Raw genomic sequence first — 50,431 nt, 5'->3', positions numbered from 1 at the left:
GGTGATATTAGATTATTGAGGGTAAATACAAATGACTAAACCTCGAGAGATATCCATTTCAAACACGTTTTGGGGCATAAATGCGTTACAGCCACCAACTTTATACTTCGTTTATATTGGCTCTTTTTCAGTAGTCCATTACTTCAGTTTAATCTATTGCCTGCCGCAGGTGCTATATAGAATATACGAATGTCGCGATCACATAGTCAATGATGTTCCCTACATCATAATGACATCTAACCCATATCCCTATGAGTTAGATGTGAAACAGCGACCTTATGTGCAGATACAACTGCGAGACGCTGCACTCTTTATATAAGTCAAAAGGCCCATAAACTTTGCCACAACAAATGCCTGTTTTGGTCATATTTGTTCCCGACAAATAATGACTGTTCCCGCCATCCTTGGCAGTCAGAAGCTCGCTGCTGCATCTACACAGGGGTTATTATCTCTTCGATTTGACTGCATTCGTGGCAATAAAAGAGCTAACGTTAGAAATCTATAACATTAAAAGTCTAAAAGACTCAATTTGAATTGAGGTCATCGAGACTCTTTATTCCGATAACTCGTGAGCTTGGCATGGAAGCCAATTCAAATTGTAATACTTCATCTAAACAGCAACATTGCCCTGCTTATAACACCTTAAAGCATCATCACTAAGAGTCAGCCTCAAAACGAGCCACTCTGGCTTCAACCTCTGTGCAGCCGGTGCTTTGTATCAACTCAGCTAAGGTGGTACTCGGGCGTTCAGTGAGCAGGCGCACCAGTTTTACGGCTAATGGTTCTAACTTGTCACTATGTTCAAGCAGTGCGATGTTTAGCTTTTTTATCAGGTAGGCAAACTCATTATTAGTTTGCCCTGATAACTGTGCGGCAAAAGACTGAATATTAATGGCATCTCCCACGAGTTGCCAATTGCGAGAACGACGCACTCGCTTAAGCTCACAACCATATTGCGTAGCCATATCTTTAGCCTGCTTGGCGGCGCTGCCACCGATGCGATGAATAAGCGAAGGCAGTGCAATGGTGATATCTTCATTCATAGGAGGATTGGTTAATACTCATTCAGGGCCTTTGATTAATAATGAATCATACCCCAATAACACCAATCTAAACATGAGAAAGCAGCTTGGCGAGTTAAAGTGCACTACTTTTTCAAAGACTTAAGCTGACCTGTTTAAGTTCAGATAAAAAAACGCCGCATTGCTGCGGCGTAAAGGAGGTTGGAACGAAAAAAGCTTAACGCTATATTCAGACCTCTTGGCCCAATAGCGTAATTAAAACTAGCTAGCCATGGCTAAAGAAGGCTTGTTTTCTGGTAACTTCACCATGAAAGAGATGACGGTTGATAATACGATAAGTCCTAGCATTAAGTAGAAAGTCGGAACAAAGCCACCAAATAACGAAGCGACAATAGAGCCAATGATGCTGCCGATACCAAAGCCAAGATAAATAAAGCCATAAATTTTGGTTAAGTTGTTAAGGCCAAAGAAGTCACTCACTAGCGATGGGAACACAGTAATGGTGCCACCAAAACTAAAGGCGATACAGGCAACGGCTAAGTAAAAGCTCCACGCATTTAAGTGAACAAATAACAGTGAACCGACACCCGCTAAACATACAATAAGCGCAATGCTGATGACTTTCATGCGATCCATTTTGTCAGATAACACACCAAGAACTAAACGACCTGAAAGGTTAGCCACCGCAATCACTGCCACTGCAGATGCTGCTGTTGCCATACTTAAATGTACATAACCTTCGCCAATGTCTTTTGCCACACCAATCACGTATAAGCCACTCATACAGATGGTTAAAAAGATTAATGCTAGTACCCAAAACTGTGATGATTTCATTGCTTGCGCCAGTGTAAAGTCTCTGTTTGCAACGCTGTTTTCTGCGGTTGAGACTTCTTGAAGGGGGGCATCTTTCATCATTAATCCACCCGCAATCACTAGCACCATGGCAATCACAGCCCATGTATCAAATGTCATCGCCAAACCTGAATGGGTCAGCATATACATGTTGATGTATTTAAAGCCTAAACTGCCAAGGCCATAAGCACCAATAGCACAAGCAGACACTAAACCTTTACGTTCAGGGAATAATTTAACGCAGTTAGATAGGCTCATTAGGTAACCGGTACCATCAGCAAAACCCACTAACAGGCCGCCACATACATATAGCATTAATAGGCTATCTGCATGCGCAGTAAGAAATAAGCTCGCGCCGATTAATAGCCCAGCACCAATGGTGACATTACGAACCCCAAAGCGCTCTTGTAACTTGCCTGACACTGACGAAGCCACGGCTAGTGATAAACTTAAAATACCGAAAGTAAACGCCACATTACTCACTGGAAGCGACAGTTTCTCAGCTAACGGGGCATTGAATAAGCTCCATGTGTATACCGAACCCAAGGCGAACTGCGCCAAAATGGTACCAATAAGCGTCATAATACGCGCTCGGTTTGATATTTGTGCTGACATAGTGTCACTCTCCACAGCAATAATTAATGATTAATTTAACAATATGGTGGTCAAAATACGGCTTTTTGAGAGGAAGACAAGAGTCTGAATTAACTAAAACATGAGCTGTAAAATAGCGGCATCAAATGCAATATATCGGCATGAAATGCATTTATGGGGGTTAAATGCTGAGTGAGCTTATCTGCAGTAGCAAGGGTGGTTGTATCGTTTTTTGAGTCGTCTTTATGGGTAGGCGGTGTTGAATAGTTCGTTAGCTAGCCAATGACAGCAGCGGTTATAAGTTCATCAGTGCTCGAAAGGTTTTTATGTTACTGCGACTCACCAGCACTTCACCGTCAATATCGCGCAGTTTTAACAGATAGGTGCTATTGGTCCAAGGGATGATCTCACGAATTTTATCGATATTAATGCAATAGGATCGATGGCAGCGAAAAAACGATTCGCTCGGTAAACGTTCCATCAAATCAGTAATGGTATAAGGCACATGAAACACCCCTTCGCGAGTATATACCTCAGTGATTTTTTCGTTGGCAACCGCATAATAAATATCACTAATATAGCTGACCACAATGCGGTTGTTTTGGGTTAAATTAATGGTCTGATTAAGGCTGCTGGCCTTAGGCTTGGGCTTGTCGGTATTCACTGGCAAAGACTCGACATTGATATCTGCCGCTGATAGGTGTTTTTGAGCTTGCTCAAGTTTTTGCAACACCCCAATAGCCCGCTGCTCATTAAAAGGCTTGAGCAAATAATCAAATGCTTCTAACTCAAAGGCATCTGCGGCGTGCTCTTTATAGGCAGTCACAAACACGATATGCGGCTTTTCAGAAAATTGATGAATGTTTCTCGCCAATAACATACCGTCAATGGATGGAATATTAATATCAAGAAATATCACATCCACTTTATTGCTTTGCAGGTATTTAAAAGCTTCAAGACCATCATCGAAGGTCGCTACCACTTCAATCTGACTATGGGTTGCGATCAAATAAATCAGCTCTTCTCGTGCTAGGTATTCATCTTCTACAATCAAGGCTTTTAACATAGCTCCCCCTATAGTCTTCTAATGAATGAAAAAAGACATCTCAGTGCCTTTTGTCAATGCAGTAATCTCTAAGCCAGCACCATAGAGTAGCTTTAACCTTTGGTGTACATTCATCAAGCCGATGCTCGTGCTGTCTATGGTTCCTTGGTGCAACTTATCAATCAAAGCCGGATCGATGCCAACCCCAGTATCACGAATGGTAATTTTCACCCGATCATCTTGCTGCTTTTTAACCGTAATCAGCACCTCACCAGGATAAGACGCAGGCTGAATGCCATGTAAAATGGCATTTTCCACCAGCGGCTGTATCAGTAAGCTTGGCACACAAGTGTGTACATCATCAATATCAAAGCTGACGGTTAATTTAGGCCCAAATCTCGCCTGCTCAATCGCGGCATAATCCCGCACCTGTTGCAGCTCTTCTTGGATATCTATCAGCTCATCAGTGTGATCTAAATTAAAGCGTAAAAAATCCGCTAGTTTGGCGATCAATTCTCGAGCTTGCTGAGGCCGAATACGTATTAACGTAGAGATAGCATTGAGGGCGTTAAATAAAAAATGCGGATTAATTTTACTTTGCAGCGCCGAAAACTCTGCTTTTGAGGCCATGGTTTTTAACTGTTCGATGCGCGACACTTCCATTTGGGTAGAAATCAGCTGCGATAATCCCACCGCCATTTCCCGCAGTGAAGACTTAATTTGATAAGGCTCACGGTAAAATATTTTTAAGGTACCAGTAACGACATTGTTCTCCATTAATGGAATGATTAACAATGAATGAAAGTCATGGGCATCAAGGTTATTGCTAATAATTTGTTTGCCTGTGGCAACGGCTTGCTCGGTCATCTCGTTAATTTTATTGTGGGGCTCTAGGTAGTTTTCTTGACCTATACCCACATAAGCCAGTACTGAGGTGGTATCAGTTATCGCCACCACATCCGCTTGTGTATCAAGGCGGATGATCTGGCAAACCGCAATTAACGACTGACGATCATTTTGACGAAAATAAGGTAAGGTTTTATTGGCAATATCTAAGGCCAATTTTGCCTGCTGCGCAGCAATCCAATCTTTTTCATCGTCAATATCTTGCACTAACTTGATAATCAGCCCAATGGACACAGTGCCCAATATCATCGGCAAACCAATGTGACGCACAATCACCATTGCCTGCTCATAATCATCTGAAAGCACCACAATCAGCACCATGGTCAGCACCTCGCAGATAACCCCCGCTAAAATGCCATACCAGGTATAGTGTTTTTTATCGACACCGACATGTATCCAACTTGCCAGAAAGCCTGCAAAAATACTCGATATTAAACAGGCGGTTGAAGTCGCGCCATCAAGATCAATTAAGTAACGATGCAGCCCTGAGATGATACCTGCTGGGATCCCCACCCAAGGGCCAAAAAGGATACCGCCAGATAACACTGCAATAATACGCACATTAACCAAGGAGCCATCGACCTCAATGCCGGTGTAGGTGCTCATAACCGCAAATAAAGTAAATAACAGCGACATCATCGCCATCTCAATCGGTTTTCGATTTGGTTTGGTGATGATTTTTTGAAAGCTGCGGGTGCGAGTAAGCAAAAACAGCAGCATCAGCATTAAGGCTGCCCGTTCAAATACGGCGATTAACATCATTAATTGCTCGGTATACATAGCAGCGCCTCTAATAAACCCAATTGATAGCAATAGGTATAAGAATTATATGATGAAATTTTTACAATGCCAGTATTTGACCTTAAAGGTAAATTGTAGAAAGGTTTATATCGATTAAAGAAGTTTAAAATTTTCCAAGCTTAAAAAGCTTGCCAAAAAATGCCAAATGAACAGAAAATTGCCACAAACCAAGCCAGTGAGCGCATAGTTGATAAGCCCTTTAAGTACAGCAAGTGATAGCTCACTCTAGCAACCACATGCACCATAGCTAACGTCGAAACAGTAGCATTAACATTATCAGTTGCGATCGCGGTTAAACTGCATAAACCAAAAACGATCAAAGATTCAAAGGCGTTTTGATGCCCTGCTAGTGCTCTTGCGCCAAAACCGGTTAACTTTGCTTGCTGTGCCCGCGGATGTGCATTGTCATAACCGCCGAGTTTTGCCATTGCCACAGCAACTGGCCCCTTGGCTAAATAGGGTAATAAGATTGTGATAAACAGACAAATCAGTAACGTTTGCATAAAAGCTGCCCGAGTAAGTTAAGGTCATTAATTACTAGTAAATCATTAATTACTTTTTAAGCCCAATGTTTTATTCAGCTAATGTTTTATAAATAATTGATTACCCATGGACCATTCCACCCTGTAAAACCGTTACTACTAACTTATGCACAGTCATCAGAATTTATTTTAAACAAAGTGATTCATTATTAAGCCTTTAAAATCAGAAACACACCTTGGTTAAATTAGCTGTCAGTCATAACAGCCTAGTAACAGCTTCACCAATGCAACTGATACAGCGCCCTGATTGAGGTTACTAAAGGTAATCCTCCAGCAATGAACCCCAGCCTACTGACAGCATAAATCTAACCATTTTATGCACAATATCGATAAGTTATACTTTAGCTAAATTCTTTAGCTCAAAGCTTTAGATCAAAGCTTTAGCTGAGTGCTCTGTTCACTGCAATTTGTGCCACTGTCACGATCGCAACCCTTCACGCGTTCAGGGTTTGTCAGTCATTGCTAATAAATAGATAAACCATTGGCAGATTATGACTCTAATACTCGCCACCCTAGCTGTATCATTATCAAACAACAACAGTTGTTTTTATGCACATTTTTTAACTACTTATTCCTAAAAATCTTTTGACACCTTTGTTAATGAATTGTTAAGTTAGAGCTTGTGCTCCAGCTGATAATGAATTGGAGTGACAAAAATAACCTCATGAAAAAGAAGGCTAATTGATTAGTTACTTTTAACCATCGTGTATGTAATGACGTTTATTTCGTGATGGATAATAATAAAAACACCCACAAGGAAGCGCTAAATTATGAACAGATTACTGGTTCTCATTTTACTCTTTGTCAGTTTACAAGTTTCAGCTAAATCGTTACCACCGATACTCGATCATCTGCCTGTGTGCACGCCAACAGTGATCGATGGCATCTATGTGGAAAATACCCTTAAAAATAGCTCAAATGATAAATTAATAGAAACCAGCTTTCGCCTGATCCAGAAAAAAGCCAAACAAAAGCGGGTCGATGCCGTCATTATTACTAATTTAATTGAAGCCAATAAAATTATTATCACTGCTGACTTAATTGATTTTTGCGACGAAGATGACCGGTTATCTTCGGTGAAAACTGCTTATAATCAACTTAGTCGTAAACCCATTAGCTTTAAAAAACCGGCGCCAGCCACTAAGGTTTCAACAGCAGCAACGACCAATCGCATTACAGCTAAACCCAAAACGACCACTGCGCCACAAGTCACTTTAGCGCAGTCACAAATTAGCCCTGCGATTACAATACTGTCAGAAAAAGAATTATCTAGCCTTGCAAGAGAAGCAAGCTTTCCTTCAACTAATGTGACTCTATCTAGCGCCTACGGGGTTAGCATTGATGACTCAACCCAACGTCTGATTGAATTACTAGGTCCTGCCAGCGCTTTATTTACCCTAAAAGATCAATCCCAAGCATGGCTATATGGCCGCGAGCTGTGGTTTATTATCGACAACAATAAAATTCAGCAAATATCCTATAAAGATCGCTCTTTACTTAACTACAATGGCAAAAATTTAATTAGCTACAACGAAAGGTTTGATAATAACTGGCTGATTGATGATAAAGCCGGATACCGTGATGAAGTACTGCAAGTGCGCAATAAGCTTGATTATTTAAAGCAAACCAGTACTGAAGAATATATCGTCTCCAATCATAAAAACTTACTGACGTTAGAGTTTGATGAGTTTTCTTCTATCACCAGCGATGAGCCTGAATTACTGCTCACAGGTTTCACCTTTAAATCAAGAAAATACAGCCGTGATAATGATGAGATATTATTTTCGGAGCTCAATACCCAAAAGTTAACTGAAGTACTTTTACCTACTGAGAACAATCAACCCAGCACGCTCGATGCGCTAGTTAACCGTTTTGTGCCTAATGTTATTCAATTTTCAAACAACGGCGTTTGGAGTTTACTGTCAAAAAATGTGCAGGTTAAGCATTACAATAATGTCATTCAAAAAGTAAAACTCTCTGAGAGTATTAACTACCCTATTGAGTCTGATGAGCAGTTTATGGCTTATTTAAAATCCATTAATATCCCAGCCACCCGTGAAGCTATGTTGGCACACTTTAGCGATCAAGCCAGTGTATGGTATGAGATCATTAATGTCGAAAGTGATGACTTTGTATTAAAAGCCGAGTTCACCTCTGAAGATGATGATGCGATGTTGATTTCATTGGAAGTTGAGTATTTATAAACAGCTCTTATACGTAGCACTTATCAATAACAATCATCACTCGCTTAAACAGTGATATTGTTATTAATACTATGATTAACACTTCAAAAAAGCCCAATAGAGACTATCTATTGGGCTTTCTTTATTCTTACCGTTATTAACTAAGTACGACTACTCATTTGGCAGCCACAATTTAACGCTTAAGCCTTTCTCTTTACGATTTTGCATGGTGATATGGCCACCATGAGCTTCAACTATTTCGCGGCATAAGGGTAAGCCAATGCCAGTGCCCGATTGTTTAGTTGAATAAAACGGTAATAAGGCTTGAGATAACACCTCGCTAGACATGCCTAAACCGTTATCTTCAATGGTGATCATCACCCCAGTAAGCGGATGACTGACCTCTAGAAACGCCATAGTGACTCCGTCTTTATCAGTCCCAGATTCATGGGCATTTTTAAGCAGATTGATTAACACTTGCTCTAATTGCACACAGTCTAAGGCAATGGCTTGTTGCGGCAATGCTGAGGTTAAACTGAACCGATACTGCTGGGCTAACTGCTCGATTAAATTGTCCCAATTAACTGGCGATCTTTTAGGTAAAGGCAGCTTAGCGAATTGGGCATAATGGGAAATAAATTGGCTTAAATGGGCGGTGCGATTTTCAATGGTATCGAATATCAGCGCTAATCTTTCATTATCAAAATCTTTAGTGAGTACTCTGCCAGAATTGACCATTGAAGCAATAGGCGCCACAGAGTTATTCAACTCATGACTGATAATGCGGATGACTTTTTTCCACACCGCTACTTCTTGGCGATTAAGCTCTTTGGTTAATTGTTTAAGTAAAATTAAATGGTGACGTTGATTATTTTGATTAAATTGCCCACGGGAGATATGCCATGTTTCGATTTCACCCGCGCTATCATCGCTTAACCCTTCGCCATTGGCATCAATGGAAAACAAGCCTTCATGCTCACTCTCTAATGCCTGCTTTAACGCGCTTGGTAACACTGCAATCAAATCTAAAAGCAGCATGCCTTCAATTCTAATCCCCTGATTAAATAAGTGCCTGGCGGCATCATTTGCATAAATAATGCGTTGATTATCATCCACCAGCAACATGATGTTAGGCGAGTTTTGTATCACTTTATCGAGCATTAATTCACGCTGATAAATAAACTGCCGCTCTTTTCGCAGCTTGGCCGAGGCTTGATTGTATAAATCGGCCAGTTCATTAAGTTGCGGCTCATTATATTCAGGTAATGACACACTAAATTCATTGTCTTTAAAGTTCAGTAAGCCTACTTCTAATGCTTGTAAGCTTTCGCCCAGTTGACGAGTCAGGTACATACTGATGAGAAAACACGGGCCCAAGCTCACAACCACCGCGGCCCATACTGACTCATCCCCAAGCCATTGCCACAGACCGTAAGCCAGCAACAACGACACTAGGGTGCAGACTAAATTTGACAGTACCAGTTTGTTCCGTAGGCTCATTTAAGGTTTGTTCTCTAAGTTGATTTTCATACTGGTTTTCCATAACCACGTTGCTGAGCAAAATTACTTATTCACTGACAAGCCATACTTTTCCATCCGCCGATACAGTGCTTGGCGGCTTAACCCCAGTGCTTTAGCGACTCTGGAAATAACCCCACTGTGCGCCACTAACGCTTGTTCAATTTGTTGCTTATCAGGCTCTACAGTGGTGTTTGTCGACGTAACTGTGTGGTCTTGAGTAGGAAACTCTTTAGTAAGAGGTACGTTGTGCGATGAAGTCTTTGTTAGTGCATTCTGCTCTGTCAGCGTTTGCAACATTGACAACCCTAAATCAGCACTGCTTAATTGTGATGTCTTAGCCAGTAATACTGCCCTTTTACAGACATTTTCAAGCTCACGTACATTGCCCGACCAAGGATGATTTAACAGCGCTTGCTGCGCCTGTTTATCAAAACTAAATGTCTCCCCGACAAAGAAACTGGCTAATGGCAATATGTCATCAATGCGCTGATTAAGCGGCGCTAACGCTAGTTCAATAACATTTAAGCGATAAAATAAATCTTCTCTGAATTGCCCATTGGCAATGTCTTCGGCTAAATCAGCATTGGTGGCGCTGATGACACGGACATTCACTTTTCGAGTTTGATGGCTACCTAAACGCTCAAACTCACCGGTTTGTAATACCCGCAATAATTTGACTTGCCCTGATAAAGGCAAGTTACCAATTTCATCTAAAAATAAGGTACCACCATCAGCGGCCTCAAAACGGCCAATACGTGCTTTATTTGCGCCAGTAAAAGCCCCCGCTTCAGCGCCAAACAGCTCAGCCTCCAACAAGTCCATTGGCAGTGCGCCAATGTTCACTTTTATAAACGGTTTACTTTTTAACAATGAATTTGCTTGGACGATATCAGCAATTTTATCTTTACCTGCGCCATTGGGGCCAGTGATCATCACCGACACATCAGAGCGCGCCACTTGCAGTGCTAAGTCAATGCAACGCTGCATGGCGCCGCTGCCAAATACCATACCGCATAAATTAGCGTCTTTAATGGCGCTCATGCGTTCTGAATCCAGCCGTGACAATTGGTTATTTTGCTTAGATAAGTGATATATCGATAACAAATTACTGATGCTATTTAGCAGCTTGGCATCATCCCAAGGTTTACCCATGTAATCGGCAGCCCCAGCTTTAACCAGCTCAACCGCGGTTTCTAGCTGAGTCCAGGCGGTCATTAAGATGATAGGTAAATTGGGTTGTTGTTCACGTAAGGTATAGAACAGCTGGCGGCCTTCTTCACCAGAGGTGGTGTCCTGGGTGAAGTTCATATCCTGAATAACCAGGCTGATATCTTGCTCTGCCACAATCTGTAAAGCTTGCTCTGGGGTTTCGCAGCTTAATGATTTATAGCCATGAATATCCAACATTAATGTCAGAGCGCTACAAATGGCATGATTATCATCAACGACTAAAATACTATCCATGTGTGTTCATTGTTCTCTTTTTTAGGGATACCCTTATGGGGTTCAAACTACCGTAAAATAGCCTCGTTTACGAGGGTATCTTACGGTACATTTGCTCTACACGCTGCGGGTGGCCATTGCAGGTGAAATACTTGAGGCGCGAACGGCAGGAATAATAACCGCGAGAGTCGTCACCACCAATAAACCCAAGGCTGCAGAAATTGGATAAACACTGGGCAGCATAGGCAGGCTATATAGCGTCATTAATTGTTGGCCTAACTGCATCGCCAGTAAGCCCCCGATAATGCCGCCAGCAATACAAATTAAATAATTTTCAACCATAAAATAACTGACTATATCGCGCTTTTTAGCCCCTAATGCACGGCGAGTACCAATCTGTTTAGTGCGGCGCTGAATGTTAAACATCACCATTCCCGTCAAGCCTAATGCAGTAATCAATAGCAATAGCACCACCATCATACTCAGCACTGTCGCCATTAAACGGTGATTACTATAGGTCTGTTTTTTAAGGTCTGACAGCGATGAAAAGTTATCAATAACCCGATTAGGGTTTTCTGCATGGAACGCCTTTTTAATGATCGCTTCCAAATCAGCTATGTGCTCAGGTAGTGCTCTTACCATATAGGTCTTATTAGTACTCTGACCACCAAAATCAATATTTTGCATCACACTGTATTCAAAATTTGGGTTATCTACCCAAGCCCCTTGCAGCTTTTCAATCACCCCGATTATTTCAATGGGCGTCTCACCTTGATACATGACTTTACCCACGGGTGATTCATCGCCCCAAAACTCTTTAGCTAAAGGCTGAGACACCATGGCTAACATACCGCTGTCATCTAAGCTGGTATTCATTTCTTCAGGCCTAAAATTACGCCCTTCTATGAGTTTAGCTCCCATGGTGTTTAACAGATGATCGCTACCTAAATAAAAGGCAAAACCAGGCGTTGTTTTAGCAGTATCACTATCTGGTCCATCGTTATATATGTCCATCCAACCACTATCACTTAACGGCATCATATTCGTTGATGACGCATCAATCACATTAGGCAAACTGCGCAATATTTGCTGGTCAATTTTGTTCTGCTCAATATTATTAATTGCGGGGTCAAAGTTATAAACATTAAAGCTAAAGATTTGCTCTTCAGCGTAACCTGAGTCGCGCTGCATCATGGTTAAGCGTTCATGAATAATAAAACTGGCATTAGCCACAATCGCTACTGAAAGCATGATTTGCAGTAACAACAGAACTGGCGCGCTCTTACTGCGCAATAAACTCGAAATAATCGGTTTGATATGTAACATGTCGAATTCCTTTTTCTGGTTAGCTATTGTGCTTTCAAATACACACTTGGTTTAGTGCGGCACACCACCCAAGCAGGATAAACACCCGCTAACACAGCGGTTGAAATGGCAATTAATGGGGTAATAATCCACATACTGCTATCAAGCCCTGCCACGCTGGCATCGACATTAAATTGTGATTCAAGCAGGATTAGTGCCCCCCAAGCCCATAACAACCCGACCACGCCACCAATAAAACCGATAATGCCAACTTCAACCATATATTGACTGAATATTTGCCCACGGCTAGCACCAATAGCACGGCGAACACCGACTTCTGGCGCACGCTTTAAAAACTTTGTCAGCAATAATCCAAGAATATTGACTAAGCACACCGTCAGAAACAATACACTCAATCCCACTAAGATTTTGTTATCCCTCGGTACGACATTATTGTCCTCAAGCCACTTCTCCACATGACTTATCTGTACAGCTTCTTTGGCTGTTTTAGCCGTATCAGTAAAGCGGCCAAAGCTGCGTTGCTGTTCAACATATTGCGTTAACCACGTTTGTAACTGTTGCTTATCAGCTTCTGTATCTAATAGTGTCCAGAATTGAATCCAAACTTTCTCAGAATTCAATCTATCTTGGTGGGTCAACATCGGTTCAAACTGCCATCCTTGGGTATTACCCCAAACATCAAATTCTTCTTGTTCGGTTAATGAGAAGGGAATAAATATATTCTCTGCATCATTAAAACCACCATTGGTAGGATCATAGTATTTAGGTTGTGGATTCCAATCCTTTATCACCCCAACAATTTGATATGGTTTACGGTTTAAATAAATTGTTTTACCAATACTATTCTCACCATCAAAAAAAGTAGTATTAAGTTTTTCACTAATCACCACTTGATACGCTGGCAGAGAATCAACACTTTTATCCCATCGCTCACCGTATAGGAATGGCACTTCAAAAATGGTAAAAAAATCGCCATCAATCACTCGAACACTTTCTAAAGTCGGCTCTTTTTTAGGATCATCAGACTGCATGGCCAGTCCCGTTCGATAAGAAGCGGCTTTAAGCTTTAGATCATTATGATTTCTAAGGTTAATTACATCCGTGTAGGTGATGTTTGACATGAACTCATCCCATGAATCTAATCCTTGGCTCCACAACTGCACCGAATTGATTTGATCACTACGATCACCCGCCGGGTTATAAGACATGGTTTTATAAACATTTAAGGTGGTGATAGTAATGCCAATACCTATGGATATTGCTAATATCATTAGCAATGACAACATGGGTGTTTTCTTGATGCTGCGCCAAGCAAGATCGCAATAGTATAAAAACATAGTGACTCTCCTACTCGGTCATTAAGCGCCGTTAGCGACTTTTTGTAAGTCGGCTACCACACTGTGGTCAGCTTGTTGATACATCGAAAAATCACAAACCTGACCATCGACAATTTGGATATTGCGCTGAGCGCGGCGAGCAAGTTCGGCATCATGGGTTACCATAATAATGGTGGTCCCTGACTGATTAATATTTTCTAATAATTCCATCACTTGGCGCGCCATTAAGCTGTCTAAATTACCCGTTGGCTCATCGGCAAGTAAAAAACGAGGTTCACCAGCCAGCGCTCGAGCAATAGCAACTCGTTGCTGTTGCCCGCCGGATAGTTGCGTCGGTAAATGCTTCATTCTGGCAGCAAGACCGACTTGTTCTAATGCTGATTCCACACGGCGCTTGCGCTCAGCCTTATTAAAGCCACGATAGCGCAGTGGCACTTCAACATTTTCAGCTAAATTCAAATCTGGAATAAGGTTAAAACCTTGGAAAATGAAACCAATTTTTTCATTGCGAACTTGGGCACTTTTATTGTCATTAAGGTTTGATACATTGACGCCATCAAGGTGATATTCGCCGTCAGTAAAACCTTCAAGCAAACCGGCAATATTCAAAAAGGTGGTTTTACCTGAACCTGATGGCCCTGTTACAGCAACAAACTCCCCTTCTGCCACTTCAAGGTTAAACTCCCGTAATGCATGGGTTTCGACTAAGTCCGTTTTAAATACTTTGCTAATATTTTTCATTGATAACATTGTTGTATTTCCTTGTTTAACTCGGCGGTATTTCATACCACTTCAAGTTCAATTAATTTGTTTAACCTTCCATATATGATCGATATGGCATGATTGAATAGGCGTTAAAAAATCACCACTATCTGTAATACTGAGGAGATGTCGAGCTTGATGAAGGCGTTAACTAAGTCATTCTGAACCGCTTCAGTCGCGCTATCTGACACTTGAGCGGTTAAATCAATGAGCTGAAAAGTGAATGACAACCAGTCTAGGCTGGCATCTATACGATAACTCACCGCTAAACTTAAAAGCATCAAAGCCATCACGCTAATAAAGGGTCTAGTTTGTAATTTTTTCATGGTCGTATCCTTACCGAGCTTGGATTAAATTTGTTGGATAAAATTTAAGTTTTTATAAATTCTGATTATCTAATTTGAGCTTATCTAAGCTGAATAGTGTCATCGTTACTAAAAGCTTCGGTGCCTGAAATAACCCACACATCACCTTCTTTACCGCCTTCAATCACTTCCACCTGACTCATACTTCTCACACCTAAAGTCACGGCCGTCTTTTGGGCTATATCATCAGTCAATAAATAAGCTGTTGAGCCACCGCGATTTAAAAAGTCGCCGCGCTTAACCATTAATACATTGGGGCGGTTTTCCAGTAATACTCGAGCCGATAAGCGCTGATTTTGACGTAATGACAATTGCTCATCAGCATCAAAGCGAACTCTGGCAGTGACTTCACGGTTACGCACTTCTGGTGAGATTGAGGACAATTGCCCCATGACATTGATATTGCCAAAGCTCAGCTCTACATCCATGCCGATACCTAAGTCATCAGCATAAGATTCAGGTACGGCGAGCTCTGCTTCAAAGGCACTTAAATCCACCACGGTTAAAATAGGTTGGCTGGCACCAATACGGGCTTTTTGCTCCACCAGCCAGTTACCAATAATGCCTTTCACTGGGGCTTTAATGTTAAGCGCACCAAGTTGACGGGCTAACTCCTTGACCACTAACGCTTGTCTAGACACTTCTTCGGCACGATTTTTAAGCTCAAATGCTAAGGTATCGCCCATTAAGTCAACTTCGGCAATGGCATGTTGATGCAGCAATTTTGCTTTGTGCAGATCATCCTTACCCTTTTCAAAATCGATTCGACTTATCAAACGGCTTTCAATCAGTTGATCGCCGCGGCGACTTTCACGATCTGCCGCCTCTAAGTCCACTTTGGCCATGTCTAACACTTGGCTAACTCTGAGTTGTTCTCGGCGAGCATCTAACTTGGCCCGTTCTAAATTACTTTCCATTGCCCCATACAATGATTGCTGCTGCTCATAAGAATTTTGTAACTTAGGGCTTTCTATTTGAGCAACCACTTGACCAAGTTCAACGATATCGCCAGGTTGGCTCAGCATAGTCACCACACCTTGTTCAGTGCTATATAAAACAGGTGCATTAGCAGCAACGATTTTACCGGTGGTGGCAATATCACGAACCAAAGTGCCGCGAGTCAGTGTCGCTAGCCTTAAATCCGTTGAATCAATTGAGCGAATATTATTGTCATGTCCTAAGCTTACCCACACCAACGCACTCATCAACAAGCCAAGGGTACCAATCACTAATGGCATTTTTAGCTTATTGGTTAGCTTTGGCTGAATAACCTTATCTTGTCCGCTGGTATCTTTAATCATCATTAATCCTAGAATGCGCTCAATGCTGCTGCATTTATCAATCATATTGCATTGGGTATAGCACAGGCTGTGCCATAAATTAAATAATGATATTAATTAGATACTTAAGATATTTTAATTATACGACCAACAATCGAAAGTGTCCGCGGACACCCTGTAAAGTGTCCGCATTAAAATGAGAAGTGTCCGAAAACAAAAAAAGTGTCCGCGCGGACACTTTTGGGCAATCTATATTGAACTGCTTAATTCAAGCCGCTTTAGGGCTGACGCACCTTATCCAATGCACTACACAAGGCTTCAACACCTAAAATAGCCCGTGGGGAGGCGCGATGCAGTACATCTGCATTGAGTTGATAGATATGCTGATTTTTAACTGCGGGTAATTCTGGCCACTGTGACCAATCAACACCAATAACGTTGCCCTCATCTTGGCTTTGTAAAATCACTTCTGCCATGGTGAGCAATACATTCTCAACGCTTACTTGCGGGTATTCACTGGCTGCATCGATAAAAACATTTTCACCATGACAAGCTTCGATAATATGCTCTATCCAACTGCCTTTAGATACTGTCATTAACGGCGTTGACCACAACTGGTAAAACACTTTTACTGGCGACTTTAATTGATTTTCAGCGCGGATATCCGTTAGCTGCTGACGATAGTTTGCTGCGACTTTAGCCGCTTTATCTTGATTACCCGTAAGCTCACCCAATTGTTCTAATTCATTGGCTACATCATCAAGGCTTTTAGGATCGCTATTAAACACCTTAAAGCCTAGCTGAGTTAGCTGGGTGATATCGTCCATTTTATTGCCGCTATTCCACACCACGATTAAGTCAGGGTTTAGCTCTAACACTCGCTCAATTTGAATACCGTAGTAACCACCGATACTGGGAATAGACTTTGCTGCCTCTGGAAAATCAGTATGATCAGTAGTGGCAACAATAGACTCGCCAGCACCGATGGCATAGAGCATTTCAACCGCGTGGGGCGAAAGCGCTATGATACGTTTAGCGGGTTCGGCTTCTTTTGTCTTAGCGTCTAAAAAAGGACTTACCACAGTGGTGATGATAAAAAAGATACTGATGGAAATTCGTGACAACATGCTTTTCCTTTGAAAAATTACACTGGGGTTATTGGGTCAATGCTATCCCAGACTCTATCTGCAACCGACTATTACTTCAAACAACTCAGTCAATGAGCTACTCAATGAGTGTATCAGGCCAACCGTGAGTATCGATGTAAGCTTGTAAGTTTTTAGGTCTATATTTCATGTCAGCATCCCATCTTTGTTTCACTGATTGATGTATCCAAATAGGTTTCTCGCAGTCAGTTAGCGGGCGATGATATTCACCACGAATACGATACACATGCTTTTTAGACTTATGCTTGGTCGCCATAGGATTAGGGCGCAAACTGTCATGCAAATGGGTCTCAAATGCTAAGTCAAATTCACTGGCTTGTTGCATCATCCATTTAAGCGCGATATCCGATAAACAGCTCTGATCATCATCAGGCTTATAACTGCCGCCTATATTACTGTGCACCCCTGCAAACCACACTTGTTGAATATTCATGTTGCTGCGAGGCTGCCAAATGGTGGGTCTAAAGTCGTCACGCACTTCATCAATGGCCAAAGCATGGCGCGCTACGCTAACATTACGCCCAAGCTTAGTGTCGTAAAACTCATCTTTATCTTCAAATAAGCCTAAAAATGAGAATGGAATTCCCATGGCGCCGACGGTATCCCACACCCCAACAAATTTGACCTGCCTTGATGGGTAACTGTATTGCTCACGAAAAGCGATGGATTTTGCGCCATCAGGCTTATAGGGTTTTGATTTGGATTTATAGTGCTCAAACGCCGCTTGAATTTGATTGGCATCGGGGCGCTTTAGAATGCCGCAGTTATTAATTAAGCCGCATAAACTGCGCACGGTATAAGCGCCGCGGCTAAAACCAAACAGATATATTTCATCGCCTTCGTGGTAGTTTTGTACGATATAGCGATAACAATCCATAATGTTCTTTTGAACACCACTGCCCGTTATGCCGCCAGATACTGAGTCATAATATGAGCCGACGCCCCAATCGTAAAACACCTGTTGCGCCACTCCATCATCGGCAATGGGCTTAATGCCTCTGGCAATACGTAGCACATTGGTGGGAAAGTCTTTTTTAAGGTCTTTCTCTGGGCGGTTCCAGGTGCCATCGGCACAAATAACAATACGTTTTTTCATTATATCTTCCTTGAATTACAGCAATAAGTGCTAAGTAATAAAATAGTATCAATCCTTGCTAGCAGATAAAGCTTCGACCTTTAGACTATAGTCAGCCCGCCCTAACAGGGTTTACTCTAACTCAGTTATTGAGCCATAAACAAAGGAGTTTTTATGTTAACTGCGGATCAATCTGTACTGGTGATTGTGGATGTGCAAGGTAAACTTGCACAGGTAATGCAGCAATCTTCGGCGCTGCATCATCAGCTCGCTATCTTGATCCAAGGGGCGCAATTATTTGATATTCCAATTTTATGGCTAGAACAACTGCCCGATAAATTAGGTCCGACCTCAGCGCAATTGAGCGAGCATTTATCTAAAACTACCCAAGTGATTGCTAAATCTCACTTTAGCGCATGGCAGTGCCAGGAGTTTCAGCAGCAGTTAACGCGCTTAAATCGCAATCAGATTATTCTCTCGGGCATTGAAACCCATGTATGTGTTTATCAAACCTGTCAGGATTTGTTGGCTAATCGTTACCATGTGCATTTAGTTGCCGATGCGATGTCATCGCGCATTGAGGCCAATAGAGCCTTAGGCATTGAAATGATGCAAGCCCTAGGCGCTAAACTCACTAACACTGAATCTTGTTTATTTGAATTGCAACATCAAGCGACAGGCGAGCGCTTTAAATCATTACTTAAGTTGATCAAATAGCAATTCTAAATTAAAGCCTTATGGATGATTGTTAGCGCTTTGATACCAAGCAAATGGCTTTTTAGATGTCATATTTAATCCCATGTAACCTTTATCATTGGGCATGATTTGGGCTTAAATAATCGCATTTCTTGCGCTAAACACTGCTGCATGCAAACTTAGTTTCTCGATTTATCCTCCCAAGATTGTCAATAAATTGCTGTAAATCTAACCTGTGTATTTTGTATTAAGCTAAACTTACTGATAGTTTTATGGGAAACACAGTATTTCTGTTATTATTTGCAACCAAATAATCATAATTTAATGGATTAGCACTCGCTATCCAAGTTCATTCGCCACAGGTAAAAATATGATTAACCACTTCACCGTCCTCGGTGTTAAAGCCAGTGCCAAAGAAGACGAAATAAAAAAAGCCTATAAACGTTTATCAAATAAGCTGCACCCCGATAAACTGCTTAACGCATCTGAAGAAGAAAAGCATCAAGCTGCAGAGCAGCTACAAAGGGTTAAAAATGCCTATGATGTTTTATCTGATAAAAAATTAAGAACTGCATTTATTAAAGATTTTAATAATGTCATCGTGACCAATCCTACAGCGGCAATGACCGAGCTGTGGGACCAATTTTATTCTTGAGAAACCCATGAGCCAAACACTTAATATCTCACGCATCAATGAGTTAAAAAATAATGCCTATGACAATATCGAATCGTACAACGACCCCGATACCCCTGATGCATTAGCAAAATTCACCAACTCAATGAAAGAGATTTTATTAGCCGATCCGTCGATGCTAGCTGCGGTACCCGAGTATTTACCGGTTGCCTTATTTAATCGCATTCGTTTTTCTGACGAAGCCAAAATGAAATGGGCAGGCTGGATTGATAATGCGGTATTGCCAACATGGGACGAGTTTAAAGTCACGGTGCAGTTCAACAATGCCGATGTGCCATTAGTCCTTGCAGTACGTAAATATTCTGAAGAACTGTTAATTGAAAGCTGCGCCGTGGTTTATCTGCTTAATACTCAAGATAACGTGGTTGCACCAAGTAAGTCTTTTGCTTCATCTGAAGGTGGCAATAGCGACGATGGTTATGACCCATATAATAATGATGACGACAGCCAAAGCGAAGATGAAGAAGGCTATTACGACCAATATGATGAAGAGGAGCGTTAATGAACAATCTTATTGAAATCACTGCTGCTGAGATTAAAGATCTCGCTGATGTTGAGCCACAACAAGCCAGTAAGCGCTTCGAAATCATTGCTAACACAATGAATGATGAGCAGCTTGTTGATGTCATTGAGCATATGGATATCGTTACCTTAACTCAAATCAACAGTCATCATGATATTTCTTGTCCGTCGATCATGTCTGAGCTGATGACCCCAGAGCAAATCCGCGACATAGTGTGTCAGCAACCTTTGTATTGGGAAGAGCAAATTAAAACCAATGTTGATGAATTAATGCATCATACCTTTGAGTTTTTAACCTACCTTATTCGTATTCAGGGCACTGAAGAAAAACAAGCCGCCATTTTAGAGTGTATTGCAGAAGATCCTGCTGGGCTGTTTTATTTATCAATTCCGTTTATTGAGTTGATTTTGGCGCCATCAGCCGAGCAAGACCACAACACTATTTTTGACTCATATGATGACGAAGATGATGGTGAAACAGTGGGTTATAGCAACTGGCAAGCAGATGAAGAAGCCCATAGCCTAGCGATGGATGATCCCCGCAGCCTATTGGCATTAATTCAACAAATTGCGCCTGAAGTGGCCAAGTCGATTAAAAATCTGCTGCGTAATGAAAGTTCTGGTTGGGAACAAATCATCGGTAAATTCGTTAATGAGCTGGTGTTACAAGCAAAAGATAAAAACCAAGTGGCTGATGAGTACGCTGAAGTCGATGATATGTTTACTTTTCTTGATTAAGGAAACCAGTTAATGCAGTTAGCATTACGTGATAACAATCAAAGCCCATACTTTAGTCGGGTACTTGAGTATGGCCGCCGTGAAGCACTATTAACCGATGAGCATGTCACCCAAATAAAATCGAAAGCGATTTTAATGAGTCTTAAACTTGCTGATAAGTTTTATAACAAGCACAAAATGCATTTGCTGGAGCAAGCAGCCCATGATGTCATTGGCGTGGTTAGCCTAGGGCTTATTGCACTAACCGGTCACGAACCCGTTGGCTCAATCAACTTGCTGAAAACCCCTGATGGCATAATGAAATGCTTTCAAAAAGGCTGGAGCATGTTGACCACTGTGAGTAAGCATATGCATGGCAGTGAAAAATCACTCTATGGTGATATCAATCCAATACTCATGGAAAAAATCTCGACCCCGCCAGATACAGATGAGTGGCTAGGTTGGCAAGATTATCAAAAAGCGCTTACTGACCACAGAAGTCAAGAAGCCACGAAAGTATTGCTTGAAACCTTTTACGCTAAAACTGAACTCGATCCATTATTTAGTCTTGGGCTTGAAAGCGTGCTGGCTGAAGCCGTGCTTTATCGCATGATGTTTGATGATGCTCGTGTACGTGAAGACATGAAAAAGCGCCTGCGTAAAATTGCGTTAGACGATAAGTGGTTTAGTGTTGAAGTGATTCAAATTCATACCGACCGCGCGTTGAAACTGTTACCAGATTCATTAGCAGAGGCCATTCGCCAAGACTTAGGTAAACATTTTTACCAAGAGTTATTGCGAACGCTTAAGTTTGCCAAGAAATACCGAGAACTTGCCCTTGGTGATGCCAGTCCTGAAAAGCTTGAGCGTTACGAGCAAAAACATGGCCTACAAAGTGTGTTACTCGGTTGGCAAGACACCTTTGAGTTTTAGTGACACCAAAGACACTAAATAGCGCAATATTAAAGGGTAATAACATTACCCTTTTTTTATGCTTTAAACTTCTGATCTGAATATAAATTTCCAACGTATTATCTAACTCAGTATAACGCGAGCAAGTACCGGAGTTGCCCATGAATAGAGATGTTACTGACAGAAATAGCGCGAGCAGTGTAGCCAAGATCCCCAGTAGTCGTTTATCTCGTTTAGGTAAAATGGGCTCATTAGCATCAAGGGTTGCTGGCAACGTACTGTTTGAAGGCGCCAAACAGCTCAGTAAAGGTCAATCACCTCAGTTGCAACAGTTGGTACTTACTCCCAAGAATATGACTCAAGTGGCTGAAAAGCTCGCTCAACTTCGTGGCGCGGCCATGAAAGTGGGTCAGATGATCTCTATGGATAGTGGTGATTTACTGCCTCCAGAAATCAGTGACATCTTAGCGAAACTCCGCGATGATGCTAAAGCCATGCCCCATAAACAACTGGTTGCGATCCTCAAACAACAATGGGGACAAGATTGGTTAGCTCCTTTTGCCCAATTTGAATTACGCCCTTTTGCAGCCGCCTCTATTGGTCAGGTACATTTAGCCTATCTAGACAGTGGTGAAAAACTAGCAGTTAAAATTCAATATCCCGGTATTAAAGACAGTATCGACAGCGATATTGATAATGTCGCGAGCCTGCTAAAAATGGCGCAGTTAGTGCCCGACCATGTGCAATTTGATAAGTTACTCACTGAAGCTAAAGCACAATTACACCACGAAGCTGATTATCACTACGAAGCTAATTTACTGCAGCAATACTACACTTGGGTCGCTGATACGCCACACTTTGTGGTACCAAGAGTTTATTCGCAGCTTAGCACCGACAGTATTTTAGTGATGCAGTTTATCGAAGGCGTGCCAATAGAATCTGTGCTCAATATGGCGCAAAGCATTCGCGATAAGGTCGCCACCCGGTTACTCAGTCTTTTTTTAGATGAGCTGTTTACCTTTAAGTTGGTACAAACAGATCCCAACTTTGCCAACTTTATGTACCAAGCAGATCCTGACAAAATTGTGCTGTTAGATTTTGGTGCTACCCGCAGCATTTCTGATGATTTATCCAGCGGCTATAACATGTTAATGCAAGGCGCTATGACCAGTGATAGCGCACTCATGACCCAGGCTGCAGCGCAAATTGGTTTTTTTCAAAAACACATTACCCCAGAGCAGCAACAAGTCATTGTCGATATTTTCCATCAAGCCTGTGAGCCATTACGATGTGAAGGGGAATATGATTTTGCCAATAGTAATCTCGCTAAACGCATTACCGACTCAGCCAAGGCCATGAGCACCAAACAAGATGAATGGCACACACCGCCAACCGATGCGATTTTTATCCATCGCAAGTTAGCCGGTATCTACTTACTTGCCTCTCGCATAAAAGCAAAAATTGATGTCAGGCAGCTGTTTTTAAGCCATCAAAACAACATCTAGCATTCGCACTTAACGCTGACGTTTATTGCCAAAAGGCTTGTTTAATAATAAAACAGTCCCATATAAGAAAGTGACGTTTATTAAAAAATTTATAAACGCCTTATAATTCAACAAGGAGAGTGACATGTTCAGCCACATCATGATCGGCAGTAACGATATACAAAAATCAAAAGCATTTTACGATGCCACCTTCGCCGTTTTAGGTTACGAACCTGGGGTCATCGATGATAAAGGTCGTTGTTTTTACTTCACTGAAAGCGGTATTTTTGCCATCACTAAACCCATCGATGGCGAACCTGCAACCCACGGCAACGGCACCACTATCGGTTTTAGTGTTAAAGATGCTGCTCAGGGCGATAAATGGCATGAAGTCGGCGCCGCTCATGGCGGCACACCTTGTGAAGAACCGCCTGGAGTACGTTCAAACCCTGCGATGAATTTGTACCTTGCCTATTTACGCGACCCTGATGGCAATAAAATTTGTGTACTGCATCGACTTCCAAAATAATCGCAGTCGTAAATACAAAATAGTAACGACTGAAGTTATTTCTACCGCACGATAAACACTGAAAAATGACTTAAAGTCCAACAATCACATAGCCTTGATACTCGCTATGTGATTGTTAAATTGTCAAAGGCTGACATCAGCAACTCAAATAGTTTCTCACTCAAAATAGCTCATAATGCCGCTCAACAAAGGCCCTCATACTGAAGCCTATCAACCTCAAGCGCTACCTGTGTAAAATTAGCCACAATAGTAAGCGGCTACACTATCTTAATAGACTGCACTATCTTAATAGACTGCACCATCTTAATAGCAATAGGGTAAACTCTAGCCTGTAACCACTTGGACAGAGACTGCATGATGAAATTGGCCATAGCATTATTCCTCGCTTATATTTTACTGTTAGTGCCCAGCACCCACGCTAGCCAAGAACAGTTTAAAAGCGCCACTAATCAGCTTGAACCAACAAAAGGCCAATTATCAGTCAAGCCGTTAATCGACAATGTATTTCAGTTTACCTCTTACTTCCAAACTCAAGATTACGGCTTTGTATCAGCTAATGGCTTAGTGGTTATCGATGGCTCAGAGGCCTACTTGATTGATACCCCATGGACAGAAAAAGATACCATTCAACTGGTGCGATGGATTAAGCAACAAGGCTTTACGCTGCGGGCGAGTATTTCAACTCATTCCCATGATGATCGCGCAGCCGGAATTGGCTACTTAAATACCATAGGGGTTGATACTAACGCCTCTGAATTAACCAATTCATACTTAAAAGCCAATAATAAGCCTTTAGCAAAACAGGCTTTTACAGGCGACAAGTTGCAATTAGCCCACAAGCAGATTGAAGTAAAATATCTCGGTGCAGGCCATACAGAAGATAACCTCGTGGTGTGGCTGCCTGAGTCGAAATTACTATTCGGCGGATGCCTAATAAAAAGTCAAGCTAGCAAAACTATGGGCTATATTGCACAAGCGTCACTTTCTGAGTGGCCAAATACCCTAGATAAAGCCAAAAGCCGTTATAATGATGCAATCATTGTGGTACCAGGTCATGGCAACAATGGCGGATTAGAACTACTCAAGCACACCCAAGAGCTGATTAGTAACCATTTAAAGTAATTTATTGAAAAAGAAGCTGTAGAAGATGCCAACTGATAATAACGCAACCCATTCCACTACAAACCAGCACTGCTTTGTGCCATTTAACACCAATGTAGATGGATATACATTGCCGGAAAAATTTACTTTCCCCTTTTATTATCAGCCACACCCATTAGCGATTATCGCCGCCGAGCAGCTACAAGAGCATTTACAACAACAAACAGATTGGCTGCATAATTTTGGCATTACCGATAAAGAACATGATCAGTCAGCACCAACTGAAGCATTGCTTAGAAGAGAAGCATCAAAACACCTTCCTGCCATAGGTAAAATGTTTGGGGTATTAGTGGTCAAAAATACTCAGGGACAACTGGGTTTTTTAGCTGCTTTTTCAGGTAAATTAGCTGATAAAAACCTATGGCCACAATTCGTGCCGCCAGTATTTGATATGCTCAGTAAAAATAGTTTTTTCAAACAAGAAAATATCGAAATCAATCAACTCAATGCCCAGCTGGTTGAGTTAGAAAACGATCCATTATTACAGCAGTTGACCACTAAACTAGCGTTAACGCAGCAGCAAGCTGAAAATGCCATCGCGGCGCAGCGATCGCAAATGATCGAAAACAGAAAGTATCGCAAAGCTCAGCGGGCTCAAGCGCAAAGTCTCAATGAAACTGACTTTAAAACCTTATCAATTGAAATGAGCAGACAAAGCGTTAATGATAAATATTGCTTAGCAGAGCTTAAAGAGCATTGGGAGCGGCAAACTAAACTGGTTGCTGAGCCATTAGCTGAATTAGAACAAGCTATTAGTGCTATTAAACAACAAAGAAAGCAGCTATCTAATGGGCTACAGCATAAGTTATTTAGCCACTATCAGTTTTTAAATGCCCTAGGTGAGAGTAGTGATCTTAATAAGATTTTTAATGATGCGCCCAATCATTTACCACCTGCTGGAGCTGGTGAGTGCGCCGCGCCTAAACTGCTACAATATGCCTTTAAACATAATTTCACTCCTATCACTATGGCTGAGTTTTGGTGGGGCATGTCGCCCAAATCTGAAATTAAACAGCATAAAAACTATTACCCTGCATGCCATGGAAAATGCCGCCCAATTTTAGGGCATATGCTTAAAGGCCTACAGGTTGATGAAAATCCACTACTTAGCAACCCTGCTGAAGGGGTCGAGCTTCCCATCGTTTACCAAGACGATCATATTGTGATCGTGAATAAACCAGCGGAGTTTTTATCTGTGCCTGGTAAAAATATCACCGACTCAGTATATAGCAGAATGAAGCAAGCTTTTCCCCACGCCACTGGGCCACTCATAGTACATCGCCTAGATATGTCGACCTCAGGATTAATGGTTATTGCGCTGTCTAAAGAAGCCAATAAGCATTTAGTGCAGCAATTTATCAGTCGTACTGTCACCAAGCGTTATATCGCTAAGATCGATGGGGTCCCACAGCTTGATCGCGGCGATATTACACTGCCATTAAGAGTAGATTTAGACGATAGACCAAAGCAACTTGTCTGTTATTTACACGGAAAAAATGCACAAACCCATTGGCAAAAAGTACAGGAATTAAACAACTCTTGCTTAATTCACTTATTCCCCAAGACAGGCAGAACTCATCAATTAAGAGTCCATTGCGCCCACGCCAAAGGCTTGAACATGCCAATTTTAGGCGATGATTTATATGGAAAAAATGCACAAAGACTGCATTTACATGCTCAATTGCTGTCGATTATTCACCCTAATACAAATCACAGAATAACCTTTGAAGTTAATGCTGACTTCGAATAATCACAATATAAAACAATAGTTTTAAACAACTGAATGAATTAGTGTCAATTTTCTGTCTATTTGGCACTGATAAAAACTCTTAAAAATCCCCATTTTCAAGTGGAAATGTTAATCAATATCAGTTAATGTAATAAGTTCGTACGATATGCGATTTAATTGATAACAACCCAATAAGCTAACGTTTTCTACGTTATAAATTTTAGCCTTCCTACAAGCTGTTGATTAAATTAATAAAACTTTGGCTTACTGCACTATTTAAGGAAAAAAGTGGACTATGAAAGAGTGGTATTTCTCAAATAATGGTGAGATCAGCGGACCATTAAGGCTGGCAGAATCAAATAAGTTTATTGCGTCAAATCCAAATGTTTATGCTTGGCATCCTTCTTATGCGCAGTGGGTTCCTGTAAGTGATATAGAAGAGTTCGATGTTATTGGCTCTCCACCACCTGCACCGGCGGAAATCCCGCAACAACTGATAGAGCATTTCACAGCTAAAGAGCGTGAGCTAAATGCTGCGCTAGGCCGAATAGATAATACGATTCAAACTATCAGTAGTTCAATGGCAGATATTGATCGCGACACCAATCGCTTTAAACAAACCACCAAAGATTTAAACGATAAAGTAGAAGCAACGTTAAAAAGCGTTAATGAGCAATATGCTGCATTACAGAAGACTCTTGCTGGTGTTAACTGATTGAGTAAAGAAACCTTATTACTCTGATTTGCATATAACATTTGTTTATAACTAAAACATTAAGAATACGATTATGAAAAAATGGTTTTTTTCCAAAAATGGCAAAATAACTGGGCCATTTACAGAAGTTGAAGCAAAAGAATTTTTACTCAGTGATGGTAACTGTTATGGATGGCACCCATCATTCACTCAATGGAAACCTGCAAGCAGCATTCCCGAATTTGCCGCCTTTGTTCCAGCAGTGACACCACCAGCTGAAATACCTCAAGCATTAATCGCCGAATTTGCAGCTAAAGATAAAGCATTACAAGCAAAAATACTTAGCATGGAAGAAAGCGTTATTTCTACCAAGGCCTACCTGCTTGAGTTTGAGCAAGAAATTACTAATTATAAAAAATTAACGAATAATCTAAATGATGAAGTTAAAAATAATATTAGTCCTTTTGAAAACAAATATAATTCGCTACAAAACTCATTTGACGAATTAGTTAGTGCGTTATCAATTGCTAAAACTGAAGTTAATGAAGCTGTTACTGAATTTAATCAACGAGTCAACAAACGGCTTGCTGAAAGCGGCACCGATACTAAAGCCGTTACCGCAGCTCCTGTAGCTAAAGATGCTGCAGTAAGTTCGGCAGCTTTATCTGTTGATAATGTCTCTGCAATCAGTGATCAAATTCAAAAAGCACTTGCTGAAAGCATGATGTCAGCAGTAGAAGACGTCAACAACTCAGAACTGACAGCGAAGAAATCGTTAGATCCTGTTGCCGTAGCACCTAAAAAAGCTAAAGCAAAAATTGATAAAATAGAATTCTCTGAAGACATCGCTGAAGATACTCAATCTGAAGCTGAAGAAAAAGCGGCTGGTCTATCTGGCGTGAGTAATATCTTCAAATCTGTCTTCAAGGGGGATCCTAAGACACCGCCAAAAAAGTCAGAAACGCCGGATGATGCAGATCAGCTGGTGAAATCAACGAATGCTAACAGCAATGATAAGAAAGCTACTGATAAAAAAGAAGAAGTTGTAGAAACTGAAGATGAAAAAGAAGCCAGAATGAGACGTCGTAGAAGACGTACACATTACATTGCTTCTTAACATTTACAGCTACTGAGGTAATGATACTTAACTGCTGATAGTTGCACCGAATTGAATATCAAAACGGCCTATTTATTAAATAGGCCGTTTTTTATTGAATCGAGTTCGTTGGAATAGTCTTAACAGAGGTGACTCAATGCAGTATTCAGCGACTCAACTTTCCGAGTTGAACATTTGCTATGATTATCACTGTAATCGAATACAAAAATGTCCGCTCACTGCTGCAATCACCTTGTAAATGTCGCTTGGATATTACTCACTGCATATGTTGGCAAAGGTTGCTTGAGTTAGCGTTTGCAAATCTGCTGGCGCCAATGAGATTTCTAAGCCCCTGCGACCCGCGCTCACGTACATGGTATTAAGCTCCTTGGCAGAGCTATTTATCACGGTCTTTAAACGCCGTTTTTGTCCTAATGGGCTCACTCCACCAAATACATAACCGGTGGTTTTTTCCGCTAGCCCTTTATCCGCCATCGCCGCTTTTTTACCACCAAGAGCTTTAGCAAGTAATTTAAGGCTCAACATTGATGTCATGGGCACAACCGCAACGGCCAATTCCTTGCTGTCTATTGTAACCACTAAAGTCTTAAACACTTGGCTCGCTGACACGCCAAGTTTTTCTACCGCTTCATCACCATAGGACTGGGCATTACTATCATGCTCATATTCATAGATAGTGTGAGGAGTTTTATGTTTTTTGAGGGTGTTAATCGCTGGGGTCATAGTGTCTGTAATAAATCCGTAAATAAGACCACCTAATGCTGTGATCTTTTAGCTGTTAGTATCTGTGATTTGTTGATATTCAAAACTGGTAATTTCAAAAGGATTGCCATCGGGATCTGCAAAGTAAATTGACCAGGTAATTTCATGATCGCTTTCAGTATATTTTATCTTATTCTCAGCAAGTTTTTGTTTCCACATCTGGTAATTATTAGCATCCACCCCAAAAGCGACTGTGGTAAATTTAGGCTTAATACTTTCAAAAAGCGCTAAATGAATATCACCATGCTCGATAGTTAGCGGGCCGTCGCCTTGACTCCAAAAGGCTAACGCTTCGACCAGCCTAAAACCCAGCACTTGTTGATACCAAGCGAATGCCTTTGCCCTATCCCTGACATAAATATGAATATGGTCAACCCGAGTCAGTTTAGGGCCAGTTTGACTGAGTTTTGGCTCATTAGAAACAGACATATTAACTCCGATTAATCCACGTTGGTGCACCAAACTCAGTCAATTGCTTATCGACTAGCACAATTGCATCATCATCTGAACAACACAGCAATTCTTGCTGTTTAGCTAATGGCAGCGACTTAAACAGTGATTGCGTTTGTGCGTCATTAATCTCTGTGGCCGATAGGTGCGGCACAAATAAAAATGGCACTAAGGCTAAAGCGCTGGTATCAATTAATCCCACTTGATTACTATCACCACATAAATGCGCTGTATCAATTGATGGCGTCATTATCATCGCCCCAGCACTGATCCCAATAATCGCAGTACTAGTTCCTGCACTGTGTTTTACAGGACGATCAATTCTAAGGCGATCAATTTCCGGGCTATCTTGACTTATATCACCCAGTGCCAGTTGATAGAGTAACTTATCTAGCCCACGCTGCTTTAACCAGTATAGGAAACGATAAGTATCGCCACCGGATAAATATATTAGCCCTGCTTGGCGTAAAATACGTTCCGACTCGGTGGTATAGCCATCTTCAAGATCAATATAGTTAACCTTGTCAAAGCCAAGGCCCTTAAACATGGCAGCTACTGGCGCAAAATAGCTTCGCTGAGCATCTGGCTCAGATGCTATATAAACTACGCCAGCTTGCTTTTCAGCAATCGACAATGTCGCCACCATAGCTGCTATCGCTTGCTGGGATGCTATTGATGTTGCATCACTTAATAATGCTAATTTCATTGATCTTGTAACTCCGTTTACTGTTTTGCATTTATGTCACATTTTGCCGAATAGCTAGACTGCTTAGTCGTCTGCTAAAGCATCAAACTGCTGTCTTTTCTCGTCCATAAACTGCTGCATCGCTGCAGGATCTTGCATCAAATGCGCCATTTGCGACATCACTAACATGTGTGGGGCATCTTGCTGCTGAAACATCGCCATAGCGTGCATTTTACTTTGCGCGACCATTTGCTCGAATGTCTCTGCGCGAAATACTTCATCACAAGCGCCACCAAGCTGTTTACAGGTCATTGTTTTCATCATTATCTCTCTTTTTAAATTATTAAAATTCTGTTGTATTAAGCACTTTGGCTTGCATAATGTTACCAAGGGTAAAGCAACAAATAAATTTGATTAATAATCAAACCCTAGCTGCGCTTTAATGCCATCATTAAAAGCGTGTTTTATCGGTTGAACTTCGGACACTGTATCGGCAAGTTCAATGATTTCACGATGGCAGGCACGGCCGGTAATGATAACATGTTGCATGGCTGGGCGATTTTTTAACGCATTCAGTACCCGCTCAACCTCTATGTAGTGATAGCTCACCATATAAGTTAACTCATCTAATAGCACTAAATTAACTGACTCATCTTGTAAGAGTTTTTCAGCTTCAAGCCAGGCTTCCATCGCCGCTTGAGTGTCTTTTTCTTTATCTTGGGTTTCCCAAGTAAAGCCTGTGCCCATGACATGAAACTCAACCCCTGCGCCTTCTAACAGATTGCGCTCGCCACAGGCCCAAGTGCCTTTGATAAATTGCACTACTGCGGCTTTGTGTCCATGGCCGACGGCGCGAGCAACAGAGCCAAAACCTGAAGTCGATTTACCTTTACCGTTACCAGTAAGCACTAGCAAAATGCCTTTTTCATCTTGGGCGGCAGCAATTTTTGCATCAACCCCTTGTTTTACTTTTTGCTGACGCGCCTTATGACGCTGGGCTTTAGTGGCATCGATATTACTGGTTTGGCTCTGGTTTTCGTTTTGGTTTTCATTATCACTCATGAGAGACTTCCTGTTAATTTATCCATATCTAAATGCGCTTCAAGCACATCAGCTAATCGTTCTAATTGTTGTTCACGTATTTGGTTTATATCAATGCTTTTGGCTTGAGCAAGCCCTGCCCACTGCAATATAAGCTCACAGGCATCTGGGCTATCAAATAAACCATGAACATAGGTTGCCAAAATTTGGTTATCATCACTGAGTAGGCCTTCTGCGTACTGCGTATCACTCTGCTGTGATGTGAGACTGATAGGCGCTAGCAAATCTGCAGAAGTTAGCTTTTGAGTCACGCCGCAGTGAATTTCATAACCTTCAATGCTTGCTTTAGCTTCATTAAGCGCTAAGTGACCACTTACTTTACATAGGGTTTTATCTGCCGTCAGTGTGGTTTCAATGGGCAGTAAGCTTAAGCCTTTACTGCTACCTGCCAAATCTTCAATGGCATCGGGGTCATGAATATATTGACCTAACATTTGATAACCACCACAAATGCCTATGACTTTACCGCCATAACGTAAGTGCTTATTAACCTCAAGATCCCAGCCTTGTTGACGCATAAATTCTAAATCTGCTCTGACATTTTTACTGCCTGGTAATATGATTAAATCCACTTTGGGGAAATCTGGATTACTGGATTGGGATTGCAGGCTAAGATAATGAAACTCAATGTAAGGATTCAACCGTAAAGGGTCAAAGTCGGTATGATTACTGATCCTTGGAAAAACTAACACCAGCACTTTGAGCTTATGATTGATAATGGCTAAGTCCTTTTCCGAACCTGTGACTTTCCCATGGGAGTCAATCAGCGCATCTTCAGCATCTAAATGTAAATCATGTAAGTAAGGCAAAACCCCAAATACCGGTTTTTGGGTGTAGTTTTCCAGCCAGTCGATGCCAGATTGTAATAGGCTAATATCGCCACGAAAGCGATTAATCACAAAGCCTTTAACTCTTTGTTGCTCAGATCCACTGAGCAGTGCCAAGGTGCCCACAAGGTGGGCAAATACGCCGCCTTTATCAATATCAGCAATAATAATGACAGGGCAATCGACCGCTTCAGCAAAGCCCATATTGGCGATATCCCCTTCGCGCAAATTGATTTCTGCAGGGCTACCTGCCCCTTCAACTACCACCAGCTGATATTGCTGGGTCAAGCGCTCAAAAGACTGTAATACCGCATCCATAGCGAGGGTTTTATAGTTACGGCTTTCCGGGCCAAAAAAAGCTTTTGCCTCTAATGTGGTCAAGGCTTTACCGTGAATAATCACTTGGGAGCCAGTATCACTACTTGGCTTTAATAATACTGGATTAAAATCCGTATGCAGCGCAAGCTTACACGCCACGGCTTGCAATGCTTGGGCGCGGCCAATTTCGCCGCCATCTGCGGTAACTGCGCTATTTAATGCCATATTTTGTGGTTTAAATGGCGCCACCTTAGTACCTTGGCGAGCAAATACCCGACAAAGACCCGCAACTAGGGTGCTTTTACCCGCATCTGATGTGGTGCCTTGCACCATTAAGGTTTTAGCCGCTCCAGCTTGATAGCTATGGCCAGAACTGCCCGTATTGCTTGTGCTAGTTTTAGTTTGGTTTTTAATTTGCATCATGGTTGATTTTTATCTGTCATTTAAGCTGCTATGGCGTGACATTAGAGAAAGTGAATGAGGTATTGGCAGTGTTAACCATGCTTATACAATCGCTGTTGTAAGAATATAGCTTAGCCATAGGTTTAGCGTTTAAGCTCAACGGGTAAGCCTGCAACCACTAAGGTGACCTTGTCAGCGATTTTAGCAATAGCTTGGTTTACCCAACCGGCTTCATCAGCAAAACGACGGCTTAATTCTCCAAGTGGCACAATGCCTGAGCCCACTTCATTGCTGATTAATATCACCTGCGCTTCAAGAGTGGGTAAACATGCCAATAACGCCTGCTTTTGCTGTTGCCATAATTCATCAACACCATCACGGTGGGTCTCTTCACTGGCCACAAGATGATTAGTTAAATACAGCGTGAGGCAATCGACAAACAATACCGTATTCGGGGAGTCATATTTAACTAAGGTATGGGCAATGGCTAGCGGCGTTTCAACCAGCTGCCAATCAATATTTGAGTTATCTCTGTCTTGTTGGTGACGTAAAATTCGCTGCTTCATCTCATCATCAAGTGCGGTGGCGGTGGCGATATAGACGCAACGATGCCCTTGCAAAGCGAAAGGCTCAGCAAGGGATTCACCATAACGGCTTTTACCTGAACGGGCACCACCAAGCACCAGATGGATCATGCAGTTTTTCCTTTATTAACATTGATCTAAGCTAAAATTTTTACTTCAAAAATTTAATTTAGCCCTATGACTAAAATTGCGCCATAACACAGTAGTTCAGCAATCTGTTGTGCAGCGCCTAACGTGTCACCGGTATAGCCGCCAATTTGACGATTACCGCCCCATATCAAGGCTTGTCGTAATAACACTAATAGCAATAACAACCCAAAGGCGACTACGCCGTTTAAACAGGCTAGTACCACAAAGCCACTTAAGCATAAAATCAATAAATCATTGATGTGCTGATGCTGCGCCAGAGGTTTTGATTTGCTGCCATCATCTTCAGTAACATATTGGCCTGAAAAGATAATGCTCCCTGCTAACACGCGGCTTAAACCATGGGCAACAACAATGGCGACGACCGCATTAATCGGGCTATAAAGGGCAATTTCGACTAACAATTGCCACTTTAATAATAGGCAAAGCACTAAGGCTAAGGTGCCATAAGTGCCTATTCTTGAATCTTTCATGATGCGCAGCTTGTCAGCAACTTTCCAGCCACCACCAAAACCATCAGCGGTATCAGCAAGGCCATCTTCATGAAAGCCTCCTGTGACTAATACGCCGGTTATCATCGCCAAGATCACCGCAACCCCATTAGGCAACACAAACTGACTCACCCAAAACACCGCTGCGCTTATGCTGCCAACAAATAACCCTATTACGCCAAAATAACGGCTAGCTTGATTAAGCTTTTCACTGTCAAACTCAACCCAAGCTGGCACAGGGATTCGAGTGAAGAAACTTAACGCAATAAGCAATAAATTCAGTTGTTTTTTTAGTGTACTTCCACTTTTAGGCGCTTGATAATCAGTTTCATCAGACTGATTTTTTGCCCCCTCAGATGACGACTGTTGCTCCATGACGTTTCCTTTAATTGCCTATCACAGCTAATTGGCTATCACAGCGTTAATATTTACTGCGTTATTTACTTCTCGATTTACTTCTCGATTCGCAGCGCAATTACACCACTGACTTTACGCCGGCATTTTCAAAACTAGCCATATCATTGTAGAAGTTCACCGCCGCTTCAATGATTGGCAGTGATAGCGCAGCGCCTGTACCTTCACCTAGTCTAAACCCTAATTGCAATAATGGTTTAGCATCCATTGCGGCTAGCATTTTAATATGGCCTTGCTCATCTGATTGGTGAGCAAAAATTAAGTAATCTTTTACATCAGGGTGTAATTTAACTGCGGCTAATGCCGCTGCGGTTGCAATAAAGCCATCAATAACCACCAGCATCTTTTTCTCAGCGGCCGCTAAAATAGCGCCTGTCATTTGCACAATTTCAAAGCCGCCAACACAGGCAAGTACATTAACCGGATCGGTAAATTTACTTCTATGCAGGTTAAGCGCTACACCCAATAACTCGGTTTTAAGAGCAAAGGCTCTATCATCAATCCCCGTACCTCGGCCGACACACTCTTTAATATCTAAGCCTAATAATGCGGCCATAATCGCCGCAGCTGACGAGGTATTGCCAATGCCCATTTCACCAAGCGCAATCAGGTTACAACCTGAATCATAGTGACGTTGCACCACTTCACTTGCATAGCTAAAGCCATCTTTAACCGCTAATAAACTCATGGCCGCTTTTTGATGAATTGCTTGAGTGCCATTGCCTAAACGATGCTGAGTAATACGAGGGTCATCAACTGGCTGCAACATGCCGCAATCAATCACTTCAAGGTTTAAACCCATTTGACGGCAAAAGACATTAATCGCAGCGCCGCCATTGGCAAAGTTAGCCACCATTTGTTGAGTAACTTCACTGGGGGCAATCGATACCCCATGAGCAGCAATACCATGATCGCCAGCAAACACCAACATAGCAGGCTTATTAATACTCAACTTATGCCTAATATTGTACTTTGGTTTCATATTAGCTTGTGGCGTTAGTTGCACTTGCGCAATCTGCATTGCTAGCGTTTCGAGTAACCCTAGCGCCCCTAGCGGCTTAGTTTTCTGATTAATTTTATGCTGTATTTGATCATCAAATTTATGACTAACTGGATCTACCGCAAACATCCCTTACTCTCCAAAACTGCAATCTCATCGACGATGACGTAATACAAAAAGAAAAAATACACTACCAATTGCGGCAGTGATAATACCTACCGGCAACTCTTGGTTGCCTAATAAACAACGGGCTAATACATCAATCCATACCATAAATATGCCGCCGACTAATGCCGTCATCATAATAGGTTGTTGCCCAGGATAGAGCAGCCGCACGGTATGAGGGATCATCAAGCCAACAAAGCCAATGCCGCCGCAACTTGCCACCAGCGTGGCGGTAATTAATGAACACAAAATAAGCATTGCTAAGCGAATTTTGGCGACGTTAACCCCTAAGGAGTGCGCCGTTTCATCCCCCGCTTGAATGGCTAATACCTGACGCTTAAAAGCTAAAATAATTAATATGCTGCAAACTACCACCACAGATGGGATAACCAGGCCTGCCCAGCTAGCTTTAGCAAAGCTGCCCAAACTCCAAAATAATACTGAAGCCGCCGCTTGAGGGCTTGAAAAATACAGTACCAAACTGGTTAGCGCGCCGAACATGAAAGAGGTGGCCACCCCAGACAATAGCATCCGCTCAACTTGGCTAGCACGACCAAAACCAGATAAACCTAATACCAACAGCACAGATAAACTCGAACCAATAAAAGCGCCAATTGGTAAACTAATGGATGACCAAGACCACCAGGCATCATTACTGAATAAGCCTGAACGTAAAATAGCATTGGCAAGATGACCAGAAGACTCTCCTAACCATTGCAGCACTAAGCCTTGGCTGCCAAAAAAGCTCAGCACTAATACCGCCCCAAATGACGCCCCAGAGCTAATACCAAATAAATAGGGATCCGCCAACGGGTTACGTGTCACCGTTTGCAATACACTGCCCGCAAGCGCCAAACCTGCGCCTGCCACAAAGGCTAAAATAATTCTTGGAAAACGCAGCTCAAACACAATCCGCTGCGTTAGTGAATCTGTTTCACCTGTACCTAATGCCAAATTAGCAAACAAGCTAACGACTTGTTCAAAACTGATATTAGCAGCGCCGAAACTTGCCGCGGCGATTGGAGTAACTAGGGTCACTATGGCAGTAACAAACAGCAGTAGCTTATGCTTAAAACTTAAACTCATCTGCTTTGCTAGCTTCACTGATTGTGTGGCATCAATGGCTGTCATTTATCGCCCTGCCCGTGGTTTGATTGGCCATGTTTTTGTTCAGAGCTTGGATATGCGTTTTGCTGCGAGCTTTGACAAGTGTTTTGATTAGCATTGTCATAATGACTTTGATAACCATAAAAATAAGTAATTAACGGTTTACCGTGCTGTGGGTGACTTGATATTTGGCAGCAAACATCAAACACGTTCCCCAAAATGGTTTCTGTTAATACTTCATCAGGTAAACCTTGAGCGATGCACTTTCCTTGATCAAGTAACAGCAATCTATCGCACATTGCGCTGGCTAAATTAAGATCGTGAATAGAGGCAATCACGCTAATGCCAAGTTGCCTAACCAACTCAAGAATTTGGATTTGATAGCGAATATCTAAATGATTAGTCGGCTCATCAAGGATCAATAACTGCGGCTTTTGCACGATAGCCCGTGCAATTAATGCCCGCTGTTTTTCACCGCCAGATAACTGCTCATATTGCTGCAAGGCTTTGTGCTCAAGACCCACTTTAGCCAGCGCCTTGGCAATATCATCTGCATCTGCTTGGGTATTGGTTTCAAAAAGGCCTTTATGGGGCGTTAAGCCCATAGAAACCAGTTGATGGGTGGTCATATCAAAATAATGGGGTGACTCTTGCTGCACAACGGCAACCTTAGTGGCCAATTGTTTATGAGAAAAACCATTAATATTGTCGCCAAATAAGCTGATTTTGCCAGCATCAGGGGTGATATAGCGATACAAGCAGCGCAGTAAGCTGGATTTACCCGCACCATTAGGGCCAATAAGCCCTAGCATTTCACCACGTTGCAAGGCAAAACTGACTTGAGAAAGGATCTCATTGTCTGCAACTGACCAGCTTAGCTGATCAACTGTTAATGCCGCAGTAGTCAAGATACTACCCCTGCGGTTATCCAAGAGGCATGTTTAGCCACATCTGGGGTTTTAATACTGATCACGATACAAACTCCGCCTGAGTTACCCGCTCAAGTTGTTGTTAGGTGCTGCTAATTCAGCAAGAAAAACTAAGCTAGGTATCTGACTTAATGGCATTCATTAATCACTTATCTTACAAGTGATGAGATGCTATTTTACAGTTGCGGGTACAGTTCGAGCTAAACAGCATTTAGGCTAGTTCTCGATTCCCTACTCATTTAGCGAACCGCTTGATACTGGTGTTGCTTAAAGCATTTCACACAAGCACTCAACTGCAGCTAAATTGACTTAATTTGAAATTTTATTGCACTTAATAAATGCGGCTTATATTGTACGGTATATCTGCCTAAGTGAAGTTAGTTTTTTCTGCTAATTTTAGGCTAAAACTAATTATTCCAGTTTAAACGATAGACGGGTTTAGTCGATTTATCATCAGCTTCAGGCCAAAACACATCAATGGTTACCGTCGCGGCATAATCTATATTCAGTTGTCCATATAGCCCTTTACAGCGCTCAAGCCCTAACACCAAAGCGATAATATGACGGATAACTCCACCGTGAGTCACTACCAGAGCAGTGGCTGATGCTGTTGCCTTAGCACTATTAGCCTCAGCAGTATGAGCTTCAGCCAAGTTGTAAGCTTGCAAGGTTATTTGCGCAAAAGCCTGCGCCACCCTTTGTTCAAATTCAGCCATGGGCTCAGCTTGGGGCGCGCCATGCTCCCAAGGGTTATCCCAATAGGCATCTAACGCTTTAGCGCTATGCTGATAAAGCTCTGCAAAGCTTTTTCCGTCCCACAAGCCAAAATCAATTTCCTGTAATTGAGACATTATCTCAACCTGTAAAGCTAAATCAGCACTCACTTGGTTTAACTGCTGCGCTAATTCAGCGGCAAACGCATGGCAGCGCACCAAAGGCGAACTGTATAGCTGCAGTGATGGCAAACAACCTAATAGCCCTAGCTTAGCCGCACTCTGGTGCATGTTCGTTAGCCCCAAATCAGTTAGCGCCACATCGGTTTTACCCCGCAAAATACTGTCGCCCTCACATTGGCCATGGCGTAACAATATTATCTTAGCTTGCTTCATCTAAGGAGACTCCATCGGCCGTTTCAATTGGCTTATGTTTTTAGTGTGAGCAATGGGCTTGCTCTTACAATCTATTTAAACGTATTATGGACGTCTATACGTTTAAATGTCCAAACAAAATATTTTAAGATGAATTTTATTACAGGGGATTTCGCATTATTCTGCCCTATAAAAGCATAAATAAAGGTATGCTTATTTCATCTAAAACCGTTAACACAATCCACTAACTACTTAAGTTAGCGTGTTATTTAACGCTCGATTAAGTGATTAGCATAAAAGCAATTAAGGTAATACGTTATGGCGAAGTCGACTTCCTACAGTCAGGTACTTGAACAACTTACAAATACGCTAAAACAGCGCATAGTTATCCTCGATGGTGCCATGGGCACAATGATTCAAGACTACAAACTGGAAGAAGCCGACTATCGTGGTGAGCGTTTTAAAGACTGGCACTGTGACGTAAAAGGCAACAACGACATGTTGGTGCTAAGCCAACGCCAAATCATTAAAGATATCCACACTAAATACCTGTTAGCGGGTGCTGACATTATTGAAACCAATACCTTTAATGCCACCACGATTGCTATGGCCGATTACGACATGCAGTCGTTGTCAGCAGAAATTAACCTTGAAGGCGCCAAAGTTGCCCGTGAAGCCGCTGATGACGTTACTGCGCAAACGGGTATTAAACGCTATGTTGCAGGGGTGCTTGGGCCAACCAACCGCACTTGCTCTATCAGCCCAGATGTAAACGACCCCAGTTTTCGTAATATCACTTTTGATCAATTAGTCGAAGCCTATGTTGAATCAACCCGTGCATTAATTGATGGCGGCGCAGATATCATCATGGTCGAAACCATCTTTGATACCCTCAACGCCAAAGCCGCATTATTTGCCATCGAATTAGTGTTTGATCAAATTGGTGATCGGCTACCTGTAATGATTTCAGGCACCATTACTGATGCTTCAGGTCGTACCCTAACAGGGCAAACCACCGAAGGCTTTTACAACTCACTGCGCCATATCAAACCATTATCCATTGGCCTTAACTGCGCCCTTGGCCCAAAAGAGTTGCGTCCCTACGTTGAAGAGTTATCACGGATTGCAGAATGTTATGTTTCTGCCCACCCTAACGCTGGCTTACCTAATGAGTTTGGCGGTTACGATGAAACCCCAGAAGAAATGGCCGAAGTGATCAGTGATTGGGCCCGAGAAGGCATGCTCAATATTGTGGGTGGCTGTTGTGGTAGTACACCCGCGCACATTAGCGTTATTCGCGATGCCGTTATCAGCCATGAGCCACGTGTCATACCTGATATTCCCGTTGCCTGTCGCTTATCAGGGCTTGAGCCATTAACCATTGATGGCAACTCATTATTTGTTAACGTCGGCGAGCGCGCCAACGTCACAGGTTCAGCCAAATTCCTGCGGTTAATTAAAGAAGAAAAGTTTGAAGAGGCCCTAGATGTCGTGCGTGAGCAAGTTGAAAACGGCGCACAAATCATCGATGTCAACATGGATGAAGGTATGCTTGATGGCGTCGAGTCGATGAAAAAGTTCTTGAACTTAATCGCCTCAGAGCCTGATATTTCCCGCGTGCCTATCATGATCGACTCATCAAAATGGGACGTGATTGAAGCTGGCCTTAAATGCGTTCAAGGCAAGTCGATTGTTAACTCCATTTCGATGAAAGAAGGTGAACAAGCCTTTATTCAGCAAGCCACCTTAGTGAAACGCTATGGCGCAGCCGCTATTGTGATGGCATTTGATGAAGATGGCCAAGCCGATACCCGCGCCCGTAAAACCGAAATCTGTACCCGCGCCTATCGCATACTGGTTGATGTGGTTGGCTTTGCCCCAGAAGACATCATTTTCGACCCGAATATATTTGCCATTGCCACCGGCATTGACGAGCACGATAACTACGCCGTCGATTTTATTGAGTCCATTAAAGACATTAAAGCCACTCTACCCCATGCAATGATTTCTGGCGGTGTGTCAAACGTCTCGTTCTCGTTTCGTGGTAACAACCCAGTCCGCGAAGCCATTCATGCGGTGTTTTTATACCACGCGATTCAAGCGGGCATGGACATGGGTATCGTTAACGCAGGTCAGTTAGCCATATTTGATGACATCGACAAAGACTTAAAAGAAAAAGTCGAAAATGTGGTACTGAATTTACCTTGCCCCGTTGCCGACTCAAGCAATACTGAGCAACTACTAGATGTTGCTGAGCGTTTTCGTGGTGACGGCAAACAAGTGGCTAAAAAGGAAGACTTAGCTTGGCGTAGTCTGCCCGTTAATGAGCGCTTATCCCACGCCTTAGTGAAAGGCATTACTGAGTTTATCGACCAAGACACCGAAGAAGCGCGCGCCGCTGCCACCCGCCCACTTGATGTGATTGAAGGGCCATTAATGGATGGGATGAATGTGGTCGGTGACTTATTTGGCTCAGGCAAAATGTTTCTGCCGCAAGTCGTTAAATCGGCTAGGGTAATGAAAAAAGCCGTGGCTTATTTAAACCCATACATTGAAGCGGAAAAAGTTGAAGGTCAATCAAACGGTAAAATTTTAATGGTTACCGTAAAAGGTGACGTGCACGATATTGGTAAAAACATTGTCGGCGTGGTGCTAGCCTGTAACGGCTTTGAAGTGTTCGACCTAGGCGTCATGGTGTCAGTTGAAAAAATCCTCGAAGCCGTAAAAGAGCACAATATTGATATTATTGGTATGTCAGGGCTTATTACCCCAAGCCTTGATGAAATGGTACATAACGTCAAAACCTTCCACCGAGAAGGGTTAACCATTCCGGCGATTATTGGCGGTGCAACCTGCTCAAAAATTCATACCGCAGTAAAAATTGCCCCACATTATCCACATGGTGCAATTTACATTGCCGATGCCTCGCGCGCCGTGCCTATGGTGTCAAAACTGGTTAATAACGACACTCGCCAGCCCACCATTGATGCAACCTATGCTGAATACGACATCATGCGTGAAAAGCGGTTATCACAAACCAAACGCAAAACCATAGTGTCAATTGACGCTGCCCGTGAAAACCGCTGTAAACACGATTGGGATAACTACACCCCATTTAAACCGAACAAATTGGGCCGCCAAGTATTTGATGATTACCCACTAGAAGATCTAGTGGATCGCATCGATTGGACGCCGTTTTTCAGAAGCTGGGAGCTGCATGGTCACTTCCCTGAAATTTTAGATGATAAAATTGTCGGTGAAGAAGCCCGTAAGCTCTATGCCGATGGTAAAGCCATGCTTGCAACCATCATCAGTGAAAAATGGCTTACTGCCAAAGCGGTCATTGGCTTATTCCCTGCCAATACCGTTAACCATGACGACATTGAGCTATACACAGATGAAACACGCACCACAGTTGAAATGACCACCCATCACTTGCGGATGCAGCTTGAACGTGTGGGCAATGACAACTTCTGCCTGGCTGATTTTGTCGCGCCAAAAGACTCAGGCGTCGCCGACTACATGGGCGGCTTTGCTGTTACCGCAGGCCACGGCATTGATGAACATGTGGCACGTTTTGAAGCCAACCATGATGACTACAACGCCATTATGCTTAAGTGCCTAGCCGACCGTTTAGCTGAAGCCTTTGCAGAGCGTATGCATGAACGGGTACGTAAAGAATTTTGGGGTTACGCTGCAGATGAAGTATTGGATAACGAAGCCCTTATTCGTGAAAAGTACAAAGGTATTCGCCCAGCACCTGGTTACCCAGCCTGTCCTGATCATACTGAAAAAGGCTTGTTATGGGATTTACTAAAACCCGATGAAACGATTGACCTTAATATCACTGAAAGTTATGCCATGTTCCCAACCGCTGCGGTATCAGGCTGGTACTTTGCTCACCCTAAATCACGTTACTTTGGGGTGACCAATATTGGTAAAGATCAAGTTGAGGATTATGCTGAGCGTAAAGGAATGACATTGGCAGAAGCGGAGAAGTGGTTATCACCAGTGTTGGATTATGACCCTGAATAGAGAGTGATCCTGAGTAGAGAGTGATCCTGAGTAGAGAGTGATCCAGAGTAATCATTGATTACTCTATTTCCAAACTTAATTTGGATTAAAAATGTGGCCTATGTGCCACATTTTTTACATCTAAATTTAACCATTTAAGGTCTTGATTAATTAATCTAAAACCCTAGGCTCATTGTAACCCATTGCCTGCCGCAGGCCTTCGTGCAAGCACGACTATGACACGCTGCAAGTTCATCCCTGAAAGCTCGGCCATGACGTCCATGTCATGGACGGTCACAGCCGCGCTTACACCTGATATTCAATCTCTTCGATTTGGGCTTACTTGTGACTACGATACGTGTAAACAGCCCTATCATTAAAGAAAACCTTGGTAGTTATTAGGTTATTTTTATCATCGTATTCCGCAACTTGAAATGGGGGTAGTTGGAACCTGCGGCGGTCTTTGGATTAGTTTACTCTGACCCAATATATTTGGAGGCAGTAAAGTATTTATTATTTCAGGTAAGCCAGCTCCGTTAGAACAATTAAAAAAGTGGTCCGTTACAGAAAGCAATAAATGCTCACTCCAATCACAAGCGGTCATTATTTCAGGTGAAACTGTGAAACTTTCTTCTCTGCGTAACAATATCCTAGTCTGCCCAGATATAGGCTTGGACGAAAAAATATATCTAGGTTTTTTGAATAAGTGGGGGTCAATTCAACTCTCACCCAAATGAAGTTTGACGCTAAATACCCCCATTGAGCCTGCAAGTTTGTTTGATGAACGAGTTCTCTCTGAGTTGACTCGTTTTAAACTAGAACTTATATCAATATTAACCTGTCATCGTTCCAAGAATCACTAATGGTCGCTACTGATTTTTCAAAGCCATTTTAGCTGAGTTCATTAACCGACCTATTGTGACTGAAAAGACCCACTTAATAAATGACACTGTGAAATTAATAACAATATCTGCACCTTTCCCAGCAAATACAAGCATATGCCCTAACAAACCTCTAACTTGATCTTCAAGGCCGGCCATACTCGCAACTTTAACCGTGCAACTAGCCATAAAGTCATAAACTGAACCTATGGCAGCACCTCCATGCTGAAGTGCTAATACTGCATTGTGAAAGCCACCATCAATCATTAATGTCATTAATGCTGCAGCAATTTTATCAGCCCAGTGAGCTGAATAAGTAGTTTGAATTCGATTATTATAATTGAGAACAACTCGCTCTAATATTGAGCCAGCCTGTTGGCTATATATATCCCCCCAGTCCGAAAAATTGGTAGTATTAATATACCCTGGAGCTTTTAACATTGAGTGAGCAGAGACATCCACACCTTGGGCTCTATAAGAAACATATTCACTCCCATTAATATGTGCGTGATAAAATGGCCAAACAGGTACCTTTGCAACGGGATCTGCACCATGAACACATCGGAAAATTTTATCAATTCTAGAACTACTTTTTATTGCAAAATCTTTCTTGCCAACTCTAGGGCACCCAAAGGTATAGAGATATACTGTTTTACCATATTTAGACTTGATCCAATCTGCAACTAGTGTAGCTAGTGCTCCACCTAAACTATGGCCAATACAATGAATTACCCCTGAACTATTTAATACTTCAGGTTTTGATATATATCCTTCAAGCGCATCTCGAAAAGAAGCAAACGTCGTCTGGAAGCCAGTGTGTACTTGTGTACCGGTATCACTACTTGTTGTATGACAAGTTGCATCAGTAAGCGCATCAGCTAAACTCGCAGTACCTCGAACAGCAATGACATGATCACCTTTATGTTGCAGGCTATGCCCTTGGCCTATTAATACAAACCCCGTTGTTTCGCGCCAAAAAAATCCACCTGTAGTTCCTTGATGTACATCAGAAGTTTTAAACTTGAAATGTTTTTTAATCACTCGATCTACATCTAATTTATTCGGTGTTCCCTCAACATCATAAGCCAATAAAGCTAACCTTGAAGCTAAGTTAGGAGGTATTGCAGTCATATTTTGTCCTTAAAATATTTATGTTCAGTAAATTAGTTTTAATCCTCTAAGTCATCAAAACTAGTTACTTCCTCTAGATCATCTCCGTAATAAGCTGAGATTTTATTTCCTTGCCAATAACATGTTGAAATAACCATTTGGTCAGCTCTTAAGCCATACTCGGTTAAATCAAACTCGTAATGCAGTTCTTTATTTTGTAAGTCAGTGTTTAATTGATTTAGATAGTTATTTAAAAAAGGAACTGACGTCCAGTGTTTACTTACTCTCCAAAGCCAATGCTCATTATTTTCATCCGTAGATTCATCTATATCTTTATGAAAAAAGATATACTGCTTTACTGGAGCATCTTGTCCGAAAATATCTCCGGGCGATTTGGATTTAACAATAAGCTCATCAAAAGAAAACTCACCATTTATATCCGTCAGTGCATAATCAATAATAAGTTTGCCATTATCATAACCAGAATATGACAACTCCCTGACAACCTCCATACCTGATACAGCTTTACCACCGTCAGTTATTCGCCCTTTCACGACTGGAGATAGCTCTACATCATAACGCTTAAATAAACTAAACATCGCTTGTTCTCCTAGTGAAGAAAATGATAAAAAAATAAAAAGTAGTAATATAGAAGAAAATATCAAGATAGGACGACGATAATTATCAAACAACGCCTTTGACATAAGAACCTGTTTTATATCCATATTAATGGTACTGATAATTTAAATTAATACCATATCCATACCAGTTTGAATTAATACAGCAATAATAATCAATCAAAAATTTAAACTCAATAGCCCATATTAATTAGTTAAGTAGAGGTATACATCAAAAGTAATAATAAATAAGTGAGAGTAAACAAGTGGGGGAAGAATCAGGGCGAGATCGTGAACGCTTTTCAAATAAAAGTGGGGGCAGAGTAAACTAAATCTAAACCCCATCAATTCAAATGAAGTCAGACGCTGGAGATTCCCCGCTGGAAGTGTCCGAGTGCGTTAAGTGAATTGACGTGAGCTCGGCATGGTTGCCGAGATAGCCTCATTTGAGCCATGGATGGCGAATCTGAGGCGGTAGTCAATTCACTTAAATTAGCACAAGCCTAATATTTACCAAGTGCCACTTCGTCGGGGCTGCGGGGCCAATGTTTACAGAGAGTAAGAGGGTGTCGCAGTTCACACCCTTTTGGTCTGGTGTGGGCGAAGCGCCACGACTTACCTTGGCCAGTAGGCCGAATTTGGCGAGATATGGATACCCCACCAAAAGCGTTAGCTATTTTCAAAATACACTAAGGATAACAACTTCGTCGGGGCTGCTAAGTCAATGTTTACCGAAAGTAAGAGCGTGTCGCAGTTCCCCCCCCTTTTTGGCCGCACTCTTTACAAAGTATGAGGCGAAGCGCCACGACTTACCTTGGCCGCAAGGCCATAAAAGAATAGTAATAAACCTAATCATAAAACCCATTTCCCAAAAAACAATTACATGGCCCACCCCAAGCAGCTAAGTTCGCCAACATTTTTAGCATGGCTGACACCTTAACCACTCTGTGAAACTTGATGTTCTATTGAATTCTAATTACACAAAACTAAGGTACTTTAACCCTGTGAACCCTGCACTAGCTTTCGTTTTAGCCCTATCGTTCATCACTTTACTGATGAACAATAGGACCGATATGAGACAGGACTGATAGAAATAGCAGCCTAAACTCGTTTAGCTTCATGCTACTGAAGTTCAGTTGTTTTTCTTAGCTGCTCTAGTTCTGCATATAAATACTCAGTAAAAAAACCATGCATTAAAAAACGCTGGCTTAGATTCCAAGGGCCAACTAAGTAATGTGGGTATTTGTTGTAGGCCATTTCAACGATCTCAGGCTTATCAATAATGCGGCCAATGCGAATAGCAATTGACTGGTCGAGGTTAAAGCCATTAATAGCGTCTCTATATTCATCACGCTTAAGCAAAAAGCAAAATAAGCACATAAACAACGCATGGGCTGTTTCAAAATCAATCACTTGAGTACGTTTTCGCGGCAAATCAAACTCATCCATGTTTATAGTTTGCCAATGCTCCCAATTCAGCTTGGCGTGCTCTTTTGGCTGTGCATTCTTTGCATTTCCAAGTCGATAAAAAGCCTCGAATAATTCTTGGTCATGCATCACAAATGTATCGCGCAGCATATCATCGACACATTTGGGGTATAAATCGACAAATAGACTATTTGTAGAACTCGCTTTCGAGCCGCTATCTAACCGAGAACTTGCTACCTGAGAGTTATCAACATCTAATTGCTCAACAACTGAGTTTTCAGCCAAAAAGTTAAGTACATTCGACTCTGTTGAAAAGTGTCTTAAAATTAATAAATTAGCTTCTGGAGAAACCAGATGTTTGCAAAACCAGCAGATCATTTTTTGTAAAAAAGAATGACTACTAAACTGAGGCAAAGGCAAACGCTTTAAGAACCATGTTAGATGCAAAAGCATAGCAAAAAACAGCTGCAACACAGGCCTTAAGGTCCAACGGAACGGGTTTTGTAAATCTTTAATCCAAAGATCTAGTGCTGCCTGTTCTATGGGTAATGAATTATCCCTTGAAATTGCGCGAATAAATGCACTTTGACTAGCCATTATCAACCTCCTCTAACTGCAGCATATACAGTCTGGCAACCACTTTTGCCGTGCGTTCAATGGCTTTAATGGCGACATCATCAGTTGCGACCCGATCCACTAATTTATACAGTTCTTCAAGGTGATGTTCATCGTTTTCACCGTGATAACGCATAAAACAAGTTGCTGAGCTTGGTACTTCAAGCTGCTCTTCAACTAGCTCAGCCCACTTATTCGCCATTTTGTTTCCAAGCCCTTCAATGATCCACATAGCACCAATGAGATCTATTGGGTTTTCTTGACTGGCACGGTACATAAGGAAGCCATGTAATGCTTCAGAACCGATATTTTTACTGGCATTTTGTATCACTTCTGCTTCACCACCAGTGGCAACATAATCGCTTTCAAGTAGCATAAAATCTTTATGTTCATCTTTAGCGTGAGCAATCACAATTGAGCGCACATCGGAGTAATCACGATTAAAGCTTGATGCACAGCGAGTGATCCAACGCGATCCCTCAATCACCTGTTGGCGCAAATTAAGCAGCAGCTTTTGGTAATCTTGATGACTTAACCGACCTTGTTCTAATCGTTTCACAATGGGCACTTTAGACAAAGCTAAGTCAAAATCGAACCAGATTTTAAGTAACGATTGCAAACATGCTTGGCCTGTAGGTGTTAATATTTGCTCTGACATTGATTACTCCACCACAGTTAAGTGCATATAAGCACAATTAAATCGGCCACTTTCTGGCACCATACAAAATAACGTTTCGCCAGCGGCTAAAGAATGCGTTGCTAAGAATTCATCGAGCATAATGAAAATTGAAGCGCAGCCAGTATTACCTCGCTCATACAAATTGGTGTACCACTTTTCTTCAGGAATCGACACCCCAGCAACACCAAGCATATCGACTATTTTGCTTTTGAAATAAGCGGAAGAAAAATGACATAACACATGATCGATCTTATCAACGCTAAACATTTCATCCTGAATTAGCTTCAAAAACCCATTGACACCGACTGACACAATATTATCAAGCAAGCGGACATCTTGACGTAATAACAAGGCTCCTGCTTGTTCTGCCTCGCTGTAAGTTGCAAAGTCTTGCCAGCTTTTATCGCTACCTTTTGCCGTACCAACAGACATGCAAACCGGATATACATCGGCGTGAGAAAAGCTTTTTATCCAATCAATACGTAAACTTTTACCAGTCTTACGTGGCTGATTTTCTAGTAGTAACGCCCCTGCACCATCGGATAACATCCAACGCAGAAACTCGGCATTAAAATCAATTACATCACCTTTCACTTGCTCATACCGGGTGTGCTTAAATAGCCGAGAGGCAAGTTCACTGGCAATCACTAACGCATTGGTAGACTCTTGCGCTTTAATATTGGTGAAAGCTGATTTAAGCGCCATCATACTGCTTGAGCAAATTCCATGGCTGGTTTGCAATTCTACATTAGAGATATCTAACTCAGCCTGCACCATGCTGCCAAAGCCAGGTAATACTAAATCACCTTGGCTTGTGGCCACACTGAGCATTTCTACTTGATTAGGCGAAATGAAACTGGCATCTAAACAGTTTTGACCTGCATGAGCAGCCATCTCACTATTTGATATTTGCGTTTGTTGTTGCTGGTTAATGGCATAGTGACGAGTTTTGATGCCATTTGATTGTAAAATTTTGCGTTTTAGTCGACTCTTTTTGCCATTAACTAAGCCAAGGATGTTTTCTATTTCATCATTATCGATGGCGGGGCCGGGAAGATAATGCCCGGTACTATTAATATACACACTCAACTTACAGCCCTCTTTCGCATTGCCACACGAATACAACGAATATTTTCTTCTATATACGGAAATACACACACTACGGCCATAAAACTCAAATAGCTGACTAAGTAAGCACTGCCACCATGGGGTGTTGCCACAGGTACAAGGTCCATATTCCCTTGCCAATTTAAACTAATTAAATTAAGGAATTGCGGCCAGTTGATAATAATAATAGTGATTAACATATACATAGGCAGTGTGCCAAGATAGTTATGGGCATGCATCTCCCAAATAGAGATTTCTCGCTTAGGCGAGGCATACCTAACATCGGCATGAGCAACCACCTCATGTAAGATCCAAGTGAACAAGCTAATAATTAAGATGAGTACATTGACGTAATACATAAGACACAGTATTAGCGGAATGCCGATTTGGATCCCCATGAGTGAATGCATGAAGCTTTCTTTTACGCCTGAGGTAAGTTCAATTTTTGTCGCGCGGTGGCAAAACCAATCTGCCAAGCCTGCTATCCCCCATATTGGCAATAGCATGAAAAGCAAAAAGTTAACAAGCAGCTGTGACGTATCCATGTCACCAATTCCTTTTGGTCAATATTGTAAATAAGGTCGAAAACACTAACACTTATAGCCTGAATTGTAAGTACTTTTCAAGCACTGTGTTAAGAACTTAACATGCCACCCATTATTGAAAAGTATTGGAGACTGCGGCGGTGTTTGGATTTAGTTTACTCTGATCCAACATATTTCAGATGTCACTTTCCACCCTAATAATATCACCACTGATTAAACTATTTTTTTGTATTTGCGGTTTGCCAATTAAGAGTTAGCTAAACTCACTACTTAGGTGGTTAAAATGACTAACTGTTTATTTATCACACAGGTGTAAATTGAATATGTTTTGATTTGTTTTTGATTTCCTTTTGATTAAAACTACTTAAAATCACTTAAAATCACTTTAAATCAGTTGCTTAAGTGATTACCTCAAAACTTGGCACGCAGCTTGTAATAACCTAGGTGTACCCCATAATTGAAAAGGAAGACACCATGTTTAACTCAACCT

The 50,431-nt window shown here is 41.9% G+C and carries 45 protein-coding genes and 1 riboswitch; of the genes, 13 read left to right on the top strand and 32 right to left on the bottom strand.

The window, feature by feature from the left end; genetic code table 11:
- Positions 1-656 precede the first annotated feature (656 nt).
- The 5 genes from Q4591_RS17300 to Q4591_RS17280 form a co-directional block, all read right to left on the bottom strand.
- A complete protein-coding gene (locus Q4591_RS17300) occupies positions 657-1,043 on the bottom strand; it encodes a ribosome recycling factor family protein (RefSeq protein WP_102476319.1) in 387 nt (128 codons plus the stop codon).
- Between the two features lie 240 nt (positions 1,044-1,283).
- Entirely contained in the window at positions 1,284-2,489 is a 1,206-nt protein-coding gene (locus Q4591_RS17295; RefSeq protein ID WP_102438629.1) for an OFA family MFS transporter, read from the bottom strand.
- Between the two features lie 274 nt (positions 2,490-2,763).
- Complete coding sequence (locus Q4591_RS17290) at positions 2,764-3,534, bottom strand: LytTR family DNA-binding domain-containing protein (RefSeq protein ID WP_303462104.1); 771 nt, start codon at positions 3,532-3,534, stop codon at positions 2,764-2,766.
- 18 nt (positions 3,535-3,552) lie between these two features.
- Positions 3,553-5,199 (bottom strand): LytS/YhcK type 5TM receptor domain-containing protein, encoded by a 1,647-nt coding sequence (locus Q4591_RS17285; protein ID WP_198590488.1) that lies wholly within the window; start codon positions 5,197-5,199, stop codon positions 3,553-3,555.
- 140 nt (positions 5,200-5,339) lie between these two features.
- Entirely contained in the window at positions 5,340-5,723 is a 384-nt protein-coding gene (locus tag Q4591_RS17280) for an MAPEG family protein (RefSeq protein ID WP_102438632.1), read from the bottom strand.
- An 809-nt stretch (positions 5,724-6,532) separates the two neighbouring features.
- On the opposite strand from Q4591_RS17280, the gene Q4591_RS17275 reads away from it, so the two are divergent.
- Positions 6,533-7,966, top strand: a complete 1,434-nt coding sequence (locus Q4591_RS17275) for a hypothetical protein (protein ID WP_303462102.1) — start codon at positions 6,533-6,535, stop codon at positions 7,964-7,966.
- A gap of 150 nt (positions 7,967-8,116) precedes the next feature.
- Here Q4591_RS17275 and Q4591_RS17270 read toward each other — a convergent pair whose 3' ends face one another.
- The 9 genes from Q4591_RS17270 to Q4591_RS17230 all read right to left on the bottom strand — a co-directional run bounded on the left by Q4591_RS17270 (position 8,117) and on the right by Q4591_RS17230 (position 18,241).
- A complete protein-coding gene (locus Q4591_RS17270; protein ID WP_303462100.1) occupies positions 8,117-9,445 on the bottom strand; it encodes a PAS domain-containing sensor histidine kinase in 1,329 nt (442 codons plus the stop codon).
- Between the two features lie 63 nt (positions 9,446-9,508).
- Complete coding sequence (locus Q4591_RS17265) at positions 9,509-10,930, bottom strand: sigma-54 dependent transcriptional regulator (protein WP_303462098.1); 1,422 nt, start codon at positions 10,928-10,930, stop codon at positions 9,509-9,511.
- Positions 10,931-11,026: 96 nt separating this feature from the next.
- On the bottom strand, positions 11,027-12,235 hold the full coding sequence (locus Q4591_RS17260; RefSeq protein ID WP_303462095.1) for an FtsX-like permease family protein: 1,209 nt from the start codon (positions 12,233-12,235) through the stop codon (positions 11,027-11,029).
- Between the two features lie 23 nt (positions 12,236-12,258).
- Positions 12,259-13,572 carry an ABC transporter permease gene (locus Q4591_RS17255; RefSeq protein ID WP_102531963.1) on the bottom strand — a complete coding sequence of 438 codons (1,314 nt, stop codon included), beginning with the start codon at positions 13,570-13,572 and terminating at the stop codon, positions 12,259-12,261.
- A gap of 21 nt (positions 13,573-13,593) precedes the next feature.
- Positions 13,594-14,322 (bottom strand): ABC transporter ATP-binding protein, encoded by a 729-nt coding sequence (locus Q4591_RS17250; protein ID WP_102476313.1) that lies wholly within the window; start codon positions 14,320-14,322, stop codon positions 13,594-13,596.
- 104 nt (positions 14,323-14,426) lie between these two features.
- A complete protein-coding gene (locus tag Q4591_RS17245) occupies positions 14,427-14,660 on the bottom strand; it encodes a hypothetical protein (protein ID WP_102476312.1) in 234 nt (77 codons plus the stop codon).
- Positions 14,661-14,740: 80 nt separating this feature from the next.
- Entirely contained in the window at positions 14,741-16,000 is a 1,260-nt protein-coding gene (locus tag Q4591_RS17240; protein WP_303462111.1) for an efflux RND transporter periplasmic adaptor subunit, read from the bottom strand.
- Between the two features lie 257 nt (positions 16,001-16,257).
- On the bottom strand, positions 16,258-17,106 hold the full coding sequence (locus Q4591_RS17235; protein ID WP_102520134.1) for a cobalamin-binding protein: 849 nt from the start codon (positions 17,104-17,106) through the stop codon (positions 16,258-16,260).
- A 97-nt stretch (positions 17,107-17,203) separates the two neighbouring features.
- The gene (locus Q4591_RS17230; protein ID WP_102438640.1) at positions 17,204-18,241 is read right to left on the bottom strand and encodes a DUF2235 domain-containing protein; all 1,038 of its coding nucleotides are present in this window, start codon (positions 18,239-18,241) and stop codon (positions 17,204-17,206) included.
- Between the two features lie 153 nt (positions 18,242-18,394).
- On the opposite strand from Q4591_RS17230, the gene Q4591_RS17225 reads away from it, so the two are divergent.
- The 11 genes from Q4591_RS17225 to Q4591_RS17175 all read left to right on the top strand — a co-directional run bounded on the left by Q4591_RS17225 (position 18,395) and on the right by Q4591_RS17175 (position 28,475).
- Entirely contained in the window at positions 18,395-18,937 is a 543-nt protein-coding gene (locus tag Q4591_RS17225; protein WP_303462093.1) for a hydrolase, read from the top strand.
- Positions 18,938-19,286: 349 nt separating this feature from the next.
- Positions 19,287-19,571, top strand: coding sequence for a J domain-containing protein (locus Q4591_RS17220; RefSeq protein ID WP_076541642.1), 285 nt, complete (start codon positions 19,287-19,289; stop codon positions 19,569-19,571).
- Positions 19,572-19,578: 7 nt separating this feature from the next.
- On the top strand, positions 19,579-20,112 hold the full coding sequence (locus tag Q4591_RS17215) for a hypothetical protein (RefSeq protein ID WP_076541640.1): 534 nt from the start codon (positions 19,579-19,581) through the stop codon (positions 20,110-20,112).
- A complete protein-coding gene (locus Q4591_RS17210; protein ID WP_076541638.1) occupies positions 20,112-20,870 on the top strand; it encodes a hypothetical protein in 759 nt (252 codons plus the stop codon). Before Q4591_RS17215 ends, Q4591_RS17210 begins: the two co-directional genes overlap by 1 nt.
- 12 nt (positions 20,871-20,882) lie before the next feature.
- Positions 20,883-21,782, top strand: a complete 900-nt coding sequence (locus Q4591_RS17205) for a hypothetical protein (protein WP_303462091.1) — start codon at positions 20,883-20,885, stop codon at positions 21,780-21,782.
- Positions 21,783-21,922: 140 nt separating this feature from the next.
- The gene (locus Q4591_RS17200) at positions 21,923-23,266 is read left to right on the top strand and encodes an AarF/ABC1/UbiB kinase family protein (RefSeq protein WP_303462089.1); all 1,344 of its coding nucleotides are present in this window, start codon (positions 21,923-21,925) and stop codon (positions 23,264-23,266) included.
- A gap of 124 nt (positions 23,267-23,390) precedes the next feature.
- Positions 23,391-23,774, top strand: a complete 384-nt coding sequence (locus Q4591_RS17195) for a VOC family protein (protein ID WP_102438649.1) — start codon at positions 23,391-23,393, stop codon at positions 23,772-23,774.
- Between the two features lie 354 nt (positions 23,775-24,128).
- On the top strand, positions 24,129-24,896 hold the full coding sequence (gene bla, locus Q4591_RS17190) for a subclass B1 metallo-beta-lactamase (RefSeq protein WP_102438651.1): 768 nt from the start codon (positions 24,129-24,131) through the stop codon (positions 24,894-24,896).
- 25 nt (positions 24,897-24,921) lie between these two features.
- Positions 24,922-26,685: a pseudouridine synthase gene (locus Q4591_RS17185; RefSeq protein ID WP_303462087.1), complete on the top strand. Its 1,764-nt coding sequence runs from the start codon at positions 24,922-24,924 to the stop codon at positions 26,683-26,685.
- A gap of 274 nt (positions 26,686-26,959) precedes the next feature.
- Positions 26,960-27,379 (top strand): DUF4339 domain-containing protein, encoded by a 420-nt coding sequence (locus tag Q4591_RS17180; RefSeq protein WP_102438656.1) that lies wholly within the window; start codon positions 26,960-26,962, stop codon positions 27,377-27,379.
- A 73-nt stretch (positions 27,380-27,452) separates the two neighbouring features.
- Positions 27,453-28,475, top strand: coding sequence for a DUF4339 domain-containing protein (locus Q4591_RS17175; protein WP_102476307.1), 1,023 nt, complete (start codon positions 27,453-27,455; stop codon positions 28,473-28,475).
- 252 nt (positions 28,476-28,727) lie between these two features.
- On the opposite strand, the gene ybaK is transcribed toward Q4591_RS17175, so the two are convergent.
- The 12 genes from ybaK to Q4591_RS17115 all read right to left on the bottom strand — a co-directional run bounded on the left by ybaK (position 28,728) and on the right by Q4591_RS17115 (position 38,966).
- Positions 28,728-29,198: a Cys-tRNA(Pro) deacylase gene (gene ybaK / locus Q4591_RS17170; RefSeq protein WP_303462085.1), complete on the bottom strand. Its 471-nt coding sequence runs from the start codon at positions 29,196-29,198 to the stop codon at positions 28,728-28,730.
- Between the two features lie 48 nt (positions 29,199-29,246).
- Positions 29,247-29,666: a VOC family protein gene (locus tag Q4591_RS17165; protein WP_102438662.1), complete on the bottom strand. Its 420-nt coding sequence runs from the start codon at positions 29,664-29,666 to the stop codon at positions 29,247-29,249.
- Position 29,667: 1 nt separating this feature from the next.
- Positions 29,668-30,393, bottom strand: a complete 726-nt coding sequence (locus tag Q4591_RS17160; protein WP_303462083.1) for a Type 1 glutamine amidotransferase-like domain-containing protein — start codon at positions 30,391-30,393, stop codon at positions 29,668-29,670.
- Between the two features lie 63 nt (positions 30,394-30,456).
- A complete protein-coding gene (locus tag Q4591_RS17155) occupies positions 30,457-30,696 on the bottom strand; it encodes a hypothetical protein (protein WP_198589317.1) in 240 nt (79 codons plus the stop codon).
- A 90-nt stretch (positions 30,697-30,786) separates the two neighbouring features.
- Positions 30,787-31,434, bottom strand: coding sequence for a cob(I)yrinic acid a,c-diamide adenosyltransferase (gene cobO / locus Q4591_RS17150; RefSeq protein WP_303462082.1), 648 nt, complete (start codon positions 31,432-31,434; stop codon positions 30,787-30,789).
- Positions 31,431-32,951, bottom strand: coding sequence for a cobyric acid synthase (locus Q4591_RS17145; protein WP_303462109.1), 1,521 nt, complete (start codon positions 32,949-32,951; stop codon positions 31,431-31,433). The genes cobO and Q4591_RS17145 overlap by 4 nt, the downstream gene beginning before the upstream one ends.
- Before the next feature lie 212 nt (positions 32,952-33,163).
- Positions 33,164-33,715, bottom strand: coding sequence for a bifunctional adenosylcobinamide kinase/adenosylcobinamide-phosphate guanylyltransferase (gene cobU, locus Q4591_RS17140; RefSeq protein ID WP_303462080.1), 552 nt, complete (start codon positions 33,713-33,715; stop codon positions 33,164-33,166).
- A 53-nt stretch (positions 33,716-33,768) separates the two neighbouring features.
- Positions 33,769-34,617, bottom strand: coding sequence for an adenosylcobinamide-GDP ribazoletransferase (locus Q4591_RS17135; protein ID WP_102476302.1), 849 nt, complete (start codon positions 34,615-34,617; stop codon positions 33,769-33,771).
- Positions 34,618-34,717: 100 nt separating this feature from the next.
- On the bottom strand, positions 34,718-35,785 hold the full coding sequence (gene cobT, locus Q4591_RS17130) for a nicotinate-nucleotide--dimethylbenzimidazole phosphoribosyltransferase (RefSeq protein WP_102438672.1): 1,068 nt from the start codon (positions 35,783-35,785) through the stop codon (positions 34,718-34,720).
- Between the two features lie 24 nt (positions 35,786-35,809).
- Positions 35,810-36,907 carry an iron ABC transporter permease gene (locus Q4591_RS17125; protein WP_241901048.1) on the bottom strand — a complete coding sequence of 366 codons (1,098 nt, stop codon included), beginning with the start codon at positions 36,905-36,907 and terminating at the stop codon, positions 35,810-35,812.
- 41 nt (positions 36,908-36,948) lie between these two features.
- Entirely contained in the window at positions 36,949-37,836 is an 888-nt protein-coding gene (locus Q4591_RS17120) for an ABC transporter ATP-binding protein (protein ID WP_102438676.1), read from the bottom strand.
- Positions 37,837-37,953: 117 nt separating this feature from the next.
- Positions 37,954-38,126: riboswitch (cobalamin riboswitch) on the bottom strand.
- Positions 38,127-38,264: 138 nt separating this feature from the next.
- Positions 38,265-38,966, bottom strand: a complete 702-nt coding sequence (locus tag Q4591_RS17115; protein ID WP_102520145.1) for a histidine phosphatase family protein — start codon at positions 38,964-38,966, stop codon at positions 38,265-38,267.
- Between the two features lie 297 nt (positions 38,967-39,263).
- Between Q4591_RS17115 and metH the strand changes: the two genes are divergently transcribed.
- A complete protein-coding gene (gene metH / locus Q4591_RS17110; RefSeq protein WP_303462077.1) occupies positions 39,264-42,980 on the top strand; it encodes a methionine synthase in 3,717 nt (1,238 codons plus the stop codon).
- A gap of 848 nt (positions 42,981-43,828) precedes the next feature.
- Here the strand turns inward: metH and Q4591_RS17105 are convergent.
- From Q4591_RS17105 to Q4591_RS17080, 6 genes are all read right to left on the bottom strand, one after another.
- A complete protein-coding gene (locus tag Q4591_RS17105; RefSeq protein WP_303462075.1) occupies positions 43,829-44,971 on the bottom strand; it encodes a lipase family protein in 1,143 nt (380 codons plus the stop codon).
- Between the two features lie 38 nt (positions 44,972-45,009).
- Positions 45,010-45,675, bottom strand: coding sequence for a DUF6795 domain-containing protein (locus tag Q4591_RS17100; protein ID WP_303462073.1), 666 nt, complete (start codon positions 45,673-45,675; stop codon positions 45,010-45,012).
- 1,014 nt (positions 45,676-46,689) lie between these two features.
- Positions 46,690-47,592, bottom strand: coding sequence for a hypothetical protein (locus Q4591_RS17095; protein ID WP_102438684.1), 903 nt, complete (start codon positions 47,590-47,592; stop codon positions 46,690-46,692).
- Positions 47,585-48,268, bottom strand: a complete 684-nt coding sequence (locus Q4591_RS17090; RefSeq protein ID WP_102438686.1) for an iron-containing redox enzyme family protein — start codon at positions 48,266-48,268, stop codon at positions 47,585-47,587. The genes Q4591_RS17095 and Q4591_RS17090 overlap by 8 nt, the downstream gene beginning before the upstream one ends.
- Before the next feature lie 3 nt (positions 48,269-48,271).
- On the bottom strand, positions 48,272-49,372 hold the full coding sequence (locus Q4591_RS17085) for a beta-ketoacyl-ACP synthase III (RefSeq protein ID WP_241903525.1): 1,101 nt from the start codon (positions 49,370-49,372) through the stop codon (positions 48,272-48,274).
- 2 nt (positions 49,373-49,374) lie between these two features.
- The gene (locus tag Q4591_RS17080; RefSeq protein WP_102438690.1) at positions 49,375-49,941 is read right to left on the bottom strand and encodes a diguanylate cyclase; all 567 of its coding nucleotides are present in this window, start codon (positions 49,939-49,941) and stop codon (positions 49,375-49,377) included.
- Between the last annotated feature and the right edge of the window lie 490 nt (positions 49,942-50,431).

It is taken from the genome of Shewanella sp. 3_MG-2023 (assembly GCF_030548765.1).
Taxonomy (GTDB): domain Bacteria; phylum Pseudomonadota; class Gammaproteobacteria; order Enterobacterales; family Shewanellaceae; genus Shewanella.
Note: the sequence above shows the minus strand (reverse complement) of the source record. Positions and strands in the feature narration are given on the sequence as shown.

What these genes read in the sequence shown, in the direction of transcription:
- Q4591_RS17265 (WP_303462098.1), bottom strand. Translation starts at nt 10,930, where the DNA reads ATGGATAGTATTTTAGTCGTTGATGATAATCATGCCATTTGTAGCGCT.
- Q4591_RS17285 (WP_198590488.1), bottom strand. Translation starts at nt 5,199, where the DNA reads ATGTATACCGAGCAATTAATGATGTTAATCGCCGTATTTGAACGGGCA.
- Q4591_RS17135 (WP_102476302.1), bottom strand. Translation starts at nt 34,617, where the DNA reads ATGGAGCAACAGTCGTCATCTGAGGGGGCAAAAAATCAGTCTGATGAA.
- Q4591_RS17105 (WP_303462075.1), bottom strand. Translation starts at nt 44,971, where the DNA reads ATGACTGCAATACCTCCTAACTTAGCTTCAAGGTTAGCTTTATTGGCT.
- cobU (WP_303462080.1), bottom strand. Translation starts at nt 33,715, where the DNA reads ATGATCCATCTGGTGCTTGGTGGTGCCCGTTCAGGTAAAAGCCGTTAT.
- Q4591_RS17260 (WP_303462095.1), bottom strand. Translation starts at nt 12,235, where the DNA reads ATGTTACATATCAAACCGATTATTTCGAGTTTATTGCGCAGTAAGAGC.
- Q4591_RS17205 (WP_303462091.1), top strand. Translation starts at nt 20,883, where the DNA reads ATGCAGTTAGCATTACGTGATAACAATCAAAGCCCATACTTTAGTCGG.
- Q4591_RS17155 (WP_198589317.1), bottom strand. Translation starts at nt 30,696, where the DNA reads ATGATGAAAACAATGACCTGTAAACAGCTTGGTGGCGCTTGTGATGAA.
- Q4591_RS17195 (WP_102438649.1), top strand. Translation starts at nt 23,391, where the DNA reads ATGTTCAGCCACATCATGATCGGCAGTAACGATATACAAAAATCAAAA.
- Q4591_RS17300 (WP_102476319.1), bottom strand. Translation starts at nt 1,043, where the DNA reads ATGAATGAAGATATCACCATTGCACTGCCTTCGCTTATTCATCGCATC.
- Q4591_RS17215 (WP_076541640.1), top strand. Translation starts at nt 19,579, where the DNA reads ATGAGCCAAACACTTAATATCTCACGCATCAATGAGTTAAAAAATAAT.
- Q4591_RS17270 (WP_303462100.1), bottom strand. Translation starts at nt 9,445, where the DNA reads ATGAGCCTACGGAACAAACTGGTACTGTCAAATTTAGTCTGCACCCTA.
- Q4591_RS17100 (WP_303462073.1), bottom strand. Translation starts at nt 45,675, where the DNA reads ATGGATATAAAACAGGTTCTTATGTCAAAGGCGTTGTTTGATAATTAT.
- Q4591_RS17240 (WP_303462111.1), bottom strand. Translation starts at nt 16,000, where the DNA reads ATGATTAAAGATACCAGCGGACAAGATAAGGTTATTCAGCCAAAGCTA.
- Q4591_RS17080 (WP_102438690.1), bottom strand. Translation starts at nt 49,941, where the DNA reads ATGGATACGTCACAGCTGCTTGTTAACTTTTTGCTTTTCATGCTATTG.
- metH (WP_303462077.1), top strand. Translation starts at nt 39,264, where the DNA reads ATGGCGAAGTCGACTTCCTACAGTCAGGTACTTGAACAACTTACAAAT.
- Q4591_RS17200 (WP_303462089.1), top strand. Translation starts at nt 21,923, where the DNA reads ATGAATAGAGATGTTACTGACAGAAATAGCGCGAGCAGTGTAGCCAAG.
- Q4591_RS17160 (WP_303462083.1), bottom strand. Translation starts at nt 30,393, where the DNA reads ATGAAATTAGCATTATTAAGTGATGCAACATCAATAGCATCCCAGCAA.
- Q4591_RS17165 (WP_102438662.1), bottom strand. Translation starts at nt 29,666, where the DNA reads ATGTCTGTTTCTAATGAGCCAAAACTCAGTCAAACTGGCCCTAAACTG.
- Q4591_RS17090 (WP_102438686.1), bottom strand. Translation starts at nt 48,268, where the DNA reads ATGTCAGAGCAAATATTAACACCTACAGGCCAAGCATGTTTGCAATCG.
- Q4591_RS17235 (WP_102520134.1), bottom strand. Translation starts at nt 17,106, where the DNA reads ATGTTGTCACGAATTTCCATCAGTATCTTTTTTATCATCACCACTGTG.
- Q4591_RS17185 (WP_303462087.1), top strand. Translation starts at nt 24,922, where the DNA reads ATGCCAACTGATAATAACGCAACCCATTCCACTACAAACCAGCACTGC.
- Q4591_RS17230 (WP_102438640.1), bottom strand. Translation starts at nt 18,241, where the DNA reads ATGAAAAAACGTATTGTTATTTGTGCCGATGGCACCTGGAACCGCCCA.
- Q4591_RS17175 (WP_102476307.1), top strand. Translation starts at nt 27,453, where the DNA reads ATGAAAAAATGGTTTTTTTCCAAAAATGGCAAAATAACTGGGCCATTT.
- Q4591_RS17115 (WP_102520145.1), bottom strand. Translation starts at nt 38,966, where the DNA reads ATGAAGCAAGCTAAGATAATATTGTTACGCCATGGCCAATGTGAGGGC.
- Q4591_RS17145 (WP_303462109.1), bottom strand. Translation starts at nt 32,951, where the DNA reads ATGGTGCAAGGCACCACATCAGATGCGGGTAAAAGCACCCTAGTTGCG.
- Q4591_RS17250 (WP_102476313.1), bottom strand. Translation starts at nt 14,322, where the DNA reads ATGTTATCAATGAAAAATATTAGCAAAGTATTTAAAACGGACTTAGTC.
- Q4591_RS17125 (WP_241901048.1), bottom strand. Translation starts at nt 36,907, where the DNA reads ATGAGTTTAAGTTTTAAGCATAAGCTACTGCTGTTTGTTACTGCCATA.
- Q4591_RS17210 (WP_076541638.1), top strand. Translation starts at nt 20,112, where the DNA reads ATGAACAATCTTATTGAAATCACTGCTGCTGAGATTAAAGATCTCGCT.
- Q4591_RS17220 (WP_076541642.1), top strand. Translation starts at nt 19,287, where the DNA reads ATGATTAACCACTTCACCGTCCTCGGTGTTAAAGCCAGTGCCAAAGAA.
- Q4591_RS17255 (WP_102531963.1), bottom strand. Translation starts at nt 13,572, where the DNA reads ATGTTTTTATACTATTGCGATCTTGCTTGGCGCAGCATCAAGAAAACA.
- Q4591_RS17225 (WP_303462093.1), top strand. Translation starts at nt 18,395, where the DNA reads ATGTTAACTGCGGATCAATCTGTACTGGTGATTGTGGATGTGCAAGGT.
- Q4591_RS17095 (WP_102438684.1), bottom strand. Translation starts at nt 47,592, where the DNA reads ATGGCTAGTCAAAGTGCATTTATTCGCGCAATTTCAAGGGATAATTCA.
- Q4591_RS17290 (WP_303462104.1), bottom strand. Translation starts at nt 3,534, where the DNA reads ATGTTAAAAGCCTTGATTGTAGAAGATGAATACCTAGCACGAGAAGAG.
- cobO (WP_303462082.1), bottom strand. Translation starts at nt 31,434, where the DNA reads ATGAGTGATAATGAAAACCAAAACGAAAACCAGAGCCAAACCAGTAAT.
- Q4591_RS17275 (WP_303462102.1), top strand. Translation starts at nt 6,533, where the DNA reads ATGAACAGATTACTGGTTCTCATTTTACTCTTTGTCAGTTTACAAGTT.
- ybaK (WP_303462085.1), bottom strand. Translation starts at nt 29,198, where the DNA reads ATGACCCCAGCGATTAACACCCTCAAAAAACATAAAACTCCTCACACT.
- Q4591_RS17280 (WP_102438632.1), bottom strand. Translation starts at nt 5,723, where the DNA reads ATGCAAACGTTACTGATTTGTCTGTTTATCACAATCTTATTACCCTAT.
- bla (WP_102438651.1), top strand. Translation starts at nt 24,129, where the DNA reads ATGATGAAATTGGCCATAGCATTATTCCTCGCTTATATTTTACTGTTA.
- Q4591_RS17295 (WP_102438629.1), bottom strand. Translation starts at nt 2,489, where the DNA reads ATGTCAGCACAAATATCAAACCGAGCGCGTATTATGACGCTTATTGGT.
- Q4591_RS17180 (WP_102438656.1), top strand. Translation starts at nt 26,960, where the DNA reads ATGAAAGAGTGGTATTTCTCAAATAATGGTGAGATCAGCGGACCATTA.
- cobT (WP_102438672.1), bottom strand. Translation starts at nt 35,785, where the DNA reads ATGTTTGCGGTAGATCCAGTTAGTCATAAATTTGATGATCAAATACAG.
- Q4591_RS17245 (WP_102476312.1), bottom strand. Translation starts at nt 14,660, where the DNA reads ATGAAAAAATTACAAACTAGACCCTTTATTAGCGTGATGGCTTTGATG.